This is a genomic window from Arenicella chitinivorans (assembly GCF_014651515.1).
Lineage (GTDB): Bacteria > Pseudomonadota > Gammaproteobacteria > Arenicellales > Arenicellaceae > Arenicella > Arenicella chitinivorans.
Genome location: NZ_BMXA01000002.1, coordinates 832,844 through 890,514, shown reverse-complemented (window position 1 = coordinate 890,514; position 57,671 = coordinate 832,844). Strand labels below are relative to the sequence as shown.

46 protein-coding genes and 2 tRNA genes (2 of these 48 running past the window's edge) are annotated in these 57,671 nt (G+C 50.3%); 10 read left to right on the top strand and 38 right to left on the bottom strand.

The features are described from left to right. The 5 genes from IE055_RS09130 to IE055_RS09110 all read left to right on the top strand — a co-directional run. Nucleotides 1-563 carry the 3' portion of an RnfABCDGE type electron transport complex subunit B gene (locus IE055_RS09130; RefSeq protein WP_189399997.1) on the top strand. Its footprint begins 64 nt before the window's first position, so only the last 563 of its 627 coding nucleotides appear in the window; its start codon lies off the left edge, out of view; it ends in the stop codon at nt 561-563. Between the two features lie 30 nt (nt 564-593). Beyond that, on the top strand, nt 594-1,232 hold the full coding sequence (nth, locus tag IE055_RS09125; RefSeq protein WP_189399995.1) for an endonuclease III: 639 nt from the start codon (nt 594-596) through the stop codon (nt 1,230-1,232). Beyond that, nucleotides 1,225-2,325: an FIST C-terminal domain-containing protein gene (locus IE055_RS09120; protein WP_189399993.1), complete on the top strand. Its 1,101-nt coding sequence runs from the start codon at nt 1,225-1,227 to the stop codon at nt 2,323-2,325. The genes nth and IE055_RS09120 overlap by 8 nt, the downstream gene beginning before the upstream one ends. Before the next feature lie 93 nt (nt 2,326-2,418). Beyond that, entirely contained in the window at nt 2,419-3,471 is a 1,053-nt protein-coding gene (gene arsS / locus IE055_RS09115; protein ID WP_189399991.1) for an arsenosugar biosynthesis radical SAM (seleno)protein ArsS, read from the top strand. A gap of 9 nt (nt 3,472-3,480) precedes the next feature. After that, nucleotides 3,481-4,503 carry a glycosyltransferase family 2 protein gene (locus IE055_RS09110; protein ID WP_189399990.1) on the top strand — a complete coding sequence of 341 codons (1,023 nt, stop codon included), beginning with the start codon at nt 3,481-3,483 and terminating at the stop codon, nt 4,501-4,503. A 20-nt stretch (nt 4,504-4,523) separates the two neighbouring features. Here IE055_RS09110 and IE055_RS09105 read toward each other — a convergent pair whose 3' ends face one another. The 13 genes from IE055_RS09105 to IE055_RS09045 form a co-directional block, all read right to left on the bottom strand. Continuing rightward, nucleotides 4,524-4,778, bottom strand: coding sequence for an accessory factor UbiK family protein (locus IE055_RS09105; RefSeq protein ID WP_189399988.1), 255 nt, complete (start codon nt 4,776-4,778; stop codon nt 4,524-4,526). A 171-nt stretch (nt 4,779-4,949) separates the two neighbouring features. Further along, complete coding sequence (gene pnp, locus IE055_RS09100) at nt 4,950-7,034, bottom strand: polyribonucleotide nucleotidyltransferase (RefSeq protein WP_189399986.1); 2,085 nt, start codon at nt 7,032-7,034, stop codon at nt 4,950-4,952. Nucleotides 7,035-7,246: 212 nt separating this feature from the next. Further along, entirely contained in the window at nt 7,247-7,516 is a 270-nt protein-coding gene (gene rpsO, locus IE055_RS09095; RefSeq protein WP_189399984.1) for a 30S ribosomal protein S15, read from the bottom strand. A 166-nt stretch (nt 7,517-7,682) separates the two neighbouring features. Next, complete coding sequence (gene truB, locus IE055_RS09090) at nt 7,683-8,576, bottom strand: tRNA pseudouridine(55) synthase TruB (protein WP_229794212.1); 894 nt, start codon at nt 8,574-8,576, stop codon at nt 7,683-7,685. 81 nt (nt 8,577-8,657) lie between these two features. Next, entirely contained in the window at nt 8,658-9,017 is a 360-nt protein-coding gene (gene rbfA, locus IE055_RS09085) for a 30S ribosome-binding factor RbfA (RefSeq protein WP_189399982.1), read from the bottom strand. 28 nt (nt 9,018-9,045) lie between these two features. Then, on the bottom strand, nt 9,046-11,799 hold the full coding sequence (infB, locus tag IE055_RS09080; protein ID WP_189399980.1) for a translation initiation factor IF-2: 2,754 nt from the start codon (nt 11,797-11,799) through the stop codon (nt 9,046-9,048). 57 nt (nt 11,800-11,856) lie between these two features. After that, nucleotides 11,857-13,380, bottom strand: a complete 1,524-nt coding sequence (nusA, locus tag IE055_RS09075) for a transcription termination factor NusA (protein ID WP_189399979.1) — start codon at nt 13,378-13,380, stop codon at nt 11,857-11,859. A gap of 37 nt (nt 13,381-13,417) precedes the next feature. Next, complete coding sequence (gene rimP / locus IE055_RS09070; protein ID WP_189399977.1) at nt 13,418-13,882, bottom strand: ribosome maturation factor RimP; 465 nt, start codon at nt 13,880-13,882, stop codon at nt 13,418-13,420. Between the two features lie 445 nt (nt 13,883-14,327). Continuing rightward, nucleotides 14,328-14,404, bottom strand: a tRNA-Met gene (locus IE055_RS09065). A gap of 175 nt (nt 14,405-14,579) precedes the next feature. Next, a tRNA-Ser gene (locus IE055_RS09060) sits at nt 14,580-14,670 on the bottom strand. 114 nt (nt 14,671-14,784) lie between these two features. Next, a complete protein-coding gene (locus tag IE055_RS09055) occupies nt 14,785-15,786 on the bottom strand; it encodes a glycosyltransferase family 4 protein (RefSeq protein WP_189399975.1) in 1,002 nt (333 codons plus the stop codon). A 15-nt stretch (nt 15,787-15,801) separates the two neighbouring features. Then, entirely contained in the window at nt 15,802-17,547 is a 1,746-nt protein-coding gene (locus IE055_RS09050; RefSeq protein ID WP_189399973.1) for a carbamoyltransferase family protein, read from the bottom strand. A 57-nt stretch (nt 17,548-17,604) separates the two neighbouring features. Next, the gene (locus tag IE055_RS09045) at nt 17,605-19,005 is read right to left on the bottom strand and encodes a hypothetical protein (RefSeq protein ID WP_189399971.1); all 1,401 of its coding nucleotides are present in this window, start codon (nt 19,003-19,005) and stop codon (nt 17,605-17,607) included. A 270-nt stretch (nt 19,006-19,275) separates the two neighbouring features. Here IE055_RS09045 and IE055_RS09040 point away from each other — a divergent pair, with 270 nt between their 5' ends. Further along, on the top strand, nt 19,276-20,139 hold the full coding sequence (locus tag IE055_RS09040; RefSeq protein ID WP_189399969.1) for an ABC transporter permease: 864 nt from the start codon (nt 19,276-19,278) through the stop codon (nt 20,137-20,139). A 12-nt stretch (nt 20,140-20,151) separates the two neighbouring features. Further along, nucleotides 20,152-21,402, top strand: a complete 1,251-nt coding sequence (locus IE055_RS09035) for an ABC transporter ATP-binding protein (protein ID WP_189399967.1) — start codon at nt 20,152-20,154, stop codon at nt 21,400-21,402. 34 nt (nt 21,403-21,436) lie between these two features. On the opposite strand, the gene IE055_RS09030 is transcribed toward IE055_RS09035, so the two are convergent. Further along, nucleotides 21,437-22,180, bottom strand: coding sequence for a hypothetical protein (locus tag IE055_RS09030; protein WP_189399965.1), 744 nt, complete (start codon nt 22,178-22,180; stop codon nt 21,437-21,439). A gap of 109 nt (nt 22,181-22,289) precedes the next feature. Here IE055_RS09030 and IE055_RS09025 point away from each other — a divergent pair, with 109 nt between their 5' ends. Next, nucleotides 22,290-23,192, top strand: coding sequence for a glycosyltransferase family 2 protein (locus IE055_RS09025; protein ID WP_189399964.1), 903 nt, complete (start codon nt 22,290-22,292; stop codon nt 23,190-23,192). Here IE055_RS09025 and IE055_RS09020 read toward each other — a convergent pair. The 18 genes from IE055_RS09020 to IE055_RS18005 all read right to left on the bottom strand — a co-directional run bounded on the left by IE055_RS09020 (nt 23,183) and on the right by IE055_RS18005 (nt 45,536). Then, a complete protein-coding gene (locus tag IE055_RS09020; RefSeq protein ID WP_189399963.1) occupies nt 23,183-24,151 on the bottom strand; it encodes a glycosyltransferase family 2 protein in 969 nt (322 codons plus the stop codon). The genes IE055_RS09025 and IE055_RS09020 overlap by 10 nt on opposite strands. Next, complete coding sequence (locus tag IE055_RS09015; protein ID WP_189399962.1) at nt 24,144-25,277, bottom strand: glycosyltransferase; 1,134 nt, start codon at nt 25,275-25,277, stop codon at nt 24,144-24,146. The genes IE055_RS09020 and IE055_RS09015 overlap by 8 nt, the downstream gene beginning before the upstream one ends. Before the next feature lie 5 nt (nt 25,278-25,282). Then, a complete protein-coding gene (locus IE055_RS09010) occupies nt 25,283-26,209 on the bottom strand; it encodes a glycosyltransferase family 2 protein (protein ID WP_189399960.1) in 927 nt (308 codons plus the stop codon). After that, entirely contained in the window at nt 26,206-27,156 is a 951-nt protein-coding gene (locus IE055_RS09005; protein WP_189399958.1) for a glycosyltransferase family A protein, read from the bottom strand. The genes IE055_RS09010 and IE055_RS09005 overlap by 4 nt, the downstream gene beginning before the upstream one ends. Before the next feature lie 454 nt (nt 27,157-27,610). Continuing rightward, on the bottom strand, nt 27,611-28,756 hold the full coding sequence (locus IE055_RS09000; RefSeq protein ID WP_189399956.1) for a glycosyltransferase family 4 protein: 1,146 nt from the start codon (nt 28,754-28,756) through the stop codon (nt 27,611-27,613). Nucleotides 28,757-29,104: 348 nt separating this feature from the next. Beyond that, entirely contained in the window at nt 29,105-29,770 is a 666-nt protein-coding gene (locus tag IE055_RS08995; RefSeq protein WP_189399954.1) for an acetyltransferase, read from the bottom strand. A gap of 3 nt (nt 29,771-29,773) precedes the next feature. Further along, nucleotides 29,774-30,901, bottom strand: coding sequence for a DegT/DnrJ/EryC1/StrS family aminotransferase (locus tag IE055_RS08990; RefSeq protein WP_189399952.1), 1,128 nt, complete (start codon nt 30,899-30,901; stop codon nt 29,774-29,776). Between the two features lie 59 nt (nt 30,902-30,960). Next, the gene (locus IE055_RS08985) at nt 30,961-31,896 is read right to left on the bottom strand and encodes a UDP-glucuronic acid decarboxylase family protein (RefSeq protein ID WP_189399950.1); all 936 of its coding nucleotides are present in this window, start codon (nt 31,894-31,896) and stop codon (nt 30,961-30,963) included. Nucleotides 31,897-31,920: 24 nt separating this feature from the next. Continuing rightward, a complete protein-coding gene (locus IE055_RS08980; RefSeq protein WP_189399948.1) occupies nt 31,921-33,372 on the bottom strand; it encodes an O-antigen ligase family protein in 1,452 nt (483 codons plus the stop codon). Next, nucleotides 33,369-33,977 carry a hypothetical protein gene (locus IE055_RS08975; protein ID WP_189399946.1) on the bottom strand — a complete coding sequence of 203 codons (609 nt, stop codon included), beginning with the start codon at nt 33,975-33,977 and terminating at the stop codon, nt 33,369-33,371. Before IE055_RS08975 ends, IE055_RS08980 begins: the two co-directional genes overlap by 4 nt. Before the next feature lie 27 nt (nt 33,978-34,004). Beyond that, a complete protein-coding gene (locus IE055_RS08970) occupies nt 34,005-36,065 on the bottom strand; it encodes a GumC family protein (RefSeq protein ID WP_189399944.1) in 2,061 nt (686 codons plus the stop codon). Nucleotides 36,066-36,068: 3 nt separating this feature from the next. Further along, nucleotides 36,069-37,334 (bottom strand): polysaccharide biosynthesis/export family protein, encoded by a 1,266-nt coding sequence (locus tag IE055_RS08965; RefSeq protein ID WP_189399942.1) that lies wholly within the window; start codon nt 37,332-37,334, stop codon nt 36,069-36,071. 274 nt (nt 37,335-37,608) lie between these two features. After that, nucleotides 37,609-38,982 carry an outer membrane beta-barrel protein gene (locus IE055_RS08960; RefSeq protein WP_189399940.1) on the bottom strand — a complete coding sequence of 458 codons (1,374 nt, stop codon included), beginning with the start codon at nt 38,980-38,982 and terminating at the stop codon, nt 37,609-37,611. A 64-nt stretch (nt 38,983-39,046) separates the two neighbouring features. Further along, a complete protein-coding gene (locus IE055_RS08955) occupies nt 39,047-40,573 on the bottom strand; it encodes a hypothetical protein (RefSeq protein ID WP_189399938.1) in 1,527 nt (508 codons plus the stop codon). Between the two features lie 312 nt (nt 40,574-40,885). Further along, on the bottom strand, nt 40,886-42,172 hold the full coding sequence (serS, locus tag IE055_RS08950) for a serine--tRNA ligase (protein ID WP_189399936.1): 1,287 nt from the start codon (nt 42,170-42,172) through the stop codon (nt 40,886-40,888). 15 nt (nt 42,173-42,187) lie between these two features. Further along, nucleotides 42,188-42,562, bottom strand: a complete 375-nt coding sequence (crcB, locus tag IE055_RS08945) for a fluoride efflux transporter CrcB (protein WP_189399934.1) — start codon at nt 42,560-42,562, stop codon at nt 42,188-42,190. 13 nt (nt 42,563-42,575) lie between these two features. Then, nucleotides 42,576-43,208, bottom strand: a complete 633-nt coding sequence (gene lolA / locus IE055_RS08940) for an outer membrane lipoprotein periplasmic chaperone LolA (RefSeq protein ID WP_189399932.1) — start codon at nt 43,206-43,208, stop codon at nt 42,576-42,578. 3 nt (nt 43,209-43,211) lie between these two features. Beyond that, nucleotides 43,212-45,536 (bottom strand): DNA translocase FtsK, encoded by a 2,325-nt coding sequence (locus IE055_RS18005; protein WP_189399930.1) that lies wholly within the window; start codon nt 45,534-45,536, stop codon nt 43,212-43,214. Between the two features lie 317 nt (nt 45,537-45,853). Between IE055_RS18005 and trxB the strand changes: the two genes are divergently transcribed. Both trxB and IE055_RS08925 read left to right on the top strand, forming a co-directional pair. Continuing rightward, entirely contained in the window at nt 45,854-46,816 is a 963-nt protein-coding gene (trxB, locus tag IE055_RS08930; RefSeq protein WP_189399927.1) for a thioredoxin-disulfide reductase, read from the top strand. A 20-nt stretch (nt 46,817-46,836) separates the two neighbouring features. After that, nucleotides 46,837-47,382 carry a Smr/MutS family protein gene (locus IE055_RS08925; RefSeq protein ID WP_189399925.1) on the top strand — a complete coding sequence of 182 codons (546 nt, stop codon included), beginning with the start codon at nt 46,837-46,839 and terminating at the stop codon, nt 47,380-47,382. Between the two features lie 34 nt (nt 47,383-47,416). Here the strand turns inward: IE055_RS08925 and IE055_RS08920 are convergent, their stop codons facing one another. The 6 genes from IE055_RS08920 to IE055_RS08895 all read right to left on the bottom strand — a co-directional run. Next, nucleotides 47,417-48,574, bottom strand: a complete 1,158-nt coding sequence (locus tag IE055_RS08920; protein ID WP_189399923.1) for an aromatic ring-hydroxylating oxygenase subunit alpha — start codon at nt 48,572-48,574, stop codon at nt 47,417-47,419. A 97-nt stretch (nt 48,575-48,671) separates the two neighbouring features. Further along, a complete protein-coding gene (locus IE055_RS08915; RefSeq protein WP_189399921.1) occupies nt 48,672-49,538 on the bottom strand; it encodes a 4'-phosphopantetheinyl transferase family protein in 867 nt (288 codons plus the stop codon). A gap of 17 nt (nt 49,539-49,555) precedes the next feature. After that, on the bottom strand, nt 49,556-50,185 hold the full coding sequence (locus IE055_RS08910) for a MaoC/PaaZ C-terminal domain-containing protein (RefSeq protein WP_189399919.1): 630 nt from the start codon (nt 50,183-50,185) through the stop codon (nt 49,556-49,558). Nucleotides 50,186-50,225: 40 nt separating this feature from the next. After that, nucleotides 50,226-51,920, bottom strand: a complete 1,695-nt coding sequence (locus tag IE055_RS08905; RefSeq protein ID WP_189399917.1) for a cyclic peptide export ABC transporter — start codon at nt 51,918-51,920, stop codon at nt 50,226-50,228. Next, the gene (locus IE055_RS08900) at nt 51,917-52,852 is read right to left on the bottom strand and encodes a cupin-like domain-containing protein (protein WP_189399916.1); all 936 of its coding nucleotides are present in this window, start codon (nt 52,850-52,852) and stop codon (nt 51,917-51,919) included. The genes IE055_RS08905 and IE055_RS08900 overlap by 4 nt, the downstream gene beginning before the upstream one ends. A 26-nt stretch (nt 52,853-52,878) precedes the next feature. Beyond that, a protein-coding gene (locus IE055_RS08895; protein WP_189399914.1) for a non-ribosomal peptide synthetase crosses the window boundary here: on the bottom strand, nt 52,879-57,671 show its 3' portion. The gene runs 2,593 nt beyond the window's last position; 4,793 of the gene's 7,386 nt are visible here — the last part of the coding sequence; the start codon falls outside the window, past its right edge; it ends in the stop codon at nt 52,879-52,881.

The following is a 57,671-nucleotide window of genomic DNA, read 5'->3' as shown; positions in this document are numbered from 1 at the left end:
GTAGCTATCCACGCTGCCATGACTACGCCGTCGCTATTGCCGATGGGGATGCCGATATCAATCAATGCCCGCCCGGTGGTGACGTCACCATTCGCGGCCTGGCAAGTCTGCTTGGCAAGATCGGCAAACCGCTCAACCCCAAATTCGGCGTTCACAAGCCCAAACAAGTGGCGGTGATCGACGAGTCGGTCTGCATTGGGTGTGTTATGTGCATCAAAGCCTGCCCAACTGACGCCATTATCGGCAGTGCCAAGCGCATGCATACCGTGATCGAACGTGATTGTACCGGCTGCGAATTGTGTTTAGAGCCCTGCCCGGTAGATTGCATCGATATGGTTGATCAACCACAACAACCCGATCTGACTTGGCGTTGGGAAGATTATTCGCCAACAGCGACAACGCGGGCGCGTCAGCAAACCAACGCCAAACTGGCCCGAGAACAGCAACGCAATCAGGCAAAGAGTTCACTGCGTAAGCTGAAAGAGCTGCGGAAAGAGAAAGGCAGTGAACAGATAAAGATGGATATCGCTGCGGCCATTGCGCGCGTGAAGGCGCGTGATTAGACCGCTAATCAAACATAGTCGCGGATCACAATGAATAAAGAAAAACGGTACGAAATCTTTCGACGTTTTCGCGAACACAACCCTAAACCGGAAACGGAACTCGCCTATTCGAGTAACTTTGAGCTTCTCATATCGGTCATCCTATCGGCTCAAGCCACCGACGTTGGGGTTAACAAAGCCACCGCAAAACTCTATCCGGTTGCCAATACACCCGAGACTATTTACGCGCTTGGGGTTGACGGCCTGAGCAGCTACATCAAAACCATTGGCTTATACAACAGCAAAGCGAAGAACGTCATTGCGGCCTGCAAGCTTTTAATCGACAACCACAACAGCGAAGTACCTGATGATCGTGAGGCGCTTGAAGCACTGCCTGGCGTCGGTCGAAAAACAGCCAACGTGGTACTGAATACCGCGTTCGGACACCCAACCATGGCGGTCGACACACACATATTCCGCGTCGCCAATCGAACTAAAATTGCGCCTGGTAAAACCGTATTAGCGGTGGAAAAAGCACTGCTTAAATTCGTCCCCAAAGAGTTCTTAGTAGATGCACATCACTGGCTGATTTTACACGGACGCTATACCTGTATCGCCCGCAAGCCACGTTGTGGTTCCTGCATCATCGCCGATTTATGCGAATACAAAGAGAAAGTCATCGATGACTGATCAAACTCGCGTCGCCTCTGGCTTCAGTTATGGCGCCACCGCATCGCTCGAACATGCTCGCAATGCGGTCCAACACGCTCTCAACAAAATGCCCGCGTGTACCGTTGGAAGTGTGCTGTTGTTTTTGACGAATGGCTATGCCTACGAACCTCAGCAGGCGATTCGCGAAGCCGCCAAAACCGCTGGCACACCACAAGTATTCGGCTGTTGTGCTAAAGGGCTACTGACCGAAGACGAGTGGATCTTGGATGTCGAAGGCGCCGTAGCGATGGTATTTCCCAGTGAGCTGGGACCGCAACCTCTCTCGATTCTTCAGCAGCAAGGAGTCACTCCGGATCTGTTGCTTACCATCGCAACACCAAACGCCGCGATCATTGCCGTCAACTCAGCTGAGGAGAATCAGTTCGGCGCGATCACCACCGACGAATACGGGGATGGACCCTATTCCGTTTGGACCAGTGGCCGTATCGTCGAACGCGAGTACATGCATGCCGGATTCCCCAATCGCTTACGAAAAGAAGTCCTCGTTTGCGAGGGCATCAAGCCGCTGTCTCCGGCCTTACAGATAAATCGCGCACAAAATCATAGCTTGTATGAAATCGACTTACAGGACGCAAGCGATAATTTATTGTCTTATGTCAACAACGCCGAACCAAATGAGTTTTTTGGTCTGCTGTGCGCTGTGTCCGAGACACCTGATCCAGTGTCTCTCGAGAGAGGGTTTTATCGTTTACACCACGTAATTTCTGTTGATCGCAACAAACAGCTAGTGCGTATTTCCGGTTCTGTAAAGGCGGGCCACTGGCTACGCTGGGTTACCCGGGACGCGGACACGGCTAAGGCCCATACGCAGCAGAAATTCGATGCAGCTAGTTCGCCACCATCTCCCGAGTTCGCACTGATGTTTCCGAACATCAGTCGCGGCGCTGAGTTCTTCAGTGGTGTCGACGAAGACCTACGGGCATTTCAATCCGCCTTCCCAAGTACACCCATGATAGGGTTTTACGGCAACGCCGAAATCGCACCCGGGGCGCAGCTCTCGGGATTGATCCGCCACCACAGCTGCGTGCTTAATCTGTTTTGGGAGCAATGACATCGCGGATTGATCTGCATGCTAATATCGTGTCATCCGGTCTAAATACACAATGTCGGTTAACACGCCTTATCGGGGAATACATCTATCAGTATGAGCAACTCTGTATCTCAAATTCAAATCACCGTGGTCGACGGCCAATTCGTACAAGACGATATTGCGCTAAGCAATGAAGTCAAAATACCTTATTCCGGACCGCATTTTCATAGTGTCCTGAAACAACACGGTTTGAATTTGCGCCACAGCACGCCGAATGAGCTACAAATCAACTTGGGTAAACTGTGCAACCTAGCGTGTCATCACTGTCATGTGGATGCCGGCCCAAAACGCACCGAAATCATGAGTTGGGAAGTCATGCAACGCATTCTCCAATGGGCTGATACTGCGGCAATCAAGAAAGCCGACTTAACCGGAGGTGCGCCGGAATTGAATCCCGATTTCCGCAAATTCTGTGATGCTCTGATCGATCTAGGAATCGAAATCACATCGCGCTGCAACATCACCGTTTTGTTCGAACCTAATCAAAGCGACTTGGCTCAATGGTATGCCGACCGACAAATCCGCTTAGTATGCTCCTTACCCTGCTATACCGAAGACAATGTGGATGCCCAACGCGGTAAAGGCGTATTCGACAAAAGCATCGCTGGGTTACAACAACTAAACGCAGTAGGCTACGGAGTTGATCCAAACTTACGATTGGACCTAGTTTACAATCCGGGCGGCGCATTTTTACCACCACCACAGGACAGCCTAGAAGCAGATTATCGTCGAATGCTGAGAGACAAATTTTCGATTGAGTTCTCCAACCTATTAGCGATCACTAACATTCCAATCAATCGATTCGCTCACGCGCTCTTGCGTGACCAGCAGCTCGAGCCGTATCAACACCTACTGGTTGAGAACTTCAACCCTGAGACAGTGGAACAACTTATGTGTCGGTCTTTGATCAATCTGGACTGGTATGGCCGTATCTACGATTGTGACTTTAATCAAATGCTTGAGTTGCCCATGGGTGGCGGCAAGCCGCGATACCTTTGGGAGCTTGATGTCAACGAAGTGGCAGGCAGCAGCATCGCCACCAATCGCCATTGCTTTGGTTGCACTGCTGGTGCCGGGAGTAGTTGCGGTGGCGTCTTGGCCGACTAAGCAAAACGAGTGCACAACTCAGGTATCAGCGTGGTCATGCCGGTGTATAACGCCGGCCGATATCTTCAAACTGCCGTTGACAGCATTCTGCAACAATCCCACCCTTTGCTAGAGCTGATCATCGTCGATGACGGCTCTACCGATCAAGCGATTGCGCATTTAGACACTGACGACCGCGTGCGTTGTGTTGATTCACCAAGTAAAGGCATTGTTCCGGCGCTAAATCAAGGAATCGCATTAGCAAAATACCCGTACATCGCACGTATGGATGGTGACGATATTGCCGCACCACGTCGGCTCGCAACGCAACTGGCTTACTTACACCACAACCCTAAGATAGCCATTGCTGGCGCTAAAGTGGCCCTGTTCGCCGATACCGGGAAACTAGGTGGCGGGTACCGTCATTACCAATCATGGATCAATCAACAATGTACACCGCACGCCATCGAGCGCAACATGTTTGTTGAAAGTTGCATACCACATCCAACGGCGATGTTTCACCGCGATGTCATTGACGCACTGGGAGGCTACCATGACACACCGTGGCCTGAGGACTATGACCTTTGGTGTCGCGCGCATCTGCGTGGTTTTCGATTCGGCAAACCTGATGCAGAAGCATTGTTGCAATGGCGCGACTACCCCGAACGAACTTCTCGTGCCCAATCACGTTACAACAAGTCTCAGTTTCTGGCGTGTAAAGCACACTACTTAAGCCAATACCTTCAGCAGATAGGTCAAGAAGAGTGCGTGATCTGGGGTACTGGTCCAACCGGGCTAAAGTTACACGACCTACTGGAACATGCTGGCGTCCATGTGCGCCAATTTATTGATGTAAACCCGAAACTGCAAAACCGCCGCAAACGGGGCAAACCAATATGGGTAATCAACGAACCACTGAAATCGCATGACCTAGAATCGCTGCAACCCTATACCGTGGTCGCGGTGGCCGCACGTGGTGCGCGCGAAAAAATCCACATCGCTCTTACATCGGCGGGGCAAACTGAACTCAGACATTTCCTGTTTGCCGCCTGAACGATGATGCATACGTGCAGCTACATACCGAGTTTCTTTTCCAACTCAGAAATTACCTTTTCCATTTCATCAACTTTAGCACGTGTGCGCTGCAACACTTCTTTCTGTGTATCCAGTTCTTCACGCGTTACAACGTCAAGGTCACTAATGACTTCTTGAATCGCGGCACGGACATTCTCGCGCAGGTCGGTACTTAAGGTATCCGGCACGGCGGCTTTCGCGGTTTGCATAATACGCTGGATGATGTCTGAGGCGGCGTTCGGGATATCGGTCATAGACGTTCAATTAGGTTGAACAATAATGGCCGTATTGTGTTCTCAGCACCGCCGCATGTCTAGCGAATATTGGTAATTTGCGGTTGCTAGCACCATCGAAAAATGCCCACCACATTTTACAAGCCCAAAAAAAGGCCCGCCGCAGCGAGCCTTTTTTAGACAAGTTGGGAGCTAGTTGCTCTCAACCGCCTTCATAGACAGACGTACGCGGCCCTGTTTGTCGACCTCAAGCACCTTAACGGTAACTTCGTCGCCCTCTGACAAGTGATCCGATACGTTCTCGACACGCTCATTTGAGATTTGTGAGATGTGAACCAAACCGTCTTTACCTGGCAATACGTTTACAAACGCACCAAATTCCATGATTTTGACGACCTTGCCTTTGTATACGCGATCGACTTCGATGTCCGCGGTAATCTCTTCAATACGACGACGTGCTTCAGCACCAGCAGCACCGTCCACCGACGCCACGTTGACGGTACCATCATCTTCCAGATCAATGGTTGCACCGGTCTCTTCGCACAATGCGCGAATCACCGCACCACCCTTGCCGATTACATCACGGATTTTATCTGGGTTAATCTTGAAAGTGATAATACGTGGCGCATGGTCTGACATCTCAGCGCGAGGTTCAGAGATCACTTTATTCATTTCCCCAAGGATGTGAATACGTGCCTCCTTCGCTTGCGACAAAGCTTGCGTCATGATTTCTTCAGTAATGCCATCAATTTTGATGTCCATTTGCAACGCGGTGATTCCAGCTGGGGTACCCGCTACTTTGAAGTCCATGTCGCCCAGGTGGTCTTCATCACCCAGAATGTCAGTCAATACAGCAAAGTTATCGCCCTCTTTAATCAGCCCCATTGCGATACCCGCAACAGGGGCCTTGATTGGCACACCGGCATCCATCATGGCCAAAGAAGAACCACAAACCGATGCCATTGAACTGGAACCGTTTGACTCAGTGATCTCAGATACAACTCGAATCACATAAGGGAACTCTTCCGCACTTGGCAGCACTGCGGCAACACCGCGGCGTGCTAATCGGCCATGACCAATTTCACGACGCTTGGGCGAGCCCACACGACCCGTTTCACCAACCGAATACGGTGGAAAATTGTAATGCAGCATAAAACGGTCTGTGATATCACCTTCCAACGCATCAATACGTTGTGCATCGCGCTCTGTACCTAAGGTGGCCGCAACCACTGCTTGCGTTTCACCACGCGTGAACAATGCCGAACCGTGTGTTCGAGGCCAGACGCCGGTGCGCACAGCAATCGGGCGTACCGTCGTGGTATCACGACCATCGATTCGTTTCTCACCGGCAATGATACGACCACGCACGATGTCTTTTTCCAGGTCTTTGAATGCCGTGTTAACCGCATCAATTTCGGCTACTGTGGAGTCGTCGTTGACTAAGGCTGCTAACACATCGCTGTGCGCAGCTGAAATCTTCGCCACACGATCAACCTTGCTGGCGGTTGAGAAAGCATCTTCCAGAGCCGCTTTGGCGATCTCTGACACTTTCTGACTGACCGATGCGTCCTCTGCAGGCGGGGTCCACTCTTTCATTGGCTTAGCCACTTCGGCCGCCAGCTCTTTGATTGCGTTAATCGCTTTTTGAGACTCTTGGTGACCAAACATCACCGCACCAAGCATGACATCTTCTGACAATATGTTTGCCTCTGACTCAACCATTAAGACTGCGTCTTGCGTACCCGCAACCACCAGATCCAAATCAGATGCCTCGAGCTGTTCCATCGTTGGGTTCAACACGTACTCATTGTTGATGTAACCAACACGCGCAGCGCCTACCGGACCATTAAATGGAATGCCGGAGGTAGCCAGAGCCGCAGATGCACCGACAAGCGACACCACTTCTGTATCGATATTTGGGTCAATCGAAACAATGGTGATCACGACTTGTACGTCGTAACCGAAACCTTTCGGAAACAATGGGCGCAGTGGACGGTCGATCAATCGACAGGTCAGAATTGCCTTTTCAGAAGGACGACCTTCGCGGCGAAAAAAGCCACCTGGAATTTTACCAGCGGCGTACGTGCGCTCCTCAACATCAATTGTGAGGGGCATGAAATCTTTTGGCTCACCGGAAATTTTATTAACTACCGTGACCATGACTGTGGTATCGCCACAGCTTGCGATGATGGCCGAATCGGCCTGGCGAGCAATCTCGCCGGTTTCTAATTTGAACTCGTGTTCACCAAATTGAAAGGTTTTCGTTACCTTTGACATACATTATTACCTATAAATATTTATCTTCCCGCACGCCCTATTGCGCTTGGGCTTTCCTACACATTCTGAACCCATAATCTGAGTTGCCGGCAAGGCAGTTGGAATACACACTAAACTGGTTTCCGTTCCTGCACCAGCCAAGCATCCCCAGACTTGAAAGGTCCATAAAACAAAGGCCTCATCATCTGACAAGGCCTTTGCAAAATCGTTGATTACTTACGCAAGCCTAGTCGCTTGATAAGTGATCGATAGCGCTCGACGTCGCTTTTTTTCAAGTAATCGAGTAGTTTTCGACGACTGTTAACCAGACGCAGCAAACCTTGGCGCGAGTGGTGGTCGTGAATGTGCTCTTTGAAGTGTGGCGACAGGTCTTTGATACGTGCAGTTTGCAACGCAATTTGAACCTCTGGCGAACCAGTGTCACCTTCTTTTACTTGGTATTCTGCCACGATGGCAGCTTTGTCAGCGGCGGTTAATGCCATAATAATATCCTCTTCATTCGTTACTAAACACGGATTCCCTGAAGGGTGGAAACCAGTGCACCAAAATCGACAACACGTCGACATGGCGCGTATTCTAACTGTTTGAGCTAAAAAAGCACCACAAAATCACTGAAAACGCGATATTTATCAAAAAATCAATAACTTCCTAATCATATACGAACATTTTGTGCGTCTTCAAAATCCCGTTCGCCAAAACCTCGCCAACTGCAAATAACGCACCGTCTTGCGCAACAAAGCGTGACAACGCTGAGGTGGTCAACTCACCAGCGGACGTTGGTCTACCTTGGCGCAGGCTTTCAATTTGCGCTGCGCTCAGCTGCACACTCGGGAAGTCCTGTAACAACGTATCAATAGGCAACAGGATATCCGCGAGATCTGCCTGTTCGATTTGATCAAGCGACAAGGCATCGCGAACTGAAATACCTTTACTCTCGGTTCTTCGCAGCTCGGTGACATGCGCACCGCAGCCCAGGATCTGCCCCAGGTCGTAGGCAAGAGAACGGATATAAAAACCACTCGAACAATGCACGTCTAGTCTTACGAGATCGTGGTCGAGTCGTTCTGCGTGTAACGCATGCACCGTCATAGTCCGAGACTCACGTTCGATTTCCTCACCTCGTCGAGCCAGCTTATACAATGGTTGACCGTTCTTTTTCAAAGCACTGAACATCGGTGGAACCTGTTGTATCTGGCCGCGAAATTGCTCCAGTGATGCTTGCAGAACCTGGTCAGAGACATTTACCATATGGGTTTCTAACACCTCACCATCGGCGTCCCACGTGTCGGTAATGACACCCAGCTTAATCACTGTCGAGTAGCGCTTATGTGAGTGCAAAAAGTATTCGCAAACCTTAGTTGCTTGACCGAGACAGATTGGCAACAACCCCGTAGCAAGCGGGTCAAGGCTACCGGTATGGCCAGCTTTACGGGCTTGGAATCGACTTTTAACCCGCTGCAGGGCCTTATTTGAACTCATTCCGGTAGGCTTATCCAGCAGGATAACCCCATGAATATCTCGTTTTTTGGATCGATATTGCATGACAATCGCGCGCCTTAATCAGCACTAGGCCGGCTCGCCATATTGGCACCGGAACCGTATTCAGAAAATTAAAACAGAGGCCTAGTCGCGGCTATTCAACGCACGATCGATTAAAGCCGACATTCGCGCGCCTTCAGAAATCGAGTTATCGTAGACAAAGACAAGATTAGGACAGTGCCGCAGGTCAATCACCGACGCCAACGCCCGACGCAAGAATCCGTTCGCATGTTCAACCGCGCCCATTGTATCTTCGATGTCCACCTGATCATCCGCCATCGAGGTCACGTAAATTTTTGCTTGGCGCAAATCTTTTGTAACCTCCACATCGGTGATTGTGAGTGCCGACACGCGAGCATCTTTTACCTCGTTGCGCAGAATGACCGCCAAATGGCGATTGATCATCTGTGCAACACGTTCACTTCTTGCATACTCTTTAGGCATCTCTGATTAACCTGTACCGAACGCCGACCTACAACGTTACTTTGACCTCAGTTTTCTCGAAAATCTCGAGCTGGTCGCCTTCTTTAATGTCATTGTAGTTCACGATACCGATACCGCACTCGGTTCCCATTTTGACCTCTGATACATCGTCTTTAAAACGACGCAGCGAGTCGATATTGCCTTCAAAGATCACCACGCTGTCACGTAAAACACGAACGTGAGCTTTACGTTTAACCACGCCTTCGGTGACGTAACAACCGGCAATGGTACCAATCTTCGGTGCACGGAATACTTCGCGAACTTCCACGTAACCCATGATATCTTCACGAATTTCAGGCTCAAGCAGACCTTCCATCGCCGCTTTTACATCATCAATGACTTCGTAAATGATGCTGTAGTATCGTATTTGCACGTCTTCTTGTTCAGCCAGTTTACGGGCCTGTGCGTCGGCTCGCACATTGAAACCGATAATCACCGCAGATGAAGCCATCGCGAGATTCACATCGGACTCGTTGATGCCACCAACCATACCATGCACAACGCTCACTTTTACTTCATCCGTAGACAGTTTAATCAGCGACTCGGTAAGTGCTTCGATCGAGCCTTGTACGTCGCCCTTAATCAACACATTCACGTTCTTGACGTCGCCCTCGCTCATTTGCGAGAACATGTTTTCTAACTTCGCTGCCTGTTGACGTGCCAGGCGTGCTTCTCGGTCTTTTTGTTGACGGAATTCAGCCGCTTCGCGCGCCTTACGTTCGTCAACGACAACAACCATTTCGTCACCCGCCGCCGGCACACCGCTCAAACCTTGGATTTCGACTGGAGTCGACGGCCCGGCTTCTTTGATTGGCTTACCGGTATCATCGTTCATCGCTCTGATACGGCCAGTTTCCTGCCCAACCAACACGACATCGCCGTATTTTAGAATACCCTGCTGAACCAACACAGTACACACGGCACCACGACCTTTATCCAGACGCGCCTCGACTACCAATCCGGTTGCGTTACCCGATGGGCGAGCTTTAAGTTCTAGCAATTCAGCCTGAACCGCAATCGATTCAAGCAATTCTTCAATACCATCACCGGAGTGTGCCGATACCGGCACCATCATCACATCACCGCCCCAAGATTCAGGTATCACATCTTCGTTAGCCAGTTCTTGCTTAACACGATCGGGATCGGCCGACTCTTTATCCATTTTATTGATCGCAACAATAATGGGCACTTCGGCACTTTTCGCGTGTTTAATTGCTTCGATAGTCTGTGGTTTAACGCCGTCATCGGCAGCAACCACCAAAATAATCAAGTCAGTTGCCTGCGCGCCGCGTGCGCGCATCGCACTGAATGCTTCGTGACCAGGGGTATCCAAGAACGTGATCTGACCGTTACTGGTCTCCACCTGATAGGCACCGATATGTTGAGTAATACCGCCAGCCTCACCATCAGTGACACGCGCTTTGCGAATATAGTCAAGCAATGAGGTTTTACCATGATCAACGTGGCCCATCACGGTCACCACTGGACAGCGTGGCGCGTAGTCGGACTCATTGGTTTCGACCTCCATACTCTCCGACAAAAATACCTCAAGGTCAGTCTGGCGAGCTTCCACCGCGTTGTGCCCCATTTCATCAACCACCAACATCGCAGTGTCTTGATCAAGTGTGTGGTTGATAGTCACCATGGTGCCCATCTTAAATAAGGTTTTAACAACCTCCGCCGCTTTTACTGACATCTGTGCGGCCAAATCAGCAACACTGATGGTTTCGCCAATCTGCACATCGCGAACAACCGGTGCAACAGGTCTCTCAAACGCGTGCTGGTCTGACACGCTGGACTTAATATTGGAGGGACGTCGCTTACCTTTTTGGCGTCGACGACCTGATGTAGATACATGAAGCTCTTCACGACCGGTAAACGGCTTGCGTTTCCCTTTGCTTTTAGTCGATTTTGGTTCAGCTGCCTTGGGCGCAGGCGCCGGTTTCGGGTCTGCTTGTTTAATAATCGGCGACACACGTTTACGATCGCCGGCTTTTCGAATAATCGATGGCATGGCTACTTCCCGACGAGGTCGTGCTGGCTTCTCCTCAGCTTGCGGCTGCTTATCGGCAGGTTTTTCCGCTGCAGGGACATCCGCTTTCTCTATGGACTTCGTAGGTTCTTTACTCTGTTCTTCCTTCGCAGGCTCCTGCTTTACAGGCTGCGTCTTCACCGAATCTTCCGCAGCCTTGGCTTGCGCCTCGACTTTGGATTTGCTTTCTCTTTCCGCTTTTTCTTTCTGTACTCGTTCTTCCGCCTCTTTCTCAGCAGCTGCTTTGGCTTCCGCCTCAGCCTTCTCAGCTTCTTTGCGCTTTTCATCTTCCGCAGCAAGCTTGGCCGCTGCTTCGGCTTCTAATCGAGCTTGCTCGGCATTCGCTTTCTCTTGATCCAATCGCGCCTGCTCGGTAGCTTGACGTTCCGCTTCTTCTTGTTCCAGCACTTCACGTTTGACGAAAGTTCGACGTCGCTTGGTTTGCACCTGCACCGTACGCGCGATACCTGTTTTGCTGGTTTGCTGAATCTCGGACGTGGTTTTTTTCTTCAGAGTAATTTTGCCCCGACCAGTCGGCGCACTCGTAGCCGGGCCACCACGCAAAAATTCGAGCAACTGGCGTTTCTCGTCGTCCTGCAATGAGTCTTCCACCGTTTTACCCGCAACACCGGCGTCGCCGAGCTGCTTCACCAGCCGCTCTGGATCGATTCCAATTTGTTCAGCAAACGCTTTGATAGTAATAGTCGACATACTCTGTTTCTCTAATTAATTTTGGTCGTTGAGGAATTTTAGTTTCGGATTCTGTACTTACGATTCCGCCTCAACATCTTCTTCTGTCTCTGCTTCTTCGAACCATGGACGACGTGCAATCATAATTAGCTCTTGCGCGCGCTCCTCGGTGAGCTCCAGACCTTCGATCTCGAGCAACTCATCTGTGGCCGCCTCAGCTAGGTCTTCCATCGTCTTAATGTTATTAATCGCTAGGAACTTGGCGGTGTTTTCATCCATGGTTTCCATAGATAACAGGTCTTGGGCCGGATCCGCACCTTTGAGCAACTCTTCCTTCTGAATCGCCAAGGTCACCAACGCATCATCAGCACGCTGACGCAACTCATCCACCAGAGCCTCATCAAATTCTTCGATGTCCAGCATTTCATCGCGTGGCACATAGGCTACCTCTTCCAAGCTACTGAAGCCTTCTTGGATCAGAATGGTAGCAACATCAGCATCGATGTCTAGCTTCTGCATGAAGAGTTCACGCACGCCGGAAGACTCTTCTTCGAGCTTTTCATTGGCCTGCTCGAAGGTCATGATATTGATTTCCCAACCTGTTAGCTCACTGGCAAGGCGTACATTTTGACCGCCGCGGCCGATTGATAGCGACAGTTGAGACTCATCAACGATCACGTCCATTGAGGATTTGTCTTCGTCGACCATAATCGATTCGACTTCAGCCGGTGCCAGCGCGTTGATCACAAATTGTGCCGGATCCTCAGACCATTTAATGATATCAACACGTTCGCCATTGATCTCGTTAGAAACGCTTTGTACCCGCGAGCCTCGAATACCAACGCAAGCACCAACCGGATCGACTTTGCTGTCGTTCGATTTCACCGCGATCTTGGCACGCAAGCCTGGGTCACGTGCGGCACCAACTATTTCAATTATATTTTCACTTGCTTCTGGCACCTCAGTGCGGAATAGCGCAAGCACCAACTTTGGTGTTACACGGTCTAACACCAATTGGGGGCCGCGGTTATTTTGCTTTACTTCACTCAGAATCGCACGCACACGATCGCCTGGACGCAAAGCTTCGCGTTGAATCGTGCGGTTACGCGGCAAGATTGCTTCAATGCCACCCAAGTCAATAATCGTATCACCGCGCTCCTGACGCTTAACCACGCCGGAAAGCATCTCATCGATACGCGGTTCATATTCTTCACTAATCTTATTGCGTTCGGCTTCACGCACCTTTTGCATGATGACTTGTTTGGCCGCCTGCGCTGCTATCCGGCCAAATGGTACCGCTTCCAGCTCTTCCTTTACAAAATCACCGACTTCAAGGTCTGGATCATGCTCTTTAGCCGCGCTGACACAGATTTGCTTGGAAGGAAACTCCAACTCTGCATCGTCTTCGATGACTTCCCAAACGCGGTAAGGAATATAAGAGCCGTCTTTGCGATTGATAACACAGTGCACATCAATATCTTCACGATGACGCTTGCGAGTAGCGGTTGCCAAAGCGGCTTCGATTGCCTCAAAAATAACGTCTTTTTCAACCGCCTTTTCAGTAGACAGCACTTCTGCCATCATTAAAATTTCGCTTGCCATGAGTCTAGCTCTCTATATGTAAATAAAGTAAATAGTGTTAAATATCAAAGTTATAGACGGGCACTAATCGCGCACGATCCATCTCAGTGTATAAAAGTTCAGTTTGTTCGCCGTCAACCTCAACAACCACAAACTCGTCAGTTGCCTCGACCAACTCGCCGGTAAACCGACGACGGCCATTTACCAGCGTATTCATACGAATTTTGACGTCTTGACCAACCACGGCCTTAAAATGCAACGGTTTGGCTAATGGCCGATCCATACCCGGTGATGAAACTTCTAAGGTATAGCGATTGCTGATGGGGTCTTCAACATCCAAAATCGCACTAAACTGACGGCTTGCTTTAGCACAGTCGGTCACCGTGACGCCGCTCGGGGTATCGATATAAATCCGCAGAATAGATGTGTCACCACCACTCATCTCGACGGCCACGAGCTCATAACCTAACGCCTGCGCACCAGGTTGAAGCAACTCTTCGATGTGTGGAACTGTCAGTGCCATTTAATTAAAACCTATTCAAATTTCAAACAAAAAAAGGCGAGCATTGCTCACCTTGTATCAAAACCAAGCTCGCCAGCTGGCTTTCTTTCTACCGCAAAGTGTGTTCGCAATTCTGCCCTACAAAAGTACCGCAAACTGCGGGAAAGGCGATTAGAACGAACCAGAGTTAAAAGCTTAATTCACAATAAACTCGCTATTAAGATACTTTACTGACCGCGCTTCGAAAACAAGATGTCAACTATACACCTTACAATCATATTCAAACGGCCTGCGATAAAAACACAAAACCCCGCAAACGCGGGGCTTCCAGTGAGCTTGGGCAATTCAACAGAAAGCAAATCGGTTGTACTCCCAAACAATATGGTTGCAGTGGATAAATTTTCAATCACCGCGATATCCAGAGAAAAACACAATCGAGCAGTTAATTGCATTCTCATGAATCACTTGGTAGCGGGGGCAGGATTTGAACCTACGACCTTCGGGTTATGAGCCCGACGAGCTGCCAGACTGCTCCACCCCGCAACATCAAGTGGAGGCGTATATTAAACAAAATGAATTGTTATTACAACACCTATTTTTGGTGGTTTAGTGCTGAAAATATCAAACAAATAATCCACACAACACGATTCTGGAGTCACATCAAATTTCAAAAAAAACCTCTGAAAATCCAGGGATATTTCAGAGACTGGGTAAGTGATGGCGGAGAGGGTGGGATTTGAACCCACGAAGGGCTATTAACCCTTGCCGGTTTTCAAGACCGGTGCATTCAGCCGCTCTGCCACCTCTCCAAACTTACTGCATGCGATGTGCTCGCTGAATCGAGGGCGAATATTAACCGACACAGCTGTGCATGACAATGGCTTTTTTTAACTAATTTCACCTATCCAGCACTCCCCTCGCCGCTATGCCTTACGGCCAGTGTATTGATAAAGCGCAACCAAATAAAGAATGAACATTATTAGGAACACCAGCAAAATATGGTTATCTGCCACTCCGGTTTTGAACATCCAAGCGCCGAATCCTCCGCACACGGTCTGCACTACGACCACCAATATCAACGTTTGATTTACCGATAAACCTCGATCCAGAATTAAGTGGTGATAATGCACTCGATCCGCGTCAAACGGAGATCGACCTCGAAGCGGACGGACAATCAACACGGACACGGCATCAATCAACGGCAACGCCAAAACCCATAAAGCCACCACGGGCGGAAAACCGGCACTCTGTTGCGACGCATTTATTAGCAAATACGCCAACAACAAACCAATCATGGTCGAGCCAGCATCACCCATAAAGACCTTGGCCCGCGCCCTCCCAATCCGCAAGTTGAGCACGAGAAAGCCCGACACGCTGGCGATGGCAATCCAGATCAAAGTCACATCCGTCTTCGTGAGAAGCAGCAATACTCCCAACGAGATTATGACCAATGAACCAGCCAGGCCATCCATACCATCGGACATATTAGTCGCGTTAATCACGCCAATGACTGCGAATATCGTCATTGGCATGGACCACGGGCCGAGCACAACCTCATACTTGGTTGAAACCAGAAAACCGAGCGACTCTAACCGAACACCAGTCAACTTGATCATCAAGTATGCGACGCCCCCCTGAACCAACAATCGAAGCCAGGACGGTAGCGTAATTCGGTCGTCTAACATACCGACTAGACATAAGATTGCCAAGCATGAGAGAAGACCCAAATCTGCTGGCGACCAACACAGCACGCCTAACGCCAACCCAGCAAAAACGCCCAAACCGCCAACCATCGGTGTTGGCGCCGTATGCTGGCGGTGCTCACCCGGGACGGCAACCAAGCCAAACCGGAATGCAAAGCGTACCAGCAAACCGGTCACAAACAGCGCCGTGAGAAAAACCAGACTTAAATTTACCCAACCCAACGTGACCCTCTCTAACTATGGTTTTCTTGTTATTAACTGTGACCCCAACACCAGCACATCCATATTCGTGCGTAAAAAGCAGTCAAGCGCCTCACTCGGCGTACAGACGACCGGCTCATTCTCGTTAAAAGAAGTGTTCAATAACATCGGCACTTGCGTCTTATTAAAGAACGCTTCGATCAGTTGATGATAAGCCGCATTCTGCGCCTTGCTCACTGTCTGCAGACGACCAGACCCATCCACATGTGTAATCGCAGGTACTTTAGATTGCTGATCGGCTTTGATTTGAAACACTTTCATCATAAATGGTACATCCGCATCCGATTCAAACCAATCCGCGACATGCTCGCGCAGCACCGACGGCGCAAATGGGCGAAATGACTCACGGCGCTTAATCTTCAAATTCAGGATATCTTTCATATCAGCACGCCGAGGATCACCAAGAATAGAGCGATTCCCGAGCGCTCTCGGCCCCCATTCCATGGCACCTTGGAACCAGCCAATCACTTTACCCTCGATGATCGCGTCAGATACTCTGTCAGCCAGAACCGATGCGTCTAGATCGTGTTGCACTTCACACTGTGCTGCCGCCAACTCAGATGCATGATCACCCAGTAGCTGCTTGATTTCAGAGGCGTCAAATGATGGCCCCCAGTAGGAATGCGCCATATGAAAGCGTGTGGACACACCATGGCGCTGACCTGCTACCACCGCAGCACCAATCGCACCGCCGGCATCGCCGGCGGCGCTTTGCACATACACCTGTGTGTAGGGAGTGCGCAAATGAATTTTCCCATTAGCAACGGAGTTCATGCCGCAACCACCAGCCACCGTAACGGCATCCAGTTGGTGCTGATCGTGCATATGATTGAGCATATGAAAGAATGCTCTTTCGTAGGCGTCTTGCACAGAGCGCGCGAGGTCGCGGTGAAACTGGGTTATTTCCTGACCTTTTTCACGTGCCGTGCCGAGCAATGATTCAAGCGGCGGCGCATACAAACGACTCACCTGGGGGCTACCACCGTCCCACTCATAGCCAATTGGTTGCTTGTGATGTAGAAAATAATTGAGGTCCAACGTAAACAACCCATCGCGAGTGTGCTGCAGAATACGATCCATTTCCGCCGCATAAACTGGCTCACCATATGGCGCTAGTCCCATCACTTTGTATTCGTCTCCATAATGATAAAAACCAAGATATTGCGTCATGGCCTGATAGAAGATCCCCAGTGAGTGCGGAAAATACACGCGATGCTCGAGCTTGAGGTTAGCACCATGCCCAACACCAGTTGCGGCACTGGCGAAGTCGCCAAACCCATCGACAGATATAATGCTCGCTTGCTCAAACGGTGAAACTGAATACGCGGAAGCAAAATGCGCCAAATGGTGCTCTACGTAGTCAACTTGGCCTGAAAAGCGCTGACCTGGAAACGCCTCTCGAAGAAATTCGTCGATACTTTTGCGTTTCCTTCTGACCAATACTTTTTCTTTCACCAATGCCATCGAGGACTGGCCAGACAACACGAAGCCAACCTTCTTCCAGCGTGCTGCTTTGGGATCGGTATTGATCGCGATGACATCGATGTCACTCAGACTCAAGTCTGCCTGAGCGAGGCAAAACCGGATGGACTCACTCGGAAACCCCGCCCAATGTTTTATCCGCCGAAACCGCTCTTCTTCCGCCGCCGCAATCATGCGACCCTCTACAAACAAACAGGCTGAGGAATCGCCATGGAATGCGTTTAAACCAATAATGTTCATACTGCAAGCAATGCCCCACCCAGGCTTATCATTAAATCAATCGTAGCCACCTTCAATTCACCTCTGCACAGAGAGATTTCGTAGCCCCTCTAGTTCCGTTGAGTTAACAATCATCCTAGGGATTGCCAACAAGATACCTGCGAACGTGCCGAGCATAATTAGTATAAAGATATCTCCATAGAGCTGCGTTGCCACCGAAAAAGTTAAGAAGTTGGCAAACAGTAGCACCACCACCCCCAACGCGAAACCTAACCAGCGCGGTTCGGAGGATTGAGCAGCTGCAAGTTTTAATATTCGAATCACATAGCGAAAACCACTTAACCCGAGCCAAGCCAGTATAATCAAACCTGGCAGCCCAAGCTCGACCATAATTTTACCCAAACCGCCTTCACTGGACCCGCCAGCAACATTTGCCGCGCCAAAATAGCCAGCGCCTTGTGAACCAATGCCCAGCCCTCCGCCGAGTAGGCCAACACGGTTATATGCCCAATAGATCGGATTAATGCCAATTTCCATAAAACGACCAGATGCATCCGAGTATACCGTCGTACCCCTCGCAATATAGTTGTTAATCGACTCACCATATCCGCCGGGAAAAACAATTTCGACAGCCAGCCAGCCCGCAAGCGCGATAACCAGCCCTGTAAACACATAACCGAGCGCGACGCCACGCCGAAAATAGGCGATACCAAACACGTAAAACAACACGAACAGACTAAAAAACATAAACATCTTTCGTCTTCCAGTCAGAAAAACTGCAATCATCAAAGCGACCACACAAATTGCGACGATGGTATTCGAGCCACGTTTCAATGCAGTGAAGAACAGTATCAGCAGCAAACAAGCGGCCGTCGCAACGTGCCAGGCAGCAATCTCGCCGGTGCGCATAATGCCCGAATGTGACTCAAGGATTGTGCCCATATCGTAGATTTTCAGACCAGCACCAACCTCATTAAAGATCGTCCAACGCACACCTTGAAACGACATCATAATGGTGATTGCAACCACAATCCCAATCACGACATAAAGCCGAAACAAACTGCGCACCTTCTCCATGTCTGTGGCCCAGAAATAACCAAATATAACGGCGAGAAATGGTGCTCCATACGATAACAGGCCGATCAAACTAACGGTCGGATTACCATATCGAAAAAAAGAATGAAAAAACTGCAAAACTAGCAGAATGAGAAAAAGTATGAGCGGTGTGCGAATCCCAACCGTCCACCGCAGAAATGGCTCGGTCAATGCGGTCCGCCCCTTTCGAACTAACAACGACGTTAACCCAACCGCGAACACAGCACCCACCATCACAATAAACACCCGAGGTTCGCCGGCGATTAATTTACGAAAAATATCCTGGGTGAAGCCAATAAGCAGCACGGCCCCCATCGTTTTGCGCCAATCTAGGAATGACAACAAACAGGCACCGGTAAACAATAGTGTGAATAATCCCCACATTTATGGTAGTTTTCGGTCGAATGGGGAGTTTGGAATAAGACGCATCGAAGAAGACGAAGAGTTATTCAGCAGCAGCCCCGAGTGTACACGAGAGGGTCAACATTAGAAATGAAGAATTGCCACTACCGGTCCTCGAGACGCCGCCTTTCAGCTTTACTGATTGACCTTGTATTCACTCCGACTTTCACGACACGACCCAACTAACAGTCCATATCAAAGCCAAAATAAAGTGTGTGTCGTCAAACAGCCGCGACCAGACGACTATCTACTATGCAAAATCCCAAGAAAGCCAGCGCCGATGACTGGGATCAGATCATCGAACCACATGACAAGCTGCTAAATCTGAAGCTTGGTGAATTATGGCGCTATCGTGACTTAATTTATTTGTTCGTGCGACGAGACTTCGTGGCTCAGTACAAACAAACAATTCTTGGGCCCACCTGGCATATTCTACAACCATTGCTGACAACCATCGTGTTTACCATCGTGTTTGGTCGTATCGCGAAGATGCCGACAGACGGTGTCCCTCCTTTTGTGTTCTTCTTAAGTGGCACCGTAATTTGGACCTACTTTGCAAATGTTATCACCGACACATCCGTGACATTTTCAAAGAACGCCCACGTTTTTGGCAAAGTCTACTTTCCGCGATTAGTGACACCGATCGCAACCACCCTTTCAAAATTAATCGCGTTTGCGATACAGTTTTTGTTTTTTATCGCCTATCTTGCGTACCTTAAACTCACCGGCGTATCAATTTCACCCAACTTATGGGTATTCGCGACACCAGCTCTGTTACTTGCATTGGCGATGCTGGCGTTGAGTTGCGGCCTGCTAATTACAGCCATGACAACGCGCTACCAAGATTTGGCGGTTTTAGTCAGTTTTGGCGTGCAACTCGCAATGTACGCCAGTCCGGTAATCTATCCGATTTCATCGCTGCCGGAAAAATGGCAGTTCTGGGCGAACCTTAACCCGATTGCTCCAATCCTGGAGTGTTTCCGCTACGCGTTTTTGGGTGTAGGCCAATTTCAACCGCAACAATTGATTTACAGCGGTATCGTTATCAGCCTTATGTTCATGTTCAGCGCAATTGTTTTCAGTCGTGTCGAACGCACGTTTGCTGACACTATTTAACACCCTATCAACATGGCTAACACCGTAATCAAAGTCGAACACCTATCAAAGTATTATCGCCTAGGGTTAATCGGCGCTGGTACGTTACGCGAAGATGTCAGCCGGATGATGAGCCGTTTACGCGGCAAGACGGATCCGCTTGACCCCATACACGGCCATATGACTGGGCGCGACCAAGGTGAAATATGGGCGCTGAATGACGTTAACTTTGAGGTAAGCCAAGGCGAAATTCTTGGCATCATCGGAAAAAATGGCGCCGGTAAAAGCACGTTATTGAAAGTGCTGTCTCGGATCACCGCTCCCACCAGCGGTCGCATCAAAATGAAAGGTCGGGTTGGCAGTCTATTAGAAGTAGGCACGGGATTTCACGAAGAACTCACTGGACGTGAAAATGTCTACCTAAACGGTGCGATTCTCGGAATGACTCGACAAGAGGTCAGTAGCAAATTGGATGAAATCATCGAGTTCGCTGAGATGGCTCAGTTCATCGACACCCCAGTCAAGCGTTACTCGTCTGGCATGCGCGTGCGACTGGCCTTTTCAGTGGCCGCGCACTTGGAGCCTGAAATCTTAATCATTGATGAAGTATTGGCCGTCGGCGACATCGAATTCCAAAACAAGTGCATTGGTAAAATGGAGTCCGTAGCGGGTCATGGCCGCACTGTATTGTTTGTAAGTCACAATATGAATATTGTTCAGAATCTGTGTACCCGCGGCATCATCATCGACCATGGCAGCGTGGGGTTTGACGGCGGAATTCAGGAAGCGACAAACCTGTACATGACCAATCACGGCGAGGCTCTTGATATCTCGAAGGAAAAATTCCGTGGTGTGATCCAGAATAAGATTCGCTTTACTCATCTAACGGTAAACGGCCATGATTTGGCTGCTCGCGTTGGTGTCAACCCATCACAACCGATCACAATCTCCCTGTCTGGCATCAACCAGGCCTTGATTAAAGATGCCGAAATATTCATCGCCCTGTTTTGCGACGGCTATCGACTGGCAACCATGTTCGACCAGGAAACCACCACGCCGTTGATAGAAGGCGAATTCACTTCCACCTTTGTGATTCCGCCAAATTTGCTCCAACCTGGCCAATACGCTCTCAAAATCGGCGCACAAAGCCCTCGGCTCAAGGAGTGGATGATTAGCGACTTTATCGGCGGTTTCGAAGTGTCAGCGCAGTGGGATGCACTGGTTCAGGAACGCAAAGTCGGTAGTATCAACATCACCAACTCAGCAGGCAAACGCACTCAGTAACCTGACCGCCGCAAGCAACAGTGTCTCGACTTGCTCATGCTCGGGTAAAATAATGCACTGACTCTACCCGCTTCTCGAGCTGAAAACCTTGTTGTTGGATTCGCTCAACAATCTGTTTCTCGGTTTCACGTCCATAAATAAACGAGTGTAATTCGATAATAATACGATCAATCGACACCGGAAGATTCATCGGTTCACTGAGGATAATGTCCTCGCTTCCCTCGATATCGACGATTAACACAGTTGGCCGGAAACCATCAACGTCTTTCGCATCACTGACAAAAAACGTATTTAATCCACCCGCCATGGGCTTGGATTTGTCGTAATTCACCATCCCGCCCAACGAGCCATCGGCATCGTCAAACGAGAAACTGAGGTCGATGCGATCATTCACCGGAAACGCTGCCGCGTGCACCTGCGTTAATTGCGAGTAACGTGACAGCCAAGTACGCGAATATTCAATCAGTGTCGCCGAGGCCTCAACACTAATAACTTTGCCATTCTGGACGCGTTCACAAATCAATGCTGTCAACACACCGATCGAACTACCGTATTCAATGACGTGATCATCAGAGCGCAGGTGCGCCAAAAGAGTACGTTCCGCGCGCTCATAAGAATCAGGGTCTTTGCTTAGTAGACGCTTTATGCCGAACGAGTATGGAGTGCCCCGTAACGCAACTTCTACTGGACCAATCTGCACATGACGCGGCCAGACCCATTCGGGAACCAGTAATTTAAGTGCGGCCCTGCGCAGCCTCAGGAAAGATTTACGTAACATAGGTGTCACCAAGCCGTGAGGCATCAGATACAATTAACCAAATTTAGAATTATACCGACCGAACCGACCCTTGCCTAACTCTGCGAATCACATTGATGTCTCCGTCGTCATGTCAGTCTACAATGAACAAGACACTTTGCGAGCAACGGTCGACAGCGTATTGAACCAGGAAGGCGTTCGCTTTGAATTCATTATCATTGATGATGGCTCAACGGATGCATCTGTCAACATATTAAAAGAAATAGCTCGGCTTGACCCACGAATACGTATCCTACGCCAAGACAATCAGGGTATCACCAAAGCCTTAATCAAAGGATGCAGACATGCGGAGGGCGAATTCATCGCGCGCCAAGATGCCGGTGACATTTCCTTGCCTGGTAGACTCAAAACGCAACTTTCGATTTTACGAAGTCAGCGCGGCGCCGTCTTGTGCTCGACCGGAACACAATACTTCTCGGAACTAGGTGAACGTTTAATGGAAGCAACCATCAGTTCGCATCAAGCCAACGCCGGCTTGCGGCCAAATACCTTGGATGATTTGATTGGGCCAACTCACCACGGGTGCGTCATGTTTCGAAAACAGGCGTATTTCGAGTGCGGGCAATACCGCGCTGAATTTAAGGTAGCACAAGACTTGGACTTATGGACACGAATGATCGAACTTGGTTTACACGTGGCGCTCCCGGATATGTTTTATCAAGCAGTGCTGCGGCCTAACGCAATCAGTTCGACCCACCGAGACCGCCAGGAGCGCGCGCGTCGGTTAATATTCCAATGTATTAAACAGCGTGCCGACCTAGGCACCGATGCGTCGGCGCTGCAGGTTGTGGCAAACGAACTTACTAAGCCGTTCACCGCCACTGGGCAGTCAGCTACAGAGTACGATTACTTTATTGGTTCGTTACTTCTTCAGACCGGCTCGAAAAACTGTCGTGCTTATTTCAAGCGAGCGCTGGTGAACAGGCCATTCGATCTTAAAGTGTGGTTTAAGCTCATCAAAGCTTACTTTTGAGGCGGTCGATTTTCCCGAGCATGCAGGTACTGCTCAATCAGCGCCTGCGGTTTCTTGCACGCCTTACGCGCCATCAAAAACGCACGAATTTCACCCAGCCATTTCACCGGTATATACCAAGGATGCCGCAAATGATATTTGGTCCGTACCTCACGGAAGAAACGCTTCAATAAATACCGTGTACTCTCCCATGCGGAGCCCAGCCGTAATGCAAAATAATAGTCTCCGAAACCAAAGTGAGCAGCAGCCGAATTGAGGTGACTCCCTTTGGCACGGGTACCGCCCGACGCCACGGCCAAATGCCGAATTGATGCGCTAGGTTGATACCAAATTTTGTGTCCGCGTTGAATCAGGCGCTTGGCGAATTCAGATTCAAATCGAGCAGCAACTGGCGGAATAAATTGCTCATCAAAACCACCCACCGCTAGTGCATGGTGTCGTTTTAAGCTCATATTTCCCGCCATTGCGTTTTCAATAAAGCACCCTTGCGTTGAGTTAAAAGGAAAGTCCATAAACGCCCGCAACACACCCTCACGCGGACGATAATCAATGTCAGAGGGCGACTGACCAGGCTGCAATACCTGACCAATGACGGCCGACACATCCGGGTGTAATTTGTGCGCTTCGATATGCTCTTTGATCAACTCAGGGTGCGGCACGATGTCGTCGTCGAGGTACAGCACAAAGTCACCGCGCGCTTCCAATAAACCGCGATTCATAGCACCTGTTAAGTTCGGCTGATCCAAGCGAATCCAGCGGATTATTTTTTGACTTACCCAGTCGGACAGCGCTTGTTCGGCGACGACGGTGTGCGAGACTGTCTGATCCACGATCACTATTTCTTGCACCAGCTCCGCAAAACACACCTGCTCGAGCAAATACCGTATGGTGTCGACCAGCACGGCGCTGCGATTGTAGGTAACGATCACAATCGACAAGTTTCGGTGTACCTCATACATGACTGAGCACTCGCTGAAACATCTGAATTGTCTGCTCATAGCACCATGAATCTAGGCCAGAGAAACAGCGCTCACGCAACTCAGTGGCGTCCACAGCCTTTGCGGATGACTGCCATCGCTGCAATGCCTGGAACAAACTTTCCACATCACACTGCGCGAAAATTTCACCTGTCATTGTTGGTGTTATTTGCTCCTGAGCAGCACCAACCCCTGTTGACGCAATTACGGGCACGCCACTTGCCAAGGCTTCCGACACGGACACTCCCCAAGGCTCACCCGGCGCAGGGTGCACAAACACATCGGCCAACCCGTACCAGAATGGCAAGCCCGAATAACTCACGTAGCCCGGCGTGGTTACGGTCTTGTGCAGTCGTTGCACTTCGGTTTTCACCTTGTCGCGCAATGGTCCATCACCAACCAAAACTAAACGTGCACGTGCATGTAATTGTTGATACCGCTCAAAAGCATGGATTAAGGTTATTGGATCTTCCCGTGCGGACCATTTCATAATACCCAGCACCACGTAGCTATCGGTCGGCCAACCCAATTGCGATAAATGCGCTTCACGCTCGGCTCGAATCTGCCCCGCATGGTGGCGGAACCAATCGCGATCAATATTGTACGGAAAAAGGTGCACCGGTCGAGGTTGTGATGACACGTGTGCGAGGTAATCAGCTGCTTGATGACCAACCGGGTGCCAGGCATCATATTTTGCCAACAAACGGCTCAGGTATTGCCGTTTCACCACCCCTCGGAGACCACTCAAACGGCTGTGCTGAATGGTATTATCTGACCGCAAACCGACCGACACATTCTGCGCTTTAAGTTGTCGCATAATATCTCGGTGAAGCTTTGGCCAGTAACCGCTAATCACAACATGCTGCGGGTTATCTTGCATGATTGCGCGCACAACCTCGCGTGCGTCTCGACGCTCGGATTCGGTCAGAAACCGATGCGGGTATGCGTGCTCCTTGATGTGATCCCACCGAGGCGATTGGCCGATTTCGACATCCGTCGATGCGGCGTGCGTGTACACAATGTTGATCGGCAACGCGCCTTCACGCGCAATCTTATTGTACAGCGGAACATCGAACTGCGTTGGCACATCTTGAACAATAACTAGCATGTCAACTACCTTTTCACCACAAGTAAAAGCGCCGTTTTGTAGTACTGCCTGAAGAATTTGAATTTCATCTTTAAATCATGAACATTGGCAAAAGCACGCCAAAAAATTCGACGCGCGACATTGAATCGCTGTTTAACGAGTTCTTCCGCCACATAGGTCTGTAAAGCATAGAACAGAGTCGCTTCAAAGTGTTGCCGGTAATGCGGAGCAAAATGTCGAGCCATTTTTCGAAATAAGTCAATACTACGTTCAGCTTTACGCGCACCGGAAATACTGGACCAGTTGCCGCCAGGGTGCAGCCGATAATGACTGACTATTTCATCCAAATAACCGGCACTCCCCTGCTCTGTGGCCAACAAATAAAGCGGTCGATCAACACAGTACACCGAGTCAAACCACACTGGAAAATGCACCGAATCTTTTCTCACCATCACGGTCGAAAAATGAAAGTGGTACCCACGAATCAATTCCTCGAAGCTATATTCGGCTTGCTTGACACGGGGCCCCAACACGCTACAGACTTGCCACTCGCGCGCTTCGTTCAGCTCGATCACCTGCGCGTTAGCCCCGCACATTGTCCAGTGTGAGTTACGTGCCATGAGCCCTACCTGCTTGTGTAACTTCAGCGGGTCAACCCAATAGTCATCGCCCTCACAGAATGCCAACAGCGGACCGCGAGAAGCCTCCCAGAGGAGCTGAAAACTGGCATGCATACCTTTGTTCTCTGACGAGTTAATAAACGTGATTCTGTCTGGGTTTTGGTCTGCGTACTGCTGACAAATGAGGGCGCTTGAGTCTGATGAACAATCATTGATAACGACAAGTTCAAACTCAAAGTCGCATTGTTGCGCAAGTACACTGTCGATAGCTTGCGCAACGAAGGCAGCATGTTCATGCACGAGCATCAGCACGCTGACTTGCAGTCGACTCATGCAAACTTCTCCGCCATCTGGCCCAACCTGCCAATCCACTTCCAACCGACCACGGGTAAGACCGCCTTTGTAATCCGTTGATACCCACTCGGACTCACTGCTGCGTCCATGGACAGTTCAAACAGTTGCATCGCAAGATCTACCCTCCCCATGGCGCCCAAATGACGAGCACGCATAAAGGCCCATTTTGAAAAATGCAGCATTTCGGGTTCAGACTTTGACACCCCCGCTTGAACTGCACTCGCGTAGAGACGAGGCAAAAACCACGCTTCATCCACCAAATATGTCTCGAGTTTGCCACGAGAGACGCGCCCAGGGTTGTTGTGCTCAAGGTGGCACGACACAGGTTTATCCACATATGCCAGTTGTGGATTGTACGCAGCCATTCTGGCTTCAAGGTCCCAATCCTCAGGGCGTTTAGCACACCATTCGCCGGCCAAATCGGAAATCCGTTTGGAGTAGATGGGTGTTGATGTATGCCACCAACGATCAACCAACAAAGCTGGAAACAAGTGTGTGCGTCGCACACCGGTGTCTTTACTCGGTTCCTTTAGTATTCGTCCATGTTCGTCGACGAGTTGCGTTACCCCGTAGATTATATCGGCCTGCGGATTTTTATTTAATGCGTCAATTTGATCCTTGAATTTATTCGGTAACAGCCAATCATCACTGTCAAGATACTGAATAAAATCACCCTTAGCCCGCAGCCGACCCGCCTCGCGAGCCAATCCCGGCCCGGCATTCGCTTTATGAATAACTCTGACGACATTTGGGTGAGAACTCGCTAACGCATCGGCAACACGCGCAGTTTGGTCGGTGGAGCCATCGTTAACAATGATGACTTCAATGTTACGATAGGTTTGCGACAACACGCTATGCACGCTGCGCTGCAACATCGATTCGCGATTAAACACTGGAATTATTGTGCTAATTAATGGTGTTTGCATGGAATTTGCGCACTTCTCTCAGTGTTAGTTTACTGCGGCTAAAATCATCACGACCGTCGCTTGTGATGCTCAAAGGGGTCGTCGTTTGATGGGCATGACCCCAGCCACGCGTGATAATACCTTACGGAAAAAGACAGCCCAGACTGTATAGTGACGTCGCAGCAAGGTACACAGTCAGATTTTCTCAGAATTAGTGACTAATGTGAGAACTTTTTTGGCTCTCAACACATGATCAGAGTTAGCCACATTGCAGTCAGTTTAAATTAACGTTCGCACTTAGACAAAATGGATACAAACGACATCGCGCCAACGGAACCTATTAAAGGGGCTACCTCAACTGCACAACAACAGCGGCTTGCCGATGAAACCGTGTTTCAACAACGTTGGGGCCCAAGCTGGCGGCATTTTGATCTCAGCAATTCAAACAACCTGGCCGCAATGATTGCTCCAAAGTTCAACGTAATAGTTCTCGGTATAGATTTATGCATTGCTGACCCACAGCGGCTTCTCGAAACCGTGCCACCGCTTGCGGCCCTTCATGTTGAATATGTTCTCGGAAGGGTTTATCAAACAACGCCCTCTCAATCGCGCACGAAATGGCCTGCGTATCAAATGGATCCAGGTTCGAAAACAAGCCCAAATTTAGCTCTTTTAGAGCTCCTCGATCTGAAATCACCACTGGTGTCCCACATGCTGCAGCCTCGGCAACGGGCATCCCAAAACCCTCATAAAGTGACGGAAAGCTTAGGCAATCGACTGCAGAATAGATCGCTGGCAAATCATCGCCGGCTATATGAGAAGTGACCGTATAACTCGACAAACCAAGCTCTTCGACCATCTGTGCAAACTCCGGCGTCACCCAACCGCTCTTGAAGATGCCAATCTTTTGCTTGGTGCGTTTTATCAACTGTGCAATCGCCAATAACGAATTCCGATGATTCTTATAGTACTCACTGCCGCTAATCATGATCCACTTGCGATCCATTTGCAGGCCATACTTAGCCATCACTCGTTCGATTTCATCTGGCGCCTGAGGCACGTAGTGGGCAGCTATCACAGGCGGCACCACGCTGATCTTTTGCTTGTCGATTCCCAAGTATTGAACTAAGTCAGCGGCACTTTGCTCACTGATGGTAATTAGATGATCGAAGCGATCCAAAAATGACAATGAATGGAGGTTTAGCACTGGTTTTCGTGCTGCGGCACGCGAGTCACTCGGCGTACCGTCCGGTGCCAACACCGTTTCGATGATGCCCTTCCAGCTCAGCAACGGGATTAGGTCATGCGCCGAACAAACTTTGACGGTAGCGGACAGCTGAGGATACAGGTGAGCATAACCATGATCGGTCACATGCTGAATTAACGCGCCATCAGCTGCGTTTTTCCTTACTTGCCACGGATAAGAAACGTAGCGCAGGAAGCGCATCACAAAGCGATTTTGTGCCTTCCTTTCGAGCCAACTAACAGGTCGAAAATGACTTACTTCGGCGCCCGCCAACGCCAGCGCAGCACTGAGAGAATCTGCATACACTTCCATACTCATTCGCGCATCACTATTGAAACAACGAAGCAGTTGTACGCTTGTTCGACCCTGTTTCATGTAATTCTGCGTGTTGAAATAGTTGTTAGGTTACGTGTATCGCCTTGCTCCCCGCATCGCGGGGTATATCAGACCCAAACACAGCTGAGTAAGCGCGTATAAAACTGTGAGCAATCCGGACACGAAACGCGCCGTGGTTAACACACCACACCGTCTAAAATAGCAAAACTCACGCTGAGAAAAATGACGGACGGATGCGCCCCAATTATCCTTCACTTTTCAAGGTCGTCAGAATACCAGTCGAAGTTGATCAGTAACAGCTGTTTGTGTTTGGCAACGCAACTCGGGATGATGTTTGCAAACTGCTATCTCCCCTTATTTTTCTCAATATTATTACCATCCTAAGGGTTAAAGGTACGGCTCATCGGCTGCGCGTTGTCGCACGATACGTGCGGGATGGCCGTAGGCTACGCTTAAATCCTGCTCGATGTTGCTTAGCACCAAGGAGCCAGCGCCAATGACAATATCGTTTGCCAGCGTAACTGCGTGAATAACCTTGGCTCCCAAACCAACTGCCGTCCGCGCACCGACCGATACAGCACCACCCACTACAGCGCCCGGTGCCAAGCTAGCAAATTCACCGATCACACAATCGTGATCCACACTGGCGCTACTATTCACAATCACGCCCGCCCCCAATCGACTGCCAGCATTTACGATTGCGCCTGCCATAATAATGCAACCCGCACCAATTGACGCTCGTTGACTAACAGACGATTGTTTATGGACTAAGGTTGCAAATCGAACGTGGTTATTGTTGGAGGTAATTTCGTGTTGAATTCGTTGCCGTTGAAAATTATCACCTACGGCGACAAATACGTCACAGCGCCGCCGACCAATCAATTCGTCCAACCCAGTGTTCGCAGCATAGACCGGGTAGCCAAACACGTCACTTTCTTCACTGGCGGTAGGGTCGTACAAGCAATCGACTTCGTAGTTAACGTCACTTTCAACCACATCAATGGCTGAACGAGCATGTCCCCCCGCACCAACAATAAGCAGTTTGGCGACCATCAGTTACGCCCGAAGGTATTCGCGAATCGTTTCACAAATCTGCGAAACTTCGTCAGTGGTTATCTGTGTTCCAGTCGGCATCGCCAACATCACTTCGCTAAACGCCTCGGTCGCGGGCAAGTTTTCACCCGCTTGCGGGTACAAACTACGATACGGCTCCATTCGGTGACAACCGGGGTAAAAATATCGACGCGCAACCACCCCGTGCTCGCTCAGGAAGCGTTTAAGTTCATCGCGCGTACGCCCAGCACGTTTCGCGTCGATCTCGATAATGACGTATTGATAATTATTCAATTCATTCTCATCGAAATCTATCAAACGGACACCAGAGACATCGCGCAACCCTGCTTGGTAGGCCTGATAGTTCTCCTTATTGACGTTAATGAACGCATCGACTTGCTCGAAGTTCGTTAACCCCATGGCGGCATTAATCTCAGCCATCTTACCGTTAGTGCCGATATATGACACAGCGTCCTCGCCCTCAAAACCAAAGTTGCGCATTAATCTGAGCCGCGCCGCTAATTCTGAATCATTGGTCGTAACAGCCCCGCCCTCAAACGTGTTAAATACCTTGGTGGCATGAAAACTAAATACTTCGCAGTCACCAAACCCGCCCAGTTTTCTACCTTGGTAGCTTGAACCGAAAGCATGCGCAGCATCAAAAACCAAGCGTAGATCGTGTTTTTCAGCCAGACTGGAAAGCGATTTGATATCACACGGACGACCGTAGAGATGAACCCCTAAAATGCCAGTGGTTGTCTCGTCGATCATACGCTCGGCAGCAGCAGGGCAAATATTTAGACTATGTGGATCAATATCCACAAAAACAGGCCGAATCTGCTGCCATTGCAATGCATGCGCGGTCGCGATAAACGTCATCGCCGGTACCAGCACGTTACCCGTCATCCCGGTGGCTCGTATGGCCAGCTCCAACGCCACGGTGCCATTACACATCGCGATACAGTGTTCCACATCCAGGTAGTCGGCAAGCTTGGCTTCCAACTCCCGGACGTAACCGCCATCATTCGTCAGCCAATAACTATCGAAAATAGAATCCACCCGTTGATACAACGCATCTCGATTGCCAATATTGGGCCGCCCTACGAAAAATTGTTTTGCTGGCTTTAACATATCAAGTCATTGGCCGCTGTCGGGCACCTGGGGTTTGCACATCATGTTTACTCATCGCCTTAAATGACGGATCTGAAATAGGCGATTGTTTTTTCAAGCCCTTGATCGAGTGCGATGGTTGGGTTCCATCCGAGCTCCTGCTCGGCCAGAGATATATCTGGCTGACGCTGTTGCGGGTCGTCCCCAGGTAATGGCTTATACACAAGTTCACTTTTAGAACCGGTCAACTCGATCACCCGCTGAGCCAGTTCTAAGATCGTGAATTCATTTGGGTTACCGATGTTGATCGGTCCAGTGATGTTGGCGCCGGTTTCCATGAGCAAAATCATGCCAGTGATCAAATCATCAACGTAGCAGAACGAGCGTGTTTGCTGACCTTCACCATATATGGTTATCGGATCGCCCTTCAGAGCCTGGACAATAAAATTCGATACCACACGTCCGTCGTTTGGGTGCATTCTTGGACCATAGGTATTAAAGATCCGCATCACCTTGATGCCGACACTATGTTGACGATGATAATCAAAGAACAACGTTTCAGCGCAGCGTTTACCTTCGTCATAACAAGACCGAATCCCAATTGGATTGACATTCCCCCAATACGATTCGCTTTGAGGATGCACGCTGGGATCGCCATACACCTCGCTCGTGGACGCCTGCAAAATTTTTGCATTGACGCGCTTCGCGAGCCCGAGCATGTTGATCGCACCATGCACACTGGTTTTTGTGGTCTGAACTGGGTCGTGTTGATAATGGATCGGTGACGCAGGGCAAGCGAGATTGTAAATCTCATCAACCTCGACGTACAGAGGAAACGTCACATCATGCCTCATCAGCTCAAACTGCGGGATCTCCAGCAGGTGGCGGATGTTAGCCTTGGCTCCGGTAAAATAATTGTCTACGCAGAGAACTTCATGACCTTGCTCGAGCAAACGCTCGCAGAGGTGGGACCCCAAGAATCCTGCTCCACCCGTCACTAGAATTTTTTTTGTCATAGAGCCCCTTGATTATTATTTTGACTACTGACTACGCACATGAACATCATTTAATTTGATGTGTCGGATGCTCGGAACCGAAACCACTATCGCTATTATTACAAAGAAGTAGATACGTATGCTAAGAATTTGCAAGTTGAAGTCTACCAAAGACTGCATCAACGCAGCGCCGAGAGTCGCAAGTGACGCAATAATAGCTGCGGCCACAAGCGTACTCTGAGTTCGCTTTAGACTCGCGATTCCTTTGTAAAAGGTGACCGCGATAACACCTAACCAAAGTGCCAACCCGACTATCCCTTGCTCAAACCAAATGTGCAGATAATCGTTGTGTGCCTGATTGTAGATCAATTGCCGAAGACCATCATTGTCACGCACCATTTGAAACAAAGTCGCATAGCTATTGCCCCCATAGCCTAGCAGCACGTTGTGTTTGATCAGCAACCAAGTTGCCTGCCATTGTTCTCCACGTTCGCCGAGCAACCCTTCCTGCCCCGAGAACCGCTGCAGAACCCCCTCTCCAAAATAAACCACCAAGAGAGACACAAAGAGTGTCATGCCAGCAAGCAATGACAGCGTCCATCGCGCTTGCGAATTTCGTTTCATTGTAGTCAGTGCGAACACCAAGAATAAGATGAGCACACTGACAATACCCGCACGCGAAGACGTCAACGTGACCGCAATCACAATTAAAACCATCACCATCACGCTGGGAATACTGACTAGCATTCGCTTAGTAAAAATTCGGGCTATGAGAGTCCCACCTGTGTCGCTTCTGAGGCAGCGGTGAAGAAACACACTCATCCATCCGACGCTGGTAAGAATCAAAAAGCTTGCTAAGTGATTTCGGTTAATAAACCAGCCTCGGGCCACAGTAAAGTGACCATCCAACTGAGCTGTATCAACCAAGGAGGTATCCGCGTATTTTGCGGTGATGGCAGACACAGCATGAACACCCGCCACAATCGTTACGATCAACAATACCTGTCTTAATCGTTGCCGTGTGCACAACATCGAGAGCATCAGCAACAGAGCCAAAAGACAAATTAGTTCGCTAAACAAAAGGTGACGCGTTTCTATTGGTGTGACGCTCCAGCTTAAATTCGGATTAAACCAAGGCGGTGCCGCATGCTTGTCTAACGCATTTGAGAGTAGCAGTTCATGGCCATAGTGTTGCGCAGGCACCAAGATTTGTAACACCAACCAGAGCAAACCCACGGCGAAGAGTCCAACGACGGGCGCACTGGAGCGAATACCTCGGTAATTACATCGAGCGCCCAGGGCGGTTCCAAAAAGGTGTAACGTGAGGGCAAAACAGAAACCGGCCGTAATGAGAAGCCAGTGTTTGCTCGGATAAATATCATCAATAAAACTGGAAACTGCGAGCAATAAAAGAAAGCTCCACCAGGCAAATTGATCAAGCAATTTTCCAACCACCGACGCAAATATTCGAAATTCAGAGGCGTCCGTTGCCATCATTGATTCAACTCCTCATAACGCAGCCCCTCCGCCACCAGTACCTGTGCTAACCGAGCCTCAGTGACGCCCAAAAAGCGCGCCAGGACCCGCTTGTTACTCGTCGCGGGCAAGTTACGAATAAGCTGCCCACATAACCTTGGGGCGACGACGTTAAACATCTCATACTCATCAACACAGTGATGAGTTATGTCAAAGCGCGTGCTTTCATTCCAATTGTTAAACTTCCAGTCTTGCGCAAGTGTCCACGCGCGATCTTCAACACCGCCTGCAGCTTCGGCTTGCACCTCCACCAATGCGCGCCAATTCTGTGCATCAAACGGCGTCTGATTAATTTGCAACTGCAGTAGCGATTCAACCCGGCCAATCAACACCGAACGCTCCTGCCCCCATACGTTGACTTCCAACTGATCGATCGATTGAGTCAGCGTATTTTGCGCAGCGAATTGAGCCTGAGAAACGGAAAACAGATTCAAACCCTCAGGGGGCGATTCGCCCAGGTGGTAAGCGCTCTCGATAGCCTGCTTGCCCAGCCATGCAAAACACAAGCCCAGCAGGACGGCGATGCCAATTTTGTATGAAAACCTATTCGTTGAGACACGAGTCATGCTCCAAGCCCCCTCCTTCGGTCTCTATTATGCTTTATCTTTGTCCTCAACGTAAGCGTATGCGCCGTAACCGTAGTAACCACCGTATTGATACGGATTCCCCTTCTTAATATTCGCTTGCGTGAGTATCAAACCCTCAATCGCTACTTTGCTTGCGTTCAATCGCTTGATTGCGTCTCGCGCCATGTGGTGCGTCGTACGATCAGACTGTACCACCATCAGCACGGCATCGCACAGCCGCCCCAACACCACCGCATCACTGGCAGGTAAGACAGGCGCAGTATCAACGACGATGTAAGAATATCTGGAACGCAACTCTTCTAAAATACTCTTGAAACGGTCACTCGCAAGCAATTCGAGCGGGTTGGGCGGGGTCGTCCCAGAATTAAGCACAAATAAATTCTTCTCATCAGCATCCTGTCGAACACAATCTTGAAGCGGCACAACGCCGGCAACGTAGTCCACCAAACCAAACCGTGTATCCGAATCAATAATATGCTTTATGCGTGGTCGTCGGAGATCCGCATCAATCAGCAATGTGTTACCCAATTGAGCGTAAGAAAGCGCCAAGTTTGATGCGACGGTGGTCTTGCCTTCGCTTTGGACCGATGATGTCACCAACATGACCTTGGGCGGATTATCGACATTGGAGTACATCACTCCAGTTCGAATGTGGTTAAACGATTCGGCAAATACGGATCGCTTATTACTTAGATAATGACGTTCTACATTATCTACCTGCTTTGTCATATCTTGAATCACGCCAAGAAGCGGTAGCCCTAACTTTTCTTCGACATGACGTCCGCTTCGAAAAGACGTATCAAGTTGCTCTCTGACGTAGGCGAGCATTAAACCTAAACAGAGTCCACCGAAGACCCACATCATGACAATTTTTTGTTTCTGCGGGTAAATCGGGTTTCTCGGCGGTAGTGCACGATCGACAATACGGGCAGACGCAAGACGTGAACCAGAGGATGACAGATCTGCTTCTTTAAACTTTGCTAGAAATGCTTCGTACAATTCTTGATTGACTTGAACATCCCGTTCAAGTCGCTCGCGCTCCACCTGCTTTTCACGCGATGACGCAATTGACCGAGACTTTGATTCCAGCCGTTGTCTCGCAGCAGCCACTTCAGCCCGTGCCTCCGATATCTTAGGATGCCGGGTTCCGTAGCGCTTCGCGAGCTCATCCAATTTCGACTGTGCCGTAATGTAATCCGAATTTAAGGCTTGTAGTTCAACGGTGGTGATTTGATTGGATCGATCTGTATCCAATAAATTCTCGCTGACCAAAAAGTTTTGTAAATCGGACTGCGCTTTATCCAGCGTCGTTTTTAGGTCATCAATTCGCTGCGACAACCAGAGCGACGTCTGTTGAGATCGATTAGCTTGCGAATCTAACCCCAGATCGATATAAGCACTGACCAACTCATTAGCGATTTCAGCCGCGAACTCAGGGTTAATTGAGTTAAAGGTAACTTGCACAAGATTGGTCTTCTCACCGCCGCTCACATTCACGCCGGATTGAATAACACTGGTCAACCATGTTTTCTTTTGACGCGCCTGCGTTGCACTGAGATCGAGCTTCTTGGGCGACACTTCAACGTCGTCCACAAACTCAATTCCGGTAAGCTTCGAGGCTTCAATCGCTAAGGAACGCATTGTGCTCGGTGGAACCAACAAATGATGCACATCTTCACGCTCGACCAGGTTCAGCCGGTCAACTACTCGTTCCGCAACAGATCGGCTTTTTAAGAGTTCATATTGTGTCTCGTAAAACCGATAGGCGTACGGATCAAACACATTAATGTTGGTCTGGTGCGACATGCTTGGTTCCACCGCCATCGTCAGGCGCGCTTGATAAACCGGGGTTTCTGAAACCGCCTTTAATATCCCGCCAATCAACCCGAGCAACATCAAGGCGAGTATTCCCCACTTACCATCCTTAATGATCTGCCAGAAATTTGCCAGCGTGGCTGACAATGTGTCTTGCGATGCCGCTATTTGATTTTGCCCATTGCCGAGGAAATCCTGAACCAGATTTTCTGCGCTTTTAGAATGAGTGGAAATGTGTGGTGTTGAATTCATCACTTAAAACCAGCTGGCACCAACGTTGATGACGTCGCCAGGTTCGATCGGTGTATATAACTCAACCCGCTTCATCTTGATCGGCTCTTGGTCTTCACTCATCCCGGCATACCGGGTGACACTAATTTTGCGTTTGGAAGCACGAAGCGTGTACCCACTCGCCAGCACAATGGCTTTCTCGACAGTCAAACCTCGACGATACACGTATTCACCCGGCGCCTGGACTTCGCCGTGAACGTAGATATATAGCCGATCATCCTCACCCAGCTCTTCCGTCACACTGATCACGTCGCCGGATGCGATCCGGTAGGTACTGTCTACGCTCAACCCTTCAGCCAACGTTTCTCCATCACGCAAAATGCTGACGCCGTCGTCTTTAGCCGACGCTTTGCTACCACCTGCGAGCGCGATCGCCTTGGCGACGGTCAGGCCTTCAGTGTAAGGAAATGCTCCTGTATTGTTTACGCCGCCACGTATAAAAATGGGCCGATAACTAAATATCGTCACTGAGACTCGCGGGTTTCGAACGTAGCCTTGTGACAACAGCGCCACCATTTGCTGTTCCACTTCGTCGGTTGTTTTACCGACAACGCTCACCGGACCTACAAGCGGGAATGAAACCTGACCACTTTGCGGTACGCGCACATTCTCAGTGCTCAAATCGTCTTCGCCAAAAACCCGCAGTGAAATGGAATCACCCGGCGCGATGCGGTGCAATTCGGAGGCCGGCGACGGTTTCGTACTGGAGGCCGTCGACGGTTTCGTACTATTAGGTGCACCTGCCACAGACACTGTAGCCACCCCAGAATTACGCAATGCAACCGCAAATTGAGGGGGCAATTTGATTTGCACAAAATCGCCATAGCGACCTACCACATCGCTGACATAACCTCGCTCAACCTGAGTCATAACTCGGGACTCTTGACTTGGTCGTAGCCGAACATTCAGCACATCAGCCGTGACCGTGACCTTATCGTCGGCAAGTTCAACATACGCTTTGCTCACCCAACCGGGGACAACCGGCTGGCTAAATCGCACGGTTGACCAGCGCGTGCCGCGCGCCACCACAGTGTAGTCAGCCACCGTCTCGAGATCAGTGATTTTCTGGTATGGCTTTTGAAGATAAATTTGCAGCTTTGATGTTGAGGGGCCATCCGTATTCTGAGCTGAGACGTGAGCCGAAACCAGTGAGGCAACGCAAAGCGCAGCAACAATACACACACTTCGCAGGTTGTTAAGCGAATTCGGAGTGCGCAGTATTGTTTGCATTCGCCACCTCAAAGTAAACATTTCTTTCATCAACTCTTGCACTAATTTCAAATACCAACCCTCAAGCTGGCGTCGACATTTGGACTAATATATGTAACAAATTTGCGTCTAACTCGGACACTTACTAACGCACAGCACACGCCCGAAAAGACTCGCTGTGGCATTTCAATGAGCATGATACCTGTCTCGACGTGCAGCCTTTGTACAAGTTAGCGCTTAGTAAGATATCGACGCAGTCAGAGACGCCACATCGAGCAACGAAACGCCGGGGGTTTTATTGACTACGGCCGGTTCGTTTCGGGTAGTCAAACGACGCTGGCTCGACCTCATCACGTCGAGAGCCGCTGAACAAAGAACGTAAATCGGAACGAAAACGCAACCCGATGTAAGCGTCTTCATATGCGATGTCTGCAAAATTGGATTCACGCTCGATCTCCCCATAATAGATACCGGCTGTCATCCAGCTACGCCAGACGTAATCAACACCAACACCCCAATCAACAAACGAGTCTTCTCGACCAATATTGTAGTGATCATCAGACCATTTATAGTAGGCATCCAGTACCACGCGTTGACTCAATGCATGATTCCAGCCAATGCCATAAAAGTCAGTTTCGTAGTAGCTTGAAAAGCCATCAGCTGGCTCCTCTACGTGTCGCGAGGCAGCAAACTGTAAATTAGAGAACGCACTGAAGGAGTAATTCAAGTTCGCGTAATACACACTGCTGTCGTAGTCCGGCTGATCCGGACTGACAAAATCTTTCTCGCTGCGACCGACACCAACAACACCACTCAATGCGTTGGATGGTTTCCAACGTAGGCCTATCAGGTAGTCAGTCTGCGTGTTATCAAGTTGGTTCGCAGCACTAAAATAGTTCGTTTCAGTTTCTTCAATTCTACCAAAAACCGACGTTCGCGCCCCAAACTGCCACTCAAGATCTAAATGGAGTGCGTCACTCTCGCGATCCCGCTCACTCGCATCGAATTGAAATAGCTCATCGTCACTGCTAAACGTTGTTTCGACGTATTCATAACCCAGGACACCTTTTAAAATACCGATTTTACGTCCGAAAATCAGGTCAGCGCCGTACGCTTTGTACTCCAGCTGTTCAGGACCTCGATCAAACGCATTGCCAGTATACCCGACGAAGTCACGTCCACCAGAGATCCCGCGTTCTTCAAAAGAGTCCCCAAAACCGCCAAACAGATCCAAGTCCCACCGCCTGCTCAAATCCAGTCCGAGGTTGGCTAGCACTGAGTTCGACTCAGCATCTTCCTGCTCAACATCCTGATGAAATGTATAAACACCGCTGTATGCGGCATAAAATTTATGTCGACCGATGTTGGTACGATACCCTAAGCTGGGTATGGCGGTTATTTTGAGATCGTCCTCAGCTAAATCAGGACGACGTCGGACATTATCATGCTTTGCAGCAGTGAGCGAAATCGCAGGATAAAAGTCATTCAGCAGGTCCAGAGGCTGACTCAAGCCGCTGTCACGCACGATGGACGCATTTTGATAGGAGCGGTAGGTATTCGCAGCGGGCGTCAACCCCTTGTCGGAAACTTGCGCATACACACTTCCGGCCCCGCCGGTGACGATCAATCCAATGACCATTGCTGCATGCTTATTTCGAATATTTTTCATAATAAAATCAACGACTGTCCGCCCAAGTCAGCAGATAGAATTAAATCGGTTCACAGAATCAATCTTACTCAGTACACGGAGGAGACGCACACGGCGGGGATACCCCACCGCCGCCGCCATATGAACCACCGGTCGGCTGTCGAATGCCCAGCACGGACTCGACCAATGCCTGTGGTCGCTTGACGTAAGGTTTCACACGAGCGTTGTCTACGTAATAGAAAGCCAATGGCACTTCCTCCACACCAAGTGCTTTTAATGCGGCAATCAGGTCTGGGCGGTTAAGAATTATCCCCTTACCAACGATTGCTTTCACCGATATGCCACCACTGTCACTCTGATCGCGCTCGTCATCGTCATCTCCACTGCCGGCCGAAACGTAAGGATAATCAGCCTCAGTTCGCGGATCATCCCACTGTGCGTATTGGTGATATTCACTGTAGGTCAGCGCAGAATTTTCGTTATCGTCACCCGTGTCACCGCCAATAATTACGGCCAAAAATGAAGTATCTGGAACAGAGTATTCTTTTGCTTCGGTTAACAGGCGCTGCCATGCTTCCGGCTCAAAGTCCTCTTCTTCCGGAATGTCGAACACCTCGACAAATTCGTCAATCTTTGCGTAGAGATGATATTCGCCTTTTTCCCACTCAGGGGTTGGAGTCAGCATTAAGCCGCGCTCGGTGTAAGCTCGCTGGATTCCTTTAATTGTTTTCGGGTAATCCGGCAATTTATCAGCAGGAAACTCACGCACTCGATTAAACACGAACACAACCGGTAACAACGCATCCGGGTCCGCGCGCAACGCCGATTTTACTCGCGCTTCGTCGTCAATGAGGATCGACTGTGTGCCCTCATAAAGTGATACGAAAATCGGCCGTTTTGCGACATCTATTGAAGATTTGGAATGGTACCAACGGACGCCTTCGCTGTCGTCAACCAGCTCATTGAGTTCCGCAGCGGAAGCAAGAAAATGGTACTGACCGTCAACCCAATCTGGTGCAGGCATAAGCACATCACGACCGTCGAAGAATCGTTTGGCCACTTCTTTGGCGGAATATGGATCACTTGGGCCCGCTCGATCAAGATCTTCCAGATCATAACTGGAATAAACATAGTCAGGGGAGTCCGGTAATAGTGGCAGAATGTCGATCGCCGACGCGGTCATGTCACGACTCTTTTCCGGCTGATAACGAACCGACGCTTGCAAAACAGACTCGATATCCAAGCCCATAGACACGGCCGTGAGAAACACCAAAACAGACGGTGTATCCTTACTCAGCAGTCGTAATACTTCCAGGCGAGTTGGCGTGCTGGCTTCGTTATACATTAACTCGCCAAACTCCGTATCTTCGTAGTCTTCCTTCGGCACGGATGTACGCCAATCCTTGACGTAGGCGTCGCTCTTATTGTCAAACTCACTCTCACCCGCCGGAGGCACACGATACGTTTGCGAATGCGATGACACTGAATACATCAGAACACAAGCACCCACAAGCAGCACCGAGGACGCGCGCGCACGCTGACCACACACAGCACCAACGTGTTGCGCAATCTCCAACCAACCACGAACTATTTTCGAACTCAAAGCCAACATAGTAGACCTATTTAATCTTATTACCGCGCATCTCGTTATTACGACTTATTACAGTGCTTAGCTTGACCCTAGATCACCGCAACGGATAAACAAAATACGCCATAGCTTGCCGCCACATGACCGCAAACTAAACCACCCGACACTTTTAATGAGCCCCGGACAATCTGCCTATATAGACATATACACACCCAGAAGCTCTCCAACCTATCGGCATGATAGCAAAGTAACAAAAAAAATAATAGATTCCAGTCAGTTAGCTTGCTTATTTAAAGCAAAAATATACTGGACATGCGTTCAAAAACCCTTCAGACACTATGCGTGTGACTGGAGAATAACCTCAATGCCACCCATATATGGACGCAGACAATCAGGTATTACGACACTCCCGTCGGCCTGCTGGTAATTTTCCATAATCGCGAGCAAAGTACGCCCCACCGCGAGACCTGAACCATTTAAAGTATGAACCAGCTCAGTCTTCTTTTGCTCTACACGATAACGAGCACCCAAACGCCGCGCTTGAAAACTTTCAAAATTACTGCACGATGAAATCTCACGATACGCATCTTGGCCCGGCAACCACACTTCCAGGTCGTAGGTTTTCGCGGCCGAGAAACCGAGATCACCGCCACACAATACGACCTTGCGGTATGGCAGCTCCAAGCCTTGTAGCACCGCTTCTGCGTGGCCTGTTAACTGTTCGAGCGCGTCGTATGAATCCTCTGGCTTAACGATTTGCACCAACTCGACTTTTTCAAATTGATGTTGTCGAATCATTCCACGCGTGTCGCGACCATAGCTCCCGGCCTCTCGTCGAAAACACGGTGTGTGCGCAACCAACTTCATCGGCAGTTGATCCACTGCTAATATTTCATTACGCACAATATTGGTCACTGGGACTTCCGCCGTTGGAATCAAGTAGTAGCCGTCTTCAGCCTGGGTAGCAAACAGATCATGATCGCCAAATTTAGAGAATTGACCCGTACCAATCAAACTCTCCTGATTCACCAGATACGGCACATAGACTTCTTCATACCCATGATTCTGTGTATGCACATCCAACATATACTGGATTAAGGCACGATTTAACTTAGCCAACTGTCCACGCATCACCACAAATCGCGGTCCGGCGATCTTAGTTGCCATCTCGAAATCGAGTGCCGCCGTCGCCTCACCCAAATCAACGTGATCACGCACCGTAAAATCGAACTGAGGCGGTGTACCCCATTTAGACACTTCGACATTCTCGCCCTCCGAACTGCCCTCTGGCACGGACGCGTGCGGCATATTCGGCATAACATCGGTCATCGCAAACAGCTGTTCTTTAACCGCATCCAGTTCACTCTGAGCGGCTTTCATTCGCTCAGCGAAGCCGTTCACCTCAGCCATGATGGCGGACGCATCACCGCCTTGCGCTTTCACCTTACCAATTTCTTTGGATTTTGCGTTGCGCTGCGCCTGCAAAGACTCGGCTTCGACTTGCAGCGACTTACGCTTCGACTCCAGCACCTGATAGGCATCAACATCGAAAGAGTGGCCCTTTAACTTTAAGGCCTTGGCGACAGACTGGATATCAGTCCGCAATAGCTGTGGATCAATCATAATAATTTCGCAAAGTTAAGAATGGCGTGCCAGAAAAATACCGACCCAGCACAGAGAAACACACAATAACACCTGGGACAAAACATAAAACAAAGCACGCAATTCAGCACCCTGCTCCATCATCACAACAGTTTCTAGCGAGAATGCCGAAAAGGTCGTAAACCCACCCAAAAAACCGGTCATCACCAGCCATTGGATGTGCGGCGATGCAGACCACTTGTGCACCAGCAGCCAAGACAAATACCCCATCAGAAAACTGCCCACCGCGTTTACCGCCAACGTACTCAATGGCAGAGCGGCCCAACCAGAATGCAGCAGTACCCGCCCAACCAAAAAGCGCAATAATGCACCAAGCCCGCCCGCAACAATAATCCCGATATAAAGCAACATAACCGATACGTGATCAGTGAACGAAATCGACACCTTCAGGTAATTCGAGTTCGAACAGGGCAGCGGGCAGCGACTGATTGGTTTTGACGTTTGTCAAACGCAAACGCGTTTCGTTAGCCAACATATCGGTTATCAGAATTTGCGCAAGCGCGCCGTTATCAAATCCAATCATCAACTCGTTAAAACCAGCATCGTCGCTTTTAGGGCGCAGGGCAACCCAACTGAGTCCGTCCGTCAAACCGTAATCAGTGATGGTGAAAACGTCGTCCAACTTTTCACCGGATTGCACTAGCACAATCGTCGGCGCCTGCTGCACCGCCTCATCAAAGCTGCGCACATTAGCGCTGGCCAAGTCAGGCTCGTAGAAAATAATCGACTCTCCATTGGAGACAATCTGCGGGCCGCGCTCAAAATCTGGATCGGCCGACGCAGTATCCCATCGAAACCTACCGGGACGAGACAGCGAAAAAATTCCTTTGGCAGTCTCGATCGTCATCCCACCTTCATCGGTGATGCGTTGTTCGAAGTCTGCTTGTAAGGTATCGACCTGTTTCAAGAAATCGCGCAGCATCACTTCGGAGGCCGAACTCATGGAGCTCATACAAAGCAAGCCCGTCAGACAAACACACTGTATCCAGGTACGCATTACTCAATCCTCTATCGGTGGCGGCGCAATGACTTCTCGGCGCCCGTTTTCTTCTGCCGGCGTAATCACACCGGCCATCTCCATGGTCTCGATCATACGGGCAGCGCGGTTGTAGCCCACTCGCAACTGCCGCTGCACGGATGAGATGGATGCTTTTCGAGTACGGGTAACGAACTCAACAGCCTGGTCGTACAACGGATCATTTTCAGGATCATCATTCACTGCGTCGTCGCGAAACGCGCTTGGCAACGCATCATTGACCTCTTTTGGCGCGCTCAGAATCGATTCATCGTATTCCGGTGGAGCTTTGCCCTTGAGCGAGGCCACCACGGCATGCACTTCTTTATCCGACACAAAACTGCCGTGAACACGCTCTGGAATACTGGTTCCTGGTGGCAAGTACAACATATCACCATGGCCGAGCAGCATCTCAGCGCCCATTTGATCAATTACCGTACGCGAATCGACTTTAGATGAAACCTGAAATGCGATTCGGGTCGGAATATTGGCTTTGAGCAGACCGGTAATGACATCCACCGACGGCCGCTGCGTCGCCAGGATCAAATGCACGCCCGAGGCGCGACCTTTTTGCGCCAGCCGTGTAATCAACTCTTCAACTTTTTTTCCGACCGACATCATCAAATCTGCCAGCTCGTCAATAATCACCACCAGACAAGGCAATTCTTGCAATGGTTCAGCCACCTCGCCCTCGCGCACCATCGGATCAAGAACGGGATTGCCGGATTCTTCTGCGAGTTTCACTTTGCGGTTATAGCCAGCGAGATTACGCACGCCCAGTTCCGACATAAGCTTGTAGCGGCGCTCCATCTCAACGATGCTCCAACGCAGCGCATTCGCCGCCTCACTCATATCCGTCACCACAGGACACAACAAATGCGGAATGCCCTCGTAGACTGACAATTCAAGCATCTTTGGATCAACCATGATCATTCGAACTTGCTGTGCGGTAGCCTTGTAAATCAAACTCAAAATCAGCGCATTAATACACACTGACTTACCGGAACCGGTGGTACCCGCAATCAGCACATGAGGCATTTTAGCCAGATCCGCAATCACGGTTTTACCACTAATGTCTTTTCCCAACACCAACGCCAAGGGCGAACTCATGTCCTCGAACTGGCTGGATGACAACCCTTCGACTAAGCGCACTATTTCACGCGACTCATTGGGGATTTCAATCCCGATGTACGACTTACCGGGAATATTTTCGACCACCCGCACACTCATAGTCGACAAGGCACGGGCAAGATCCTTTGCCAGACCGGTGATAGTTGCAGCCTTGATTCCAGGTGCCGGATCGATCTCAAACCGAGTGATAACTGGCCCTTGGTGCACACTGACCACTTCGACTGACACGTTAAAGTCAGCAAGCTTTTTCACCAACAGGACGGACAAAGCATTAAGCTCCTCGTCAGAATAGCCAAACACCTGAGCTTCTGGCGGGTCAAGCAGTGACAAAGCCGGGAGCGCGTCATTGGAACTGTGCATGGAGTCGAACAAGGTGGTTTGCTTTTCTCGCTCCATGCGACCACTGTCTTCGCGCTTGGCATCGGAGGGCGCAATCTTAGGCATGATGGTAGGTGCAACTTTGACTTTTTCTTTTAGCTCAGTCACCGTTTCCTGGCGCACAATCCGAGCTTTAGCTCCGATTTCGCGATCGACCTTCTCTTCACGCTGATTTTGCACACGCTCAATCAACCCAAAGATCGCCGCACCAATATTGTCCATCAATCGAAACCAGGACAAACCGCTAAAAATTGTGATGCCGGTCAAGAACAGCGTCACCATCAACAAGGTCGAACCAATCTCCCCAAACATGTCGACCAGGCCACCGGTCAACCAACCGCCTAGATAACCGCCAGCATTGAAGTGCTTGGTGGCTGCCCAGTGGTTAAAGTGAAGATTCTCCAGCCCACAACCACCCATCACGGTAATTAGAAAGCCAGCGGCAATTAATACGCGCTTAAAGTATGAGGGTTCTGCGGTGTCGTGACGCTTACGAAAGTAGTTAATCCCGAGTGCCAAAATCATAATCGGCACCAAAAATGAAATGTAACCAAAGCCATGCAACAGCATGTCGGAAAAGTTCGCACCAAATTGGCCGCCCAGATTACTGACCTCGCGCCCCGCCCCACCACTGTGAGACCAACCCGGATCCGCCGGATCATACGTCATCAAGGACAGCAGTGCATAAATGGACAAGAACGCACTCACCACCACCACAATTTCAGAACTCAGCTCTCTGACGCGTGGTGAAAGTAGGCCCTGCTCTGTTTCTTTGATCTGTTTTCGTTTCGCCTGGGGCATACTGATCTATCTAATTACTCAATCACGTTTTCGCGCGAACCAGTTGATCGTTACTGCGCAAAAACGTCGAAAAATAAATGTGAATGGTAAAACGCGTTGCGCAAAGGATTGAAAGTTGCAAAGAAACGCCCATAAACCGTGTATTCTAACGCGAAAATTTATGAATAACACCATTCCTAACGATACGTTATGCAATCAATTCGACGCTCAGCGTTGTTTTGTTTTACTGACTGTCAAAGCGAAGTCAAATTCATTAAAATCGTGCGCTAAAATTTACCCGATTAAAAATCACATTTTCAATTACGGAGTTTTCCCACATGTCTGATGTCAAACACTGCAAGGTTCTGATTCTTGGTTCCGGGCCAGCCGGCTACAGTGCTGCGGTCTATGCTGCCAGAGCCAACCTGAACCCAGTATTAATCACTGGCATGCAACAAGGTGGACAACTCACGACCACCACCGAGGTCGACAATTGGCCTGGCGACGATCAAGGCGTTGATGGAAACGAATTGATGGCGCGTATGTTGCGTCACGCCGAACGCTTTGAGACTGAAATCGTGTTCGACCACATCCACACCGTGGATTTTAGCAAGAGACCATTTACCTTAAGCGGCGATTCCGGCACCTTTACTTGCGATGCGCTGATCATCGCCACTGGCGCATCAGCCAAGTATCTTGGCCTGCCGTCGGAAGAAGCATTCATGGGCAAAGGTGTCTCGGCCTGCGCAACGTGCGACGGGTTTTTCTATCGCGGCAAACCGGTTGTGGTCGTCGGCGGCGGTAACACGGCTGTTGAGGAGGCTTTGTACCTATCAAACATTGCTTCAGAAGTGACCGTAATCCATCGCCGTGATGAATTTCGTGCCGAAGCCATTCTGGTTGACCATATTCACGACAAGGTTGCTAACGGCAATATTAATGTTGAATGGGATCACACGCTGGACGAAGTGTTGGGCGATGACATGGGCATGACCGGTGTGCGCATCAAAAGCACCAAAGACGACAGCACCAAAGAAATTAAGGCCGACGGGGCATTTATCGCCATTGGTCACAGCCCCAACACCGGCATCTTTGAGGGCCAACTGGACATGCAGGGCGGCTACATTAAGGTCAAAAGCGGTAGTGAGGGCAACGCCACAGCCACCAGTGTGCCCGGCGTATTCGCCTGCGGCGACGTCATGGATCACGTTTACCGGCAAGCGATCACATCTGCTGGTTCTGGCTGCATGGCGGCACTCGACGCAGACAAATATCTTAAACAGCTAGAGCAAGAGAGCTAAAGCTCGGCGCGACCAGCGACATGGCAGGCGACCACTCAGATAGAATGCACCGACTTCTGGGGCATGGCGTTAAGCCCCTGAAGCAGGATCGTGTTCGTCCGTACCGTAAGCCGCTGGACCCAACGCCGGCGCAGCGCCTCCTAGACGAGCAACGGGTCATGGACGAGCTCTTGGAGGAGTCGGATGAGAGTGCCAGCTACGAGAGCGGGGATGAACTCAAGTTCCTACGTTCCGGGTATTCGTCTCGGTTGTTGAAAAAGTTGCGTCGCGGTGACTATGCCATTCAGGACGAGCTGGATTTGCACGGATTGATCGTCAGTGACGCCAAGCGCGAGACTCATGCTTTCATAAACCAATGCGCACTGGAAAAAGTAAGCGCGGTGCGTATCGTACATGGTAAAGGTCGGAATTCGGCGGGCCGTATGCCAGTATTGAAGAATATGCTGATTGGCTGGCTAAGTAAAAACCAACACGTGGTTGCCGTCGTATCGACACCTGCGAATGATGGTGGTACTGGTGCCGTGTACGTGTTGTTGGGCACAACTCGCCGCGCGACAGCGCGCTAACGCGCAGACGATCGGCTGGTTTAAGTGCCCTACCTCACATGTCTGTCTGTTTGAGGTATCTGTCCACCGTATCACTGAAAACCTTGAGCATTAACTCGTTCTTGCCCAACACTAACTTATCGATCGCCCCGGCATCCACGCCTTGTTGTAACTGCTCAGACACCCAAAAATCCTCGCGTTCGTAGGTAACCCCATCTAACACCGCCACCGTTTTATCGTAGTGCGCTTTTTGTGCATCAGAGCTCGGCAACTCTGGCACCAACAACATGTGTCGCCAAGTGCTCGTGCCAGGCTTATCGCCAGGCCACATCGCGATCACCGTATAACTGGTGGGATGCGCGATCATACACACATTTGGGAAAATAATGTTGGTTGGGGTTATGTACTCCGCCATCGACTGGGCACTGAGATCGGCTGAACGCAACTCATCGACATTTTTGCGCGGCACAAAGGATCGGATATGCGGCCCAAATGTCTCGCTAAAAGCCACATTCTTGACAAAAAATTCCGCAATCGAATCACGGTGCAACGTTGCTATGTGGTACGACTCCAGAAACGCGTAGATCGGAAATTTCCAGTTTGCATTTAAGTGCCGAGTCTTATCAAAGTACACCGAATATGAGCCCAGCTTTAGTGCTTCAAATTCCGGCCCTAATCCATTTAAATAGCGCTCAATCGACGGTGGTTTGGTGGTGCCGGTTTCCTGGATCAACCACAAGAACCCATAAGCCTCTTCAATGTGACCACGCGGCAACCCCAGCTCAGTTTTATCCAGACCAGGAAACAGGTCCGACCTAGGCACCGCCAATAAACGACCATCAGCGCCATAAGTCCATGCATGGTACGGGCAACTGAAACGTTTTTTGCAACCCGACTCGCTGTGCTCCAGCTTAGTGCCTCGATGTTGACAGTAATTCATCAACGCGTGCACCACGCCGGATTGGTCGCGCGTGATCAACCACGACCGTCCATCGACCTCACGCACGAGATAATCCCCCGGGTTGGCGATTTCAGAGGTGTGTGCAATCATCAGAGGTAAACGCCGAAACATGGCCTTCTCGTCTGATAAACGCGATTCACACCGATAATCACTGGCCTCTAAGGTCTGCACCGACGCTGACTCATCGCCGCGCCCAAGCTCGACCATACTCAGCAGTTTATTGATCTGTTGACTGTAGAATTCCGCCTTCATTGCTTACACCGTTGTTCGCTTATCTAGATAGCAGCCTCAAACACCACAATACCATAGAATCCCGCCGACGAATTATAGCGTGGCAGGCACGCATGGCTTAGGCTTCGCCTCTCGCGCGTGACGTTCGCCGTATCCGCTCATAGTGAAGAGGCCGACACTGCAAGCCCTCATGCAAACTGAACACCGAGGTTCGCAATGGTGGAGAGGGCTCAAAAGATGCTGCACTTACCGTAACTAAGCATGCACCCAACACTTGAATCTGGTCTATCTCTAGGTCTGTGTAAGTACGCTCGACGCGGGACGCGGGCACGGTCGCAAGCACCGAATCTGCGCTCATGTCACAAATAACCTCTGACAGCGCATGGTGCAACGTGGTGCCACACGCTTTAATCACAGACTCCTTAATTGTCCAATATTCAAGAAAATGACGATATTGTCGCTCAACCGGCATTCGCTTAATCGAATCGACTTCATGTGGTGCAAAAAATGACGACGCAATTCCAAACCAGGCATCGGGCCTCACAGCATCGTCGGGAAGCAGTTCCATATCGACGCCGATGGCCGTGCGGTGACTGACAGTCATGACCACATAGGGATGACTGTGGCTCATACTAAAGCCGAACGCATCAGCATTAAAATGCGTCAGCCTTGGCTTCCCCTGTGGGCTGTGCCGAACGTTAATGCGTTGACGATTCGTTGTTGCATTTGGGCAATCTAGGCTGGCCCCTTGCAAATAATGCGACAGCACACAATGGCGCAACCAACGACTCACGAGAAAGCGATGTTGGTCGTGCGCGAACCGATATGCGTTGAGACGAACTATCTCGTCCTCTTCAAGGTGCTGTTTAAACTCGGCAAGTGCGTCACCCGCAGAAAAGTCTTCCGTATTGACCAGCCAAACATGAACATCGTTCGGTGAGGCAAGCTGGATATCCCGCCAAGCAAGCGCCTGTACCGCACTCAAAACTCGGTATCGTCCGGCTAGAAGTAAACCCGAATCGCAACGTCCGACTCACACAGGACTCGCCGTTTGATGGCGTCACTCCGAGCAATGATCTGGAAGCGCAAGTCGACGCGCCGACCTTGTCGTTCACAAGATAAAAGCGTGGTCTTCGCCCGCACCTTAGCGCCACATCGTGCCGGGTTGATGAAGTTCACATTATCCAAGCCACAATTGACGACGAATTTGGCATCGGGATAATACTTCTCACCGATGGCACGAATGCCAGCCAGTTCCGGCAGCATGGCCAACAGCAAAAATCCATGAGCCACGGTCGTACGATAAGGTGACTCAGCTCGGCAGCGCACAGGATCCGTATGGATCCACTGCGCATCCCCCGTCAGCTGTGCAAAATCGTCGATCTGCTGCTGCGTGAGCGTAAACCACTCGCCTTCCATAAGTGTTTGGCCGAGTAGAGGCTGCATTTCAACAGCGAGTTGAGCTGCTCGGATTACGCGGCCACCTGGTTGTGCGTCGTCGCCGCCGAGCGGTAAACCGGCATCTCTTGCCAAGCTGCCAGATGTCCATTTGGCAATCAAATTATCAAATTCGAGGTCACTAAACGCCGGTAGATTTCGGCTCTTTTCCTTGAGATAGCTCAATACATTCATTTTTTCGACTCAGTTCAGTGTTCGTTGTCCAACGAAGTGTCTATGCGGACCGTTTAAGATCGTGCGAGTTTTGATTAAAGCTCAACCCCTGACGATGCTCGGGGAATACTTCAGCAACAACCCCAAGGTCGAACTTGAATAGCCGATCACATTGATCAAAATAGGCTTCATCATGGGTAATTGCAACCACCATCTTGTTTTGCGAGCGCAACAGCGGCAAAACGTGATGGTAAAATTGGTGACGAAAATAAGGATCTTGGTCTGCCGCCCACTCATCAAATAAGCATATTGGCGCGGCTTCTAATTGCGATTGAATCAACGCTAGGCGCTTACGTTGCCCCTGCGACAAATCGGTGGTTGAGAATCGCCCTTCCACCACATCCACTTTGTGGTCCATCTGCATTTGATGTAACAGACCATCTACCTCAGATTGGTTCTGACAAGGTTGACCATGGTCATCGAGAATATCCGCAAACAGGTAGAAATCCGAGAAAATCGTCGTAAACAAATTGCGATACGCCTGCCTTTGAGTATGCGTTTCAAGTGGGACACCGTCAATCAAAATTTCACCTTTAGACGGCGCATACAAGCCGCACAGCAACTTTGCAAACGTGGACTTTCCGCTCCCATTACCGCCACAAATAAAGCATGTCTGGCCACGCTGGAGCACCAAGTTGATGGGCCCAACTGAGAACCCCGAGTCAGAATTGTGCTGTGGATAGGTGAAACACACATTTTTGAATTCGATCGTGGACCATGCCGCGTCGATAACCGACTCGAGCGGACCCTCGAGTCCTCCATCATCAATCGTCAAGGCATGTTCAAATTGGCGAACGCGGTCGTAACCCACTTTGGCATCCACCAAACTGCTAAATGAATCAATAATAAAACTCAACGGACCAACCATGTAGATAAACACCAGCATCGTGCCAACCAACACCTCCGTTGTTACGCTGGGTAGAAATGCATTCGCGCCAAATAACATGCCGACCATGGCACAGAACACGAATGCGTTACTAATATTCGTAATCAAGGCAAAGTTAACTTGGCTATTAACAGTGTTCCTGCGCGCCGACTCTGCAGTTGGCGCGAACAACTGGTCATAGAAGAAACGTTTGCGCTGATGATTTAAATTCAATTCCTTGCTGCCTTCAACCAACATCTGGTACTGCTCAAAGAGATCATCATCGTTGCTCCGTAAGCGCTGCAAAATCCGGGTGGCACGCGAGAGCAGTAACGAGACAGTTAGAATGGCAACGCTAATCACCGTCAGCACAAACAACAATATCGGGACCGAGAGGTAACCTATATATCCCAGCGCAATCATCACCGACGCCAAACTGTACGTGTATTCTGGAATCACCGAAATACCCTTGTTGATGCGTGCTGTATCACTGGTTAATGCGGCGTAAGTACGATGTCCCCCAAGCCGCTCTGTTTGCAAGTAAGATGCTTGGAGCAATCGATTCACCATCATGGTTCTGGTTTTGGCAACGACGCCAGCACTGAGCTTCGCAAGAACGTATTGCGAGACCACGCTTAGCAGCACCATCAATGCAATTAAGCCAAGAAACAATGGCAACGCGTTGGCGGTAGTTCCATTTTGATCTGACACACTGCGAATCTCACCATTCAGCAATGCCAAAATCAGGATACCAATACCCGCGCTGACAATGCTAAGCGCGGACGCCAATGCCAGCATTCCCCCATGTTGCTTTAAAATGAAACGTATCATGCGCTTTGCACCAGCGGCGCATCCACTTGGTTTACATCGTCGAGCTGCGCCAACACATCTTGTACCTCGCTCACCTTGGTGCCCGCATGCGCGTAGAAGTACTTTAAGACTTCAAACTCAGGATCGGCTTCCGGCCCATCATGCAGGTATTGTCGAAATTTTGCTGAGCCTGCTTGGTGAATGAAATTCCACGTAATTGAAATGGAGTCTTCCACCACCATCACGTCATGCAGCCAACCATGCGGAATATAGAGCAGCTCACCGGGATGAACTAACCCGCGATAATCCGGTTCAACTAAGGGCTCCGCAGAGTTCGGATCACGCACGTCAATAAATCCACCGAACGAGCTTGAATCAGGTCCTTGCTTGAGTTCGTCAGTGCGATCAGGATGGTACAAAAGATACTCCTTGACGCCAGAGAACTGGTTTACGATCGCATCACTAAAAAACGGATCTCGATGCAGTCGAGTTCGCGCCCCGCGCGCTGCTACCAGTACACCGCGGTACGGAAACAAGTCGAACACCGGGTTGGCTTGCCTCCCATGACGAGCAAGCGGAACCAATAGCTCAGTCTTAGGAATACAATCGGGTAACACCCAACATTCATTAAGTCGTTCAAAGGCTTCGTCCCCCCATGGAAATTCGACATCTTTCAAACGGTTGTACCAACGAACATACGGTGCGGCTTGCCCCGGCTGGCCTGGCTTTTCGAAATAGCGTTCTAGGTAACTTCCCAGCGTGGCAATGTCTTGCAGCTCAAACAAAGTGTCGTACACTTGCGTCGTTAAATCCCCAACGCGCTCTTTAAACGCACTGGAAGTCCAGTTTGCCGCATCGAAGTTTACATCCTTGATAACGCAGGGTTGATTCGCAGCGATGTGCTCTACCACAAACTGGTTCTGGGAAAGCTGATCTAGTATCTCTAGTTGCATGGTCTTAGTCCGAAAAAGTAGTGAGTTCAAGCGATCTTCTGCCGTGTATCCGATGCACTTGGGGTCAATAAAAAGTCGTTAATTACGCCTGCACACTGCGCCGCATTGTCGGTCATGAGCATGGTGTCATGCTCGCCGGGCACGGTTTGCATACAGACCCGGCCAGTGGTCAATCGCGCCTGTTCAGTCAAAGGCGCCACCACTGTTTCAGCGGCGTAAACTGCTAGCACGTCAGCCTGCAATCCACCGTCGATGACGTGAGATGTCGACAATTGCGCATGCACGCTGTAAACGCCATCCAGCTTTTCCACCAACTGCGCGCGCGCCTGCGGTGATTCGACCGATGCCAGTAGAAAGTCTGCCATGGCCTGTTTTACTTTTTGCCCTTGGTGACGCGCCTCACCATGGTCCGAGTTGTGTGGAGGCGACGGTGACACAGCCGGTTCGGACGCCAAGCGCCAACGAAACCCACTGTCGAGAAGAACTAATCGGGCTGTATGGCCGAGTGATTCCATTAAGCGCACGAGTTCATACGCCACTTTTGCCCCCAGCGAATGCCCGACCAGCACAAACTCGCCGCAAGCTTGAACCTTTAAAATTTCAGCCGCGAACGCGTCCACCATCTGCTCAAGTGACGTATGTGGCGCGTGCGCATCCAATACACCTCGATGATTAAACGCATAGATCTCGAAATTTGGCAGGTGACGCGAAAGCGCGTGAAAAACCGCCGCCGTGCCAAGCGCACCAGGCACACAGAACAGTTTTGGCTGACTCGAAGCATTTGACGTTAATCGGGTCATGAGTGGCGCATCCCCAGTCGTGCTCTCGGCAATACATCGTGCCATCGACGCCAAGGTGGTGTTGGAAAAAATGTCGTGGATACTTACGCCTGCGTTGAACTCAGTATTAATGTCGAGCATCAAACGGATAGACAACATCGAACTACCACCCAGCTGAAAAAAATCGTCATCTACACTGATGTCTTCGGTCTTTTGATTAAGCAACCTTGCCCACACCTCGCACAATCGCAGCTCCATCTCATCACGCGGTGACACAACCTTCTTGTGAAGATCGCCCCCCGTAATCGGTGGGAAGCGCGCGGTATCAATCTTGCCGTTCAAGGTCAGTGGAAATTGTTCAAGAACCCAGACAAACTCCGGCACCATATAGTTGGGTAACACGCGCCTAAGAGACTGTTGGATCTGGTCGACAGGAAGGTCTTCCGGGCTGATGTGCTCGCTTACTTCAATGTATGCACACAGACGTCGCCGCTGGGTGCCGGGAGTCACCGGCGCCAAGACCTGTGCGCGTGCCACGCCCGATAACCGCAGCAGGTGGCGTTCGATCTCAGCCAACTCCACGCGATAGCCGCCGAGCTTGACTTGATTGTCAGCACGCCCAACATAATGCAGTTGATTATCCGACACTCGGACCAGATCGCCGGTGCGATAAATCCGGCATGATGATCTAAAAGGCAGATTGTCTACGAACGCTTCTTGAGTCCGTTTGTCATCCTGCCAATACCCCAAAGCAACCCCAGCACCGCCAATATACAGTTCACCGACGCAGCCCGCCGGTGCGAGAGACTGATCCGGCGCAAGCACCAGGAGTTCTGAGTTCGGAAGGTTATGACCAATCGGAATTGCGTGCTCTAAATCGGTCTTGTCTGTAATCGTGTATGCACTCGCAATGATCGTGGCTTCAGTCGGACCGTACGTATTAATAATCCGAACCTGACGACCGACACAGGCGCGCCAACGTTTCACCAACTTGTTACACAGTCGTTCACCACCCAAAACAAGGGTGTGCAATTGAGGCAATTTGAGTTCGGTATCCTCGTCAAGTTCGGTGACCAGCTGTTGCCAGAAACTGGTTGGCAAGGACATCACCGAAATGTCGAACGCGTCAATCTTGCGCCAAAAATGCGCTCCGCCTGCGACCATTTCATCCGTGCGAAGCGCGAGACTCGCGCCAACAGAGAATGCCATCGATAGCTCTTCAAAGAAAATATCAAACGCTGTCGAAGAAAACTGCAGCACCCGATCGCCTGGCTGAATGCCATACAACTCGTGAGTGGCCTGAATGTACGACACCAATGATTCGTGACTCACAGCAACCCCTTTGGGTTCGCCGGTAGACCCAGAGGTAAAGATCAAATACGCCACTTGTTCTGCTGGCGCGCTTCGAACACTCGACGAAACACGGGGTACGGTCGTGTCAATACCTGCCATGACCTCGGGCGCGTTTAGATTAATGACCTTCACCTTGGTCTCTAAACTACTCTCGAAACCCGTGCCATTGGTTAGTAACCAATGCGCTTTGCTTTGCGTCAAAATCTGACGATTGCGCTCACTCGGCGCGCTGGTATCGGTGGCCAAGTACACGCCGCCCGCGCGCATCACGGCGAGCATACCAACAATTAAGTCAGTCGATCGTGGCAGCAACACGGCCGCGACATCGCCGACAGCGAGGCCCTGTACCACCAAAAAATCGGCCAATCGCTCAATACGTGCGTCCAACTCGGCATACGTCACCACGGTATCAACATCGATAATTGCTGGTTGATTTGGCGCCACCTTGGCGTGATGGGCCACGTATTGATCGAAATACAACTGGCTGGATTGTGTCGCCTGAGGCACCGCCGGCGTGACATTGATCGTGTCAACTGCGCTCCGCGCTGCCGTACTACTCATATGCGAAATCGCCCCCAAACGACACAGTGGCTGATCCGCGATGCAACTCAAAAGCCGCATGAAATCCGTGGCCATCTGATGGATCAGGTCGGGCGAAAAAATGGCGGTGTTGTATTGGAAATTAAAGAAGTAGCCCTGCGTCACCGCAGTGGCATCGACCGTGAGTTCAAACTTAGACACCGCTTCTTCATAAAACTCCGGGGTCAGCATCGCCCCTTCTAACTCCACCGGTTGCCCGATCACATCATCCAAGGTGAATAATATTTGAAACAGCGGAGATGTCTGCACCGAGCGCTGCGGATTAAGTCGCTCCACCAACAGTTCAAATGGCACTTCCTGGTTCGCTTGCGCTGCCAAGTTAACCTCGCGCACTTGCTGCAACAAGTCGACAAAGGTCATGGCTTGGTCCGGCCGAGTTCGCAACACAAGAGTATTGACAAAAAAGCCAATTAGCGCCTCCAGCGAGGAATGTGTTCGGTTGGCAACGGGCGTTCCCACCACAATGTCCTCGGAGTGACTATACCGACTCAACAACATGGTAAAACCCGCGTGCAATACCATGAAAAAAGTACTCGAGTGTTGGCGTGCCAAGGCCTTTAACTTGTCAACCACAGGCTGGTCGAGCAAACAGCTCACACCGGCTCCGACATAACTGCGCTTCTCCGGCCGAGGGCCAAGCATGGGCAAGCTATGCGATGCGGGTAGATCAAGCAGCTGCTGCTCCCAGTAGGCTAACTGCTGCTCAAACGCCGCGCTTTGTCGCCGCGCTTTTTGCCACACGGCAAAATCGCCATATTGCAACGCCAGTGGTGGCAGCGCGAGCTCTTGGCCTGTGGCGCGCGAATTATAGAAACGTCGAAACTCGTCGACGAGGATACGCACAGACCAACCATCCGAGGCGATGTGATGCATATTAAATAGTAGTTTTCCGCCATCCTCCGCTGTTCGCACGAACATGGCACGCACCGGGGTATCCTCTGCCAAGTTAAAGGTGGTTGACGCGTCCTGCGTTATCAGGTTTTGCACCGCTTGGTCACGTGCACTGGGCTCCAAGTGACTAACATCCATGACCTGCAAGGTGAAGTCCGCATGTGGCTGCACTGCCTGCTCGGCCATATCGGCAGTCCGATGGTAGCGTGTGCGCAAGATAGCGTGTCGCTGAACAACTTGCTGCAACGCCCACTCTGCAATTGACGGATCGAATTTACCACTCAGATCCAACACGCTTGGCATATTGTAGTGCGCACTACCTTCCTCCATCTGATCGATAAACCAGATTAATTGTTGACCAAACGACAATGGGATTGTCTGATCGGCCTGTGTGACACGCCGTGGTGCGTCTTGTGCGTCCGATTGGCCAGCAGAAAGCACACACGCAACAAACGCTGACAGCACGGGCTGATCAAACAGGTCACGAATGGAGATGGCTGCATTAAACCGCTCTGTGACAGCCGATATCAAACGAATCGCCAGCAAGGAATGCCCACCCATGGCGAAAAAATCACTGTTTCTACCGATCAACTCCGGCGCAACCGCCAACACATCGGACCACAGGTTCCGCATTTCAAGCTCTTCTGCGCCAACCGGCGATTCAAGTGCTGTTGTCGCCGCCTCGGTGACCTCAGGCAGCGCATGAACATTGATCTTGCCGTTCGGCGTTAAGGGCCACTCTGACACCGCCACCCAAGCATCCGGAATCATGTAACTCGGCAATGAACCCGATAATACCGCGTGCCAATCCGGCTGCACGTCTAACATAGCGGCTGAGTTGGGGACGTTTTTGTAGTACGCAACCAGGCGAGGGTCTTGTTGCGGTTTGCCAGCAACCGCACGCACAACCACCGAGTCCAAGCCCAATAGAGCTACGATTGTTTGCTCGATCTCGGCTAATTCTATTCGATAGCCACGAATCTTCAGTTGATGGTCAATACGGCCTAGAAATACAAGTTGCCCCGAATCAAGCTGTTTTACCCAATCTCCGGTGCGGTACATTCGCTGCCCATCAAGGATTGGAAACGCGGCGTCGGTAAGCTCAGGATGGCGCCAGTACCCTTGAGCTAAGCCCGGCCCAGCAATGTATAGTTCACCCGGCACACCGGGGGGAACATCGCGCCCGTAGCGATCCA

What these genes read in the sequence shown, in the direction of transcription:
- nth (WP_189399995.1), top strand. Translation starts at nt 594, where the DNA reads ATGAATAAAGAAAAACGGTACGAAATCTTTCGACGTTTTCGCGAACAC.
- IE055_RS09120 (WP_189399993.1), top strand. Translation starts at nt 1,225, where the DNA reads ATGACTGATCAAACTCGCGTCGCCTCTGGCTTCAGTTATGGCGCCACC.
- arsS (WP_189399991.1), top strand. Translation starts at nt 2,419, where the DNA reads ATGAGCAACTCTGTATCTCAAATTCAAATCACCGTGGTCGACGGCCAA.
- IE055_RS09105 (WP_189399988.1), bottom strand. Translation starts at nt 4,778, where the DNA reads ATGACCGATATCCCGAACGCCGCCTCAGACATCATCCAGCGTATTATG.
- pnp (WP_189399986.1), bottom strand. Translation starts at nt 7,034, where the DNA reads ATGTCAAAGGTAACGAAAACCTTTCAATTTGGTGAACACGAGTTCAAA.
- rpsO (WP_189399984.1), bottom strand. Translation starts at nt 7,516, where the DNA reads ATGGCATTAACCGCCGCTGACAAAGCTGCCATCGTGGCAGAATACCAA.
- truB (WP_229794212.1), bottom strand. Translation starts at nt 8,576, where the DNA reads ATGCAATATCGATCCAAAAAACGAGATATTCATGGGGTTATCCTGCTG.
- rbfA (WP_189399982.1), bottom strand. Translation starts at nt 9,017, where the DNA reads ATGCCTAAAGAGTATGCAAGAAGTGAACGTGTTGCACAGATGATCAAT.
- infB (WP_189399980.1), bottom strand. Translation starts at nt 11,799, where the DNA reads ATGTCGACTATTACTATCAAAGCGTTTGCTGAACAAATTGGAATCGAT.
- nusA (WP_189399979.1), bottom strand. Translation starts at nt 13,380, where the DNA reads ATGGCAAGCGAAATTTTAATGATGGCAGAAGTGCTGTCTACTGAAAAG.
- rimP (WP_189399977.1), bottom strand. Translation starts at nt 13,882, where the DNA reads ATGGCACTGACAGTTCCACACATCGAAGAGTTGCTTCAACCTGGTGCG.
- IE055_RS09050 (WP_189399973.1), bottom strand. Translation starts at nt 17,547, where the DNA reads ATGAACATTATTGGTTTAAACGCATTCCATGGCGATTCCTCAGCCTGT.
- IE055_RS09045 (WP_189399971.1), bottom strand. Translation starts at nt 19,005, where the DNA reads ATGTGGGGATTATTCACACTATTGTTTACCGGTGCCTGTTTGTTGTCA.
- IE055_RS09040 (WP_189399969.1), top strand. Translation starts at nt 19,276, where the DNA reads ATGCAAAATCCCAAGAAAGCCAGCGCCGATGACTGGGATCAGATCATC.
- IE055_RS09035 (WP_189399967.1), top strand. Translation starts at nt 20,152, where the DNA reads ATGGCTAACACCGTAATCAAAGTCGAACACCTATCAAAGTATTATCGC.
- IE055_RS09030 (WP_189399965.1), bottom strand. Translation starts at nt 22,180, where the DNA reads ATGTTACGTAAATCTTTCCTGAGGCTGCGCAGGGCCGCACTTAAATTA.
- IE055_RS09025 (WP_189399964.1), top strand. Translation starts at nt 22,290, where the DNA reads ATGTCAGTCTACAATGAACAAGACACTTTGCGAGCAACGGTCGACAGC.
- IE055_RS09020 (WP_189399963.1), bottom strand. Translation starts at nt 24,151, where the DNA reads ATGTATGAGGTACACCGAAACTTGTCGATTGTGATCGTTACCTACAAT.
- IE055_RS09015 (WP_189399962.1), bottom strand. Translation starts at nt 25,277, where the DNA reads ATGCTAGTTATTGTTCAAGATGTGCCAACGCAGTTCGATGTTCCGCTG.
- IE055_RS09010 (WP_189399960.1), bottom strand. Translation starts at nt 26,209, where the DNA reads ATGAGTCGACTGCAAGTCAGCGTGCTGATGCTCGTGCATGAACATGCT.
- IE055_RS09005 (WP_189399958.1), bottom strand. Translation starts at nt 27,156, where the DNA reads ATGCAAACACCATTAATTAGCACAATAATTCCAGTGTTTAATCGCGAA.
- IE055_RS09000 (WP_189399956.1), bottom strand. Translation starts at nt 28,756, where the DNA reads ATGAAACAGGGTCGAACAAGCGTACAACTGCTTCGTTGTTTCAATAGT.
- IE055_RS08995 (WP_189399954.1), bottom strand. Translation starts at nt 29,770, where the DNA reads ATGGTCGCCAAACTGCTTATTGTTGGTGCGGGGGGACATGCTCGTTCA.
- IE055_RS08990 (WP_189399952.1), bottom strand. Translation starts at nt 30,901, where the DNA reads ATGTTAAAGCCAGCAAAACAATTTTTCGTAGGGCGGCCCAATATTGGC.
- IE055_RS08985 (WP_189399950.1), bottom strand. Translation starts at nt 31,896, where the DNA reads ATGACAAAAAAAATTCTAGTGACGGGTGGAGCAGGATTCTTGGGGTCC.
- IE055_RS08980 (WP_189399948.1), bottom strand. Translation starts at nt 33,372, where the DNA reads ATGATGGCAACGGACGCCTCTGAATTTCGAATATTTGCGTCGGTGGTT.
- IE055_RS08975 (WP_189399946.1), bottom strand. Translation starts at nt 33,977, where the DNA reads ATGACTCGTGTCTCAACGAATAGGTTTTCATACAAAATTGGCATCGCC.
- IE055_RS08970 (WP_189399944.1), bottom strand. Translation starts at nt 36,065, where the DNA reads ATGAATTCAACACCACACATTTCCACTCATTCTAAAAGCGCAGAAAAT.
- IE055_RS08965 (WP_189399942.1), bottom strand. Translation starts at nt 37,334, where the DNA reads ATGCAAACAATACTGCGCACTCCGAATTCGCTTAACAACCTGCGAAGT.
- IE055_RS08960 (WP_189399940.1), bottom strand. Translation starts at nt 38,982, where the DNA reads ATGAAAAATATTCGAAATAAGCATGCAGCAATGGTCATTGGATTGATC.
- IE055_RS08955 (WP_189399938.1), bottom strand. Translation starts at nt 40,573, where the DNA reads ATGTTGGCTTTGAGTTCGAAAATAGTTCGTGGTTGGTTGGAGATTGCG.
- serS (WP_189399936.1), bottom strand. Translation starts at nt 42,172, where the DNA reads ATGATTGATCCACAGCTATTGCGGACTGATATCCAGTCTGTCGCCAAG.
- crcB (WP_189399934.1), bottom strand. Translation starts at nt 42,562, where the DNA reads ATGTTGCTTTATATCGGGATTATTGTTGCGGGCGGGCTTGGTGCATTA.
- lolA (WP_189399932.1), bottom strand. Translation starts at nt 43,208, where the DNA reads ATGCGTACCTGGATACAGTGTGTTTGTCTGACGGGCTTGCTTTGTATG.
- IE055_RS18005 (WP_189399930.1), bottom strand. Translation starts at nt 45,536, where the DNA reads ATGCCCCAGGCGAAACGAAAACAGATCAAAGAAACAGAGCAGGGCCTA.
- trxB (WP_189399927.1), top strand. Translation starts at nt 45,854, where the DNA reads ATGTCTGATGTCAAACACTGCAAGGTTCTGATTCTTGGTTCCGGGCCA.
- IE055_RS08925 (WP_189399925.1), top strand. Translation starts at nt 46,837, where the DNA reads ATGGCAGGCGACCACTCAGATAGAATGCACCGACTTCTGGGGCATGGC.
- IE055_RS08920 (WP_189399923.1), bottom strand. Translation starts at nt 48,574, where the DNA reads ATGAAGGCGGAATTCTACAGTCAACAGATCAATAAACTGCTGAGTATG.
- IE055_RS08910 (WP_189399919.1), bottom strand. Translation starts at nt 50,185, where the DNA reads ATGAATGTATTGAGCTATCTCAAGGAAAAGAGCCGAAATCTACCGGCG.
- IE055_RS08905 (WP_189399917.1), bottom strand. Translation starts at nt 51,920, where the DNA reads ATGATACGTTTCATTTTAAAGCAACATGGGGGAATGCTGGCATTGGCG.
- IE055_RS08900 (WP_189399916.1), bottom strand. Translation starts at nt 52,852, where the DNA reads ATGCAACTAGAGATACTAGATCAGCTTTCCCAGAACCAGTTTGTGGTA.